At 41.0% G+C, this 57,671-nt stretch carries 42 protein-coding genes (1 of these 42 running past the window's edge); 23 read left to right on the top strand and 19 right to left on the bottom strand.

Annotated features, from left to right (window positions below):
- The 9 genes from RR876_RS15625 to RR876_RS15665 all read right to left on the bottom strand — a co-directional run.
- A partial coding sequence (locus RR876_RS15625) for a CoA-transferase (RefSeq protein ID WP_332637102.1) occupies positions 1-149 on the bottom strand: 149 nt, incomplete at its 3' end.
- Between the two features lie 27 nt (positions 150-176).
- Positions 177-1,409 carry a benzoate/H(+) symporter BenE gene (benE, locus tag RR876_RS15630; protein WP_332478127.1) on the bottom strand — a complete coding sequence of 411 codons (1,233 nt, stop codon included), beginning with the start codon at positions 1,407-1,409 and terminating at the stop codon, positions 177-179.
- Between the two features lie 54 nt (positions 1,410-1,463).
- On the bottom strand, positions 1,464-2,249 hold the full coding sequence (gene benD / locus RR876_RS15635; RefSeq protein ID WP_332478126.1) for a benzoate diol dehydrogenase BenD: 786 nt from the start codon (positions 2,247-2,249) through the stop codon (positions 1,464-1,466).
- Positions 2,250-2,264: 15 nt separating this feature from the next.
- Positions 2,265-3,281: a benzoate 1,2-dioxygenase electron transfer component BenC gene (gene benC, locus RR876_RS15640; protein ID WP_332478125.1), complete on the bottom strand. Its 1,017-nt coding sequence runs from the start codon at positions 3,279-3,281 to the stop codon at positions 2,265-2,267.
- A 90-nt stretch (positions 3,282-3,371) separates the two neighbouring features.
- Complete coding sequence (gene benB / locus RR876_RS15645; protein WP_332478124.1) at positions 3,372-3,881, bottom strand: benzoate 1,2-dioxygenase small subunit; 510 nt, start codon at positions 3,879-3,881, stop codon at positions 3,372-3,374.
- Entirely contained in the window at positions 3,878-5,275 is a 1,398-nt protein-coding gene (gene benA, locus RR876_RS15650) for a benzoate 1,2-dioxygenase large subunit (RefSeq protein WP_110975457.1), read from the bottom strand. Before benA ends, benB begins: the two co-directional genes overlap by 4 nt.
- Before the next feature lie 79 nt (positions 5,276-5,354).
- Positions 5,355-6,275, bottom strand: a complete 921-nt coding sequence (gene catA, locus RR876_RS15655) for a catechol 1,2-dioxygenase (RefSeq protein WP_332478123.1) — start codon at positions 6,273-6,275, stop codon at positions 5,355-5,357.
- 146 nt (positions 6,276-6,421) lie between these two features.
- The gene (gene catC, locus RR876_RS15660) at positions 6,422-6,712 is read right to left on the bottom strand and encodes a muconolactone Delta-isomerase (protein WP_005399484.1); all 291 of its coding nucleotides are present in this window, start codon (positions 6,710-6,712) and stop codon (positions 6,422-6,424) included.
- 29 nt (positions 6,713-6,741) lie between these two features.
- Positions 6,742-7,851, bottom strand: a complete 1,110-nt coding sequence (locus RR876_RS15665; protein ID WP_238893622.1) for a muconate/chloromuconate family cycloisomerase — start codon at positions 7,849-7,851, stop codon at positions 6,742-6,744.
- A gap of 115 nt (positions 7,852-7,966) precedes the next feature.
- Between RR876_RS15665 and RR876_RS15670 the strand changes: the two genes are divergently transcribed.
- From RR876_RS15670 to RR876_RS15720, 11 genes are all read left to right on the top strand, one after another.
- Entirely contained in the window at positions 7,967-8,881 is a 915-nt protein-coding gene (locus tag RR876_RS15670) for a LysR family transcriptional regulator (protein WP_005399482.1), read from the top strand.
- Between the two features lie 279 nt (positions 8,882-9,160).
- Entirely contained in the window at positions 9,161-10,528 is a 1,368-nt protein-coding gene (locus RR876_RS15675; RefSeq protein WP_010326682.1) for an MFS transporter, read from the top strand.
- Between the two features lie 240 nt (positions 10,529-10,768).
- The gene (locus tag RR876_RS15680; protein WP_332478122.1) at positions 10,769-12,046 is read left to right on the top strand and encodes a DcaP family trimeric outer membrane transporter; all 1,278 of its coding nucleotides are present in this window, start codon (positions 10,769-10,771) and stop codon (positions 12,044-12,046) included.
- A gap of 277 nt (positions 12,047-12,323) precedes the next feature.
- Positions 12,324-13,211: a DMT family transporter gene (locus tag RR876_RS15685; protein ID WP_332478121.1), complete on the top strand. Its 888-nt coding sequence runs from the start codon at positions 12,324-12,326 to the stop codon at positions 13,209-13,211.
- Between the two features lie 755 nt (positions 13,212-13,966).
- Positions 13,967-14,803, top strand: coding sequence for an SDR family NAD(P)-dependent oxidoreductase (locus RR876_RS15690; RefSeq protein ID WP_332478120.1), 837 nt, complete (start codon positions 13,967-13,969; stop codon positions 14,801-14,803).
- Positions 14,804-14,933: 130 nt separating this feature from the next.
- Positions 14,934-15,842 carry a cation diffusion facilitator family transporter gene (locus tag RR876_RS15695; RefSeq protein ID WP_332478119.1) on the top strand — a complete coding sequence of 303 codons (909 nt, stop codon included), beginning with the start codon at positions 14,934-14,936 and terminating at the stop codon, positions 15,840-15,842.
- Positions 15,843-15,906: 64 nt separating this feature from the next.
- Complete coding sequence (locus tag RR876_RS15700) at positions 15,907-16,326, top strand: cation efflux protein, CzcI-like (RefSeq protein ID WP_332478118.1); 420 nt, start codon at positions 15,907-15,909, stop codon at positions 16,324-16,326.
- Between the two features lie 47 nt (positions 16,327-16,373).
- Positions 16,374-17,696 (top strand): TolC family protein, encoded by a 1,323-nt coding sequence (locus RR876_RS15705; RefSeq protein ID WP_332478117.1) that lies wholly within the window; start codon positions 16,374-16,376, stop codon positions 17,694-17,696.
- 1 nt (position 17,697) lies between these two features.
- Positions 17,698-18,933: an efflux RND transporter periplasmic adaptor subunit gene (locus RR876_RS15710; RefSeq protein ID WP_332478116.1), complete on the top strand. Its 1,236-nt coding sequence runs from the start codon at positions 17,698-17,700 to the stop codon at positions 18,931-18,933.
- Positions 18,923-22,069 (top strand): CusA/CzcA family heavy metal efflux RND transporter, encoded by a 3,147-nt coding sequence (locus RR876_RS15715; RefSeq protein ID WP_332478115.1) that lies wholly within the window; start codon positions 18,923-18,925, stop codon positions 22,067-22,069. The genes RR876_RS15710 and RR876_RS15715 overlap by 11 nt, the downstream gene beginning before the upstream one ends.
- Before the next feature lie 205 nt (positions 22,070-22,274).
- A complete protein-coding gene (locus tag RR876_RS15720; RefSeq protein ID WP_010326689.1) occupies positions 22,275-22,388 on the top strand; it encodes a hypothetical protein in 114 nt (37 codons plus the stop codon).
- A 187-nt stretch (positions 22,389-22,575) separates the two neighbouring features.
- Here RR876_RS15720 and RR876_RS15725 read toward each other — a convergent pair whose 3' ends face one another.
- The 3 genes from RR876_RS15725 to RR876_RS15735 all read right to left on the bottom strand — a co-directional run bounded on the left by RR876_RS15725 (position 22,576) and on the right by RR876_RS15735 (position 26,177).
- On the bottom strand, positions 22,576-23,742 hold the full coding sequence (locus RR876_RS15725; RefSeq protein WP_332478114.1) for an FAD-binding oxidoreductase: 1,167 nt from the start codon (positions 23,740-23,742) through the stop codon (positions 22,576-22,578).
- The gene (locus RR876_RS15730) at positions 23,735-25,261 is read right to left on the bottom strand and encodes an NAD(P)/FAD-dependent oxidoreductase (RefSeq protein ID WP_332478113.1); all 1,527 of its coding nucleotides are present in this window, start codon (positions 25,259-25,261) and stop codon (positions 23,735-23,737) included. The genes RR876_RS15725 and RR876_RS15730 overlap by 8 nt, the downstream gene beginning before the upstream one ends.
- Positions 25,262-25,337: 76 nt before the next feature.
- Positions 25,338-26,177 carry an enoyl-CoA hydratase-related protein gene (locus RR876_RS15735; RefSeq protein WP_332478112.1) on the bottom strand — a complete coding sequence of 280 codons (840 nt, stop codon included), beginning with the start codon at positions 26,175-26,177 and terminating at the stop codon, positions 25,338-25,340.
- Positions 26,178-26,309: 132 nt separating this feature from the next.
- Here RR876_RS15735 and RR876_RS15740 point away from each other — a divergent pair, with 132 nt between their 5' ends.
- Positions 26,310-26,939: a TetR/AcrR family transcriptional regulator gene (locus RR876_RS15740; RefSeq protein ID WP_332478111.1), complete on the top strand. Its 630-nt coding sequence runs from the start codon at positions 26,310-26,312 to the stop codon at positions 26,937-26,939.
- A 210-nt stretch (positions 26,940-27,149) separates the two neighbouring features.
- Here the strand turns inward: RR876_RS15740 and RR876_RS15745 are convergent, their stop codons facing one another.
- Positions 27,150-28,220, bottom strand: a complete 1,071-nt coding sequence (locus tag RR876_RS15745; protein WP_332478110.1) for an alpha/beta hydrolase — start codon at positions 28,218-28,220, stop codon at positions 27,150-27,152.
- A gap of 268 nt (positions 28,221-28,488) precedes the next feature.
- Between RR876_RS15745 and RR876_RS15750 the strand changes: the two genes are divergently transcribed.
- Positions 28,489-29,391 (top strand): LysR family transcriptional regulator, encoded by a 903-nt coding sequence (locus tag RR876_RS15750; RefSeq protein WP_332478109.1) that lies wholly within the window; start codon positions 28,489-28,491, stop codon positions 29,389-29,391.
- A gap of 97 nt (positions 29,392-29,488) precedes the next feature.
- Here the strand turns inward: RR876_RS15750 and RR876_RS15755 are convergent, their stop codons facing one another.
- Both RR876_RS15755 and RR876_RS15760 read right to left on the bottom strand, forming a co-directional pair.
- Positions 29,489-30,640, bottom strand: a complete 1,152-nt coding sequence (locus RR876_RS15755; protein ID WP_332478132.1) for an MFS transporter — start codon at positions 30,638-30,640, stop codon at positions 29,489-29,491.
- 276 nt (positions 30,641-30,916) lie between these two features.
- Positions 30,917-33,010 (bottom strand): TonB-dependent siderophore receptor, encoded by a 2,094-nt coding sequence (locus RR876_RS15760; protein ID WP_332478108.1) that lies wholly within the window; start codon positions 33,008-33,010, stop codon positions 30,917-30,919.
- Positions 33,011-33,418: 408 nt separating this feature from the next.
- On the opposite strand from RR876_RS15760, the gene RR876_RS15765 reads away from it, so the two are divergent.
- Entirely contained in the window at positions 33,419-35,575 is a 2,157-nt protein-coding gene (locus RR876_RS15765; RefSeq protein WP_332478107.1) for a TonB-dependent siderophore receptor, read from the top strand.
- A 62-nt stretch (positions 35,576-35,637) separates the two neighbouring features.
- Here RR876_RS15765 and RR876_RS15770 read toward each other — a convergent pair whose 3' ends face one another.
- Positions 35,638-35,952: an AzlD domain-containing protein gene (locus RR876_RS15770; RefSeq protein WP_332478106.1), complete on the bottom strand. Its 315-nt coding sequence runs from the start codon at positions 35,950-35,952 to the stop codon at positions 35,638-35,640.
- Positions 35,949-36,659 (bottom strand): AzlC family ABC transporter permease, encoded by a 711-nt coding sequence (locus tag RR876_RS15775; RefSeq protein ID WP_332478105.1) that lies wholly within the window; start codon positions 36,657-36,659, stop codon positions 35,949-35,951. Before RR876_RS15775 ends, RR876_RS15770 begins: the two co-directional genes overlap by 4 nt.
- Before the next feature lie 171 nt (positions 36,660-36,830).
- Between RR876_RS15775 and RR876_RS15780 the strand changes: the two genes are divergently transcribed.
- From RR876_RS15780 to RR876_RS15810, 7 genes are all read left to right on the top strand, one after another.
- Positions 36,831-37,700, top strand: a complete 870-nt coding sequence (locus tag RR876_RS15780; protein ID WP_332478104.1) for a LysR family transcriptional regulator — start codon at positions 36,831-36,833, stop codon at positions 37,698-37,700.
- Positions 37,701-37,943: 243 nt separating this feature from the next.
- Positions 37,944-39,230, top strand: a complete 1,287-nt coding sequence (salA, locus tag RR876_RS15785; RefSeq protein WP_332478103.1) for a salicylate 1-monooxygenase — start codon at positions 37,944-37,946, stop codon at positions 39,228-39,230.
- 115 nt (positions 39,231-39,345) lie between these two features.
- The gene (locus RR876_RS15790; protein WP_332478102.1) at positions 39,346-40,698 is read left to right on the top strand and encodes an MFS transporter; all 1,353 of its coding nucleotides are present in this window, start codon (positions 39,346-39,348) and stop codon (positions 40,696-40,698) included.
- A 50-nt stretch (positions 40,699-40,748) separates the two neighbouring features.
- Entirely contained in the window at positions 40,749-41,639 is an 891-nt protein-coding gene (locus RR876_RS15795) for a LysR family transcriptional regulator (RefSeq protein ID WP_332478131.1), read from the top strand.
- Positions 41,640-41,834: 195 nt separating this feature from the next.
- Positions 41,835-42,893, top strand: coding sequence for an asparaginase (locus RR876_RS15800; protein WP_259233945.1), 1,059 nt, complete (start codon positions 41,835-41,837; stop codon positions 42,891-42,893).
- 776 nt (positions 42,894-43,669) lie between these two features.
- The gene (locus tag RR876_RS15805) at positions 43,670-50,359 is read left to right on the top strand and encodes an ESPR-type extended signal peptide-containing protein (protein ID WP_332478101.1); all 6,690 of its coding nucleotides are present in this window, start codon (positions 43,670-43,672) and stop codon (positions 50,357-50,359) included.
- Between the two features lie 64 nt (positions 50,360-50,423).
- Complete coding sequence (locus tag RR876_RS15810; RefSeq protein ID WP_332478100.1) at positions 50,424-51,218, top strand: OmpA family protein; 795 nt, start codon at positions 50,424-50,426, stop codon at positions 51,216-51,218.
- A 225-nt stretch (positions 51,219-51,443) separates the two neighbouring features.
- Here RR876_RS15810 and RR876_RS15815 read toward each other — a convergent pair whose 3' ends face one another.
- Positions 51,444-52,142, bottom strand: coding sequence for a DUF1826 domain-containing protein (locus RR876_RS15815; RefSeq protein WP_332478099.1), 699 nt, complete (start codon positions 52,140-52,142; stop codon positions 51,444-51,446).
- A 239-nt stretch (positions 52,143-52,381) separates the two neighbouring features.
- Between RR876_RS15815 and RR876_RS15820 the strand changes: the two genes are divergently transcribed.
- The gene (locus tag RR876_RS15820; RefSeq protein ID WP_332478098.1) at positions 52,382-53,260 is read left to right on the top strand and encodes a hypothetical protein; all 879 of its coding nucleotides are present in this window, start codon (positions 52,382-52,384) and stop codon (positions 53,258-53,260) included.
- A 184-nt stretch (positions 53,261-53,444) separates the two neighbouring features.
- Here RR876_RS15820 and RR876_RS15825 read toward each other — a convergent pair whose 3' ends face one another.
- Positions 53,445-56,924, bottom strand: coding sequence for an indolepyruvate ferredoxin oxidoreductase family protein (locus RR876_RS15825; protein WP_332478097.1), 3,480 nt, complete (start codon positions 56,922-56,924; stop codon positions 53,445-53,447).
- Between the two features lie 203 nt (positions 56,925-57,127).
- Here RR876_RS15825 and RR876_RS15830 point away from each other — a divergent pair, with 203 nt between their 5' ends.
- On the top strand, positions 57,128-57,671 hold the 5' portion of the coding sequence (locus RR876_RS15830) for a LysR substrate-binding domain-containing protein (RefSeq protein WP_332478096.1). The gene runs 395 nt beyond the window's last position; 544 of the gene's 939 nt are visible here — the first part of the coding sequence; the start codon lies at positions 57,128-57,130; its stop codon lies off the right edge, out of view.

A 57,671-nucleotide genomic window follows, 5' to 3' on the forward strand; every position in this document is an offset into this window, starting at 1 on the left:
ATGGTGAGGTCTTTAATGCCGAGTTGAATTAAGCCATCGATCAGTTCAGCAGGTTGTCCTGCTGTACCAAAACCACCGATCATGATGGTTGAGCCGTCCTTTATTTGCGAAAGTGCTTCTGTTAAAGAAGCTGAACTTTTATCAATCATAATATTGTCCTAGGCACAGCGTACCTATTAACTTTTAGAACTTGGATTGGAGCTTGGAGTTGAAGCTAAAGCTGAAACGTCAGGGCTGCGTTTGGTTAAAATCAGATGCGCAGTTAAACCAATAACGATGCCCCAAAAAACGGAACTTAGACCCAAAAAGTGCATACCTGAAGCCGTGGCTAAGAAGGTAATGAGTGCGGAATCTCGTTGAGATTCATCTTTCATGGCTACAGCGATATTGGTTGAAATAGCACCCAATAAGGCCAAGCCGGCCAAAGCGGCAACAAGCTCTTTCGGCAGCAAGCTGAATAGCAGAACGATACTGCCTGCAAACAAACCACCTAAAATATAGAAAATGCCGTTAGCAACGCCTGCGATATAACGCTTTTCTTTTAACTCATGCGCATCTTTGCCCATACACAATGCAGCGGTAATGGATGCCAAAACGATGGTAATGCCACCTACACAAGCGACAGCCAATGACGCAATACTAGTGATCGTGATAATCGGCTTGGCAGGCATGTCATAACCGCTCAGTTTCATGATGGCCATGCCTGGTAAAAACTGTCCTGTCAGGCTGACTAAAATCAGAGGCAGGGCAAGGTTTAAGGTGGAATGCCAAGTCCATTCAGGGCTAATGAACTGAGGAATAGCAAGTTGGAAATCTAAACTCACCGCATTCATTTCACCAAGCCCAAAGCTCAAGGCTACACCTGAAAGCAGTACCCAAAGCATGCTATAGCGTGGTGAAATTCGTTTTGCAACTAAAAAGACAAACAGCATGCTAAACACAATAATCGGCATACTGTCAGTTGCACTAAACAGACCTAAACCAAACTGAAATAAGATTCCAGCCATCATCCCCGCGGCTACCGACTGCGGAATCCATTTCAATAATTTATCGAAGTAACCACTGATCCCGATCAGGAAAATCACCACAGCTGAGGTGATATAAGCGGCTACAGCTTCATTCAGGCTAATATTCGGGAACAGCGTGACCAACAAAGCCGTACCTGGTGCAGACCATGCGGTAATTACAGGGACTTTGAACTTAATGGAAAGAAAGATCCCTGCCACGGCTGCCCCAATAGAAATACCCCAAATCCATGAAATCATCATGGTCGGGGAAACCTGAGCTTGTTGCGCAGCCTGAAAGAAGATAATGAGTGGTCCTGAATAGGAAATCAGCACCGCCAAAAATCCTGCGACAGTGGCTGAAATAGACCAATCTTCTTTCAAAGTTTTAAACAGGGTAGCCATTCATTTGCCTCCATGCAGACATGATCCTGTATACAAAAGTAATGTAACGATCAATTAGCCTTGATCGCCACCGCCTACAGGAACAACTGTACCTGTCATATATGACGAATCATCTGAAGCAAGGAATACAATCGCATTCACTTGTTCCTGAATCGTGCCATAACGGTTCATAAAACTACGCTCAATGGTTTGATCGACCACTTGTTGCATCCACGACTTTTCATTTTCAGACAGTGGATTTGCATTACGTGGCACTTTACGTGGTGGCGCTTCGGTTCCACCTGTCGCAACTGCATTCACTCGGATCCCATCTTTGGCATGCTCAAAAGCAAGTGATGCAGTAAGGGCATTAACCCCACCTTTGGATGCCGAATAGGGCACACGGTTGATGCCACGAGTCGCAATAGAAGACACATTTACAATCGTACCTTTCTGATTTTTAATCATTTCAGGTAAAACTGCACGACAACACCACAGCGTTGGAAATAATGAACGATTTACTTCTTTGATGATTTCTTCTTCAGAAAATTCTTCAAAAGGTTTCATCCAAATTGCACCGCCGACGTTGTTGATGAGTACATCGACACGGCCATAGACTTCAAGCGCTTTGTTTACAACACTTTGTGCACCTGCGAAGGTTTCAAGGTTGGCTTTGACTGTTATTGCATCACCTTGTTTCGTTTCAATTTCTGCTAATGTTTCATCGACATAGTCAGATAAGTCGGCTAAGACAACTTGTGCGCCTTCATCAGCCACTTGGAGGGCAACACCGCGACCAATGCCTTGAGCGGCACCAGTCACAATCACGACTTTGTTTAAAAATCTTTGACGATCAGACATGATAAGTGGCCCCAATCAGTTTGCAGAGAATTTTTCAAACAGGAAGTTTGCAGGTTTCACGCCTTCGCTATCTAACCAACCACGAACAGCATCAACCATAGGGACAGGACCACAAAGGTAGACATCAACATCACCGCCATTGAGCCATTCATTGTCAATGTGCCCAGTCACATAACCTTTACGCTCATGTGCAGAGTCTGGACTTGCAACCACAGTACGGTATTCAAACCATGGCAGTTTAGCTTGGAGGGCATTGAGCTGTTCTAAAGCAACTAAATCGAAGTCATTGGTAACACCAAACACCAAACGAACAGGGTGTTCAGCGCCTTTTTCTTCTAAAATCTGTAGCATAGACATAAAAGGGGCAATACCTGTACCGCCTGCAAGCATGACAACAGGACGAACAACATTACGCAAGTAGAAGCTACCAAATGGACCAGTAAAGGTCATTTTGTCACCGGCTTTGGCAGCACCACTTAAAAAGCTACTCATTTTGCCATTCGGCACATTACGTACCACAAAGCCAGTTAAACGGTTGCCTGGTTTCGAGCTAAATGAATAGGAACGAGTTTCTGCTGTCTCTGGAATTCCGACGTTGACATATTGACCAGCAAGGAAGTGAATGTCAGGTTGACCTTCATCAAGCTGAATATCAAAAGTAATGGTCGATTCTGATAAGTTTTCGACAGCGACTAAAGTGCCTTGATACTGGTGAATTTCGGTTTTACAGACTTCAGATGAAGCTTGTATTTGGAATACGGCATCCGAAGTCGGACGGCATTGACACGCCAAAATATAGCCTTGTTCCGCTTCTTCTGGTGTTAACGCATCTTCAATATACGTCTCTTCAGGCATGTCATAACTACCAGATTCGCAAAAAGCGCGGCAAGTCCCACATGCACCATCACGGCAGTCTAGCGGAATGTTAATTTTTTGGCGGTAAGCGGCATCTGATAAAGACTCACCTTGAGTCACTGTAATAAAACGCGTTACGCCATCTTCAAATTGAAGTGCAACATTGTGGTTTGACATGGCTGAATATCCTTTAAAAACTTTGAAACTTGGAACTCTCAGCCAAAACTCCATTTGGCTGAAAGAATACTAAGGATGTGTGGCTAAAACTTAGAGGTGATAAACATCAATCACTTGGTTGATATAATCGTTTTTCAATACCACGTATTTACTTAAAATTTGTGGTTTTTCACCTGAAAAATCGATTTCATAGCGTGACATACCAAAGTAGCTATAACTGGTTTTGTAGCGGAAACTCAGCGTATTCCAGTTAAAGCGGACAGTAACTTTATCGCCATCACGCTCAATTACTTCGATATTGTTCACATTGTGACAAGTACGTGTGTCTGGCATGGTCGCAGAAGAGCGTTCAGTTTTAATCCGGAACACACGGTCTTCTAAACCTTGGCGGTCTGGGTAATAAATCAGGGAAATTTCAGACTGCGGGTCTGTAGTCAAGGTATCGTCGTCATCCCATGCAGGCATCCAAAACGATGCTGAAGGGGCATAACATGCAAGCCAGTCGTCCCATTGTTCATCATCTAAAAAGCGCGTTTCTTGATACAGAAACTGACTGACTTTTTCGATACTAACGGTATTTAGTGTTGTAGGAGCATTCATGCCACTTCTCCTTGTTCATTTGCAGTTTCAACAGCCAGTGCTTTTTCATTGGCAATTGCAATTTTCATCATGTCTAACCAGTGTTGGTGCTGTGCAAGATAGAGGCCTTCATCTTCAGTTTTTACGCCTGAAAGTTTTGGTTTTAGACCAATTTCATTGGCAGCATCATCTGGGCCATGAATCCAATGTTTTGAACCGCGGCACATATCATTCCATTCCAGTTCAATGCCTGCGTAGCCCGCTTGGCATGCACGGAATTCTTCTAAATCATCTGGTGTTGCCATGCCTGAGGCATTAAAGAAGTCTTCGTACTGGCGAATACGGCGCGTACGTGCTTCCGTGTCTTCACCTACAGGCGCGATACAGTAAATCGTGACTTCGGTTTTATTGACTGAAATCGGGCGCAGTACGCGAATTTGTGAACCGAATTGATCCATCAAATAGACGTTCGGATAAAGACAAAGGTTACGTGAGCGCTCAATCATCCACTTCGACATTGCTTCGCCAAATTTTTCAGAGTATTCATCGGCTTTCGGGAAGTTTGGGCGGTCTTCTGGATTTGCCCACTGTGTCCAAAGCAGCATGTGACCATTGTCAAAACCGTATGAACCACCGCCTTGTTTGCCCCAAGCGCCTGCGCTCATGGCACGGATGTTGTCACCCGCTTGTTTTTCTTTACGTTGTTGAGTAGTCGCTGCATAGTTCCAGTGCACCGCAGAAACGTGATAACCATCTGCGCCATTTTCTGCAGTGAGTTTCCAGTTGCCTTCATAGGTGTAGGTAGACGCGCCACGTAAAACTTCAAGACCTTGTTCAGACTGATCCACAATCATGTCAATGATTTTGCTGGTTTCGCCTAAGTATTCTTCTAAAGAGGGAACATCTGGATTTAAGCTACCGAACAAGAAACCTTTATAGTTGCCAAAACGTGCAACTTTTTTCAGATCATGTGAACCCTCATGGTTAAAACAGTCTGAATAACCTGCATCTGCTGGATCTTTAACTTTTAAAAGTTTGCCAGAGTTGTTAAATGTCCAACCGTGGAAAGGACATGTATAGGTTGCTTTATTGCCACGTTTATTACGACAAAGCTGTGCACCACGGTGTGAACAGGCATTGATCATGGCATTGAGTTCACCATTACGGTTACGTGCAATCAGAATAGGCTGACGGCCAATATACGTCGTGTAATAGTCATTGTTATTTGGAATTTGGCTTTCATGTGCCAAGTAAACCCAGTTACCCTCGAAGATATACTTCATTTCTAGGTCAAAAAGGGCTTGATCAGTAAACACTGAACGATGAAGTTTGAATTCGCCTGTTTCAAAGTTGTCGACAAGTAATTCGTCGATACGATCAAGATGGCTAGTATTAATAACTGGGATACGTGGCATGTCCGTTCTCCGACTTTCCAAAAGTGAGGAAGTCCCCGAAATGCGACTTTGCAATAGCTATTTCGGTTCCAAAGGGTAATTAAGCGCTAGCGCGACGACGTTCAACTTCAGTTGATGGTGCAGCCGCTTGGTCTTTCACCAGTTCAACATTGAATTGAATGTGTTTGAATGGACCAGTTAAATCACGGCGTGCAATTTCAGCTTCATCGGTGATGTCGACAGCGGTAGCCACTAAGCCTTCACGTGTTGCAAATGCAAAGTCATCCCACAGGTATTGGTCACCCTCAATGTTGAATTGGGTGGTTAACTTACGATAGCCTGGTGCAGATACGAAGTAATGCACGTGCGAAGGGCGGTTACCGTGACGGCCTAACTTGTTCAATACAAATTGAGTTGTCCCTTCTGGTGGACAACCATAACCGACAGGCATCGTGGTGAGAGCAACGTATTTGCCATCTTGGTCGCTAATGATTGAACGACGTAGATTGAAGTCTGATTGTGACTTATCGAAGAAAGAGTAATTGCCTAGGCTGTTGGCATGCCAAACTTCAACTTTTGCACCTTCAATAATCTGACCATCAGTGTCAGTCACTGTCCCTTCAATAATCAAAGTCGGAATTTTGCCTTCTTCAGAACCATCATCCATACGCGCAAAACCAACCGATTCAGGTGCGCCAGCTACGTATAAAGGACCTTCGATGGTACGTGGTGTTCCGCCTGTAATGCCTGCTTTGGCATCGGCTTCATCTGCACGTAAGTCGAGGTAGTGCTCAAGACCAAGCCCTGCTGCAAGTAAACCAAGTTCGTTGGCTTGGCCTGCATCTGTAAAGTATTCAAGACCTTTCCAAACTTCAGTTTGACTCAAATCTAAGTCTTCAATCGCTTGGAATAAGTCACCCAATAGGCGAACCACAATTTGTTGAGTACGTGCGTCTACAGAACCTGTTGCTGTATCCACATTCATTGTTTTGATTAATGCATCAATCTGTTGACGATTCATACTATTGCTCCTTAAGTATGTTTGCTGTGTGGTGGCTGGCTTTATGGATTTCTTTAAAAGCTTAGCTGCCACGTTCCTTGTTAATATCCTTCACTGGATCGTAGATTAGATGTCAGTGATTAAGTTGTTTCAATTCGACCATTTAATTAACGATCATCTTCTCGAATAGAAGATGGATGTCTGTTTAACGGCATCACTTCAATGTTCATATACGGGTACAGGGGTAAACCTTGCAAAATGTTGTGTAGCTCTTCATTGCTGTCTACATCAAAAATGCTGATATTTGAGTACTGACCGGTAATGCGCCAAATATGTCGCCATTTGCCTTGAGCTTGTAGCTCTTGCGAATATGCCTTTTCGACTGCTTTAATTTCACTGGCAGTTTCAGCAGGCATATCCAGTGGAATGTTTACATCCATACGTACGTGAAAAAGCATGTGTAACTCCTAAACGGTTAAGACGTCGCTTAAGCGCGGCGCAGCTGATCAATCTTGTTTTCATCCAATTCAATACCGAGTCCTTTGCCTTGAGGTAGATGCAAAGCGAAGTCAGTGTATTGAAGTGGGTTTTTTAAAATATCTTGGGTTAAGAGCAGAGGACCGAATAGCTCGGTGCCATAAGCTAAATTTTCAAAGGTCGAGAACAAATGTGCCGAAGCAATCGTGCCGACTGCACCTTCAAGCATGGTTCCGCCATACAAATCAATGCCTGCTAAGTTGGCAATCTTCGCGACTTCATGACCTTCAATCAGACCACCAGACTGAGCCACTTTGACTGCAAAAACAGAGGCCGCATTGGTTTTGGCTAAACGGTAGGCTGAGCTCGGCCCCATGAGCGATTCATCCGCCATAATGGCAAGATCAAAACGTCGCGTTAAACGTTGCATCGCATCAATGTTGTCGATTGCACAGGGCTGTTCAATCAGGTCAACACCACCATTTTGTAGGAGTTGAATACCTTTAATCGCATCTAGCTCAGACCATGCACGGTTCACATCGACACGGATGGAAATGTCTGAACCCAGCGCTTGTTTAATGGCAAGAACGTGTTCAACATCTTCTTCTACACGGCGTGAACCGATTTTAAGTTTGAAAATATTGTGGCGTTTCGCCTCAATCATTTTTCGGCCTTCAGCGATGTCTTTTTCAGTGTCGCCAGATGCCAATACCCAAAGTACAGGTAAGCTGTCACGTAAACGGCCACCCAATACTTCAGAAAGAGGTAAATCTAAACGTTGCGCTTGGATGTCGAGTAGTGCGGTTTGAATTGCACATTTGGCAAAACGGTTACCATTAATATTCTTTTTCAAAGCACGCATGGTTTGTGCGATGTTTTGAGCTTTAAGGGACTTTAATAAAGGTGCAAAATAAGTTTCAATATTGGTCTTAATGCTTTCTGGACTTTCTTCACCGTAGCCCAGTCCACCAATCGTTGTCGCTTCACCCCAACCGACAAAGCCATCTTCAGTGCTGATTTTCACCAAGACAAGCGTTTGCGTTTGCATAGTCGCTACCGCCATTTTGTGTGGGCGAATAGTGGGGATTTCGACGAGTAAGGTTTCTATAGATTTATACATCTTAACTCTGCGCAGCCTTGCGTTGTGTACCTGATTTGATATACCTTAAAAGAATAAATATGAACTGTCGAAGATCAAATTAGCATTTTAATATATCTTAAAGGTATAAATAGTCATGGAATTGAGACACCTCCGCTACTACGTAGCTGTTGTAGAAGAGCAGAGTTTTACCAAAGCTGCTGAAAAATTATTCATTGCACAGCCTCCTTTAAGCCGCCAGATACAAAATCTGGAGGCTGAATTGGGCGTGCAATTATTTGAACGTGGCAGCCGCCCACTCAAGACCACGGAAGCAGGTCAATTCTTCTATCAACACGCTGTTAAACTTTTGTCTAATGCCGAAGAAGTTAAAGCCATGACACAGCGTGTAGGCTTGGTTGAAAAAACGGTGACCATGGGCTTTGTGGGTTCGTTGTTATATGGGTTATTGCCTAAAATTGTGTATTTATTTCGCCAACAGCAGCCACATTTAAAAATAGAATTGATTGAAATGAGTACCAAAGACCAAATTCAGGCCTTAAAAGAAGGGCGGATTGATGTTGGTTTTGGACGCTTACGTATTTCAGATCCTGCTGTGCGTCGGGTTTTACTGCGTGAAGAACCGTTGATGTTAGCGGCACATTCTAGTCATCCTTTGACGGCGCAAAAACAGGGCGTGTACCTGTCAGACTTAGTCGATCAAAACTTATTTCTTTATCCAAGTCATCCCAAGCCAAACTTTTCTACCCAAGTCCAAGGGCTGTTTTCAGAATATGGACTCGAACCTAAACACTTAAAAGAAGTTCGTGAAATACAGTTGGCACTGGGGTTGGTTGCCGCTGGAGAAGGAATTTGTGTGGTTCCAGAAAGTGCACGAACCATTCAACTGCCGCATTTGAACTATATTCCAATCTTAGATGATGCAGCGACTAGCCCCATTTTTCTGGCGATTCGTTCCATGGATGAAAGCGAGGATATTCGTTCATTATTTGATTGTATTTATCAGGTCTATGACCTTGAAGCGATCAAATATGACCGTGCATTTATCTAAACTTGGAGATTTAAATTCCACGATACTTTTAAAGGCTGCATTTTAAAACGAACCATTTCAGCCATCCTTGGGGATGGCTTTTTTATAGTCATAATCGCTTGGTTTTGCTTATTTTCTGTCTCTCACTGCAATCATGGCCTATATAAGCTATTTATTTAAAACAATAAAAACCTTAACCGACCTTAAAGGTATAAATATAGAGTTATTCGGTTTTGGACAAGAAAGCTACTTTTGCTGCAATGTGCACAGCAACAAACATTCGCAAGCAGGAGGCTTAAAGTGAATACAAATCCAGTTAACATCAACACGGTGGTCGATGAAGCCAAATTTACGCCCTTTCATTGGAGTGTACTCATTTGGTGTCTACTGATTATTATTTTTGACGGTTATGATTTAGTCATCTATGGCGTGGCACTGCCACTTCTGATGCAAGAGTGGGGACTCAGTGCAGTACAAGCAGGCTTACTTGCGAGTACAGCCTTGTTTGGCATGATGTTCGGTGCAATGAGCTTTGGTACGTTGTCTGACAAATTGGGCCGTAAAAAGACCATTATGATTTGTGTGGCTATTTTTAGTGGCTTCACCTTTCTAGGTGCATTTGCAAGCAATCCTATTGAGTTTGGTATTTTACGTTTTCTTGCGGGACTGGGTATTGGTGGGGTGATGCCAAACGTGGTCGCACTCATGACTGAATATGCTCCGAAGCGTATTCGTAGCACACTCGTGGCGGTTATGTTCAGTGGTTATGCCATTGGTGGCATGACGTCAGCTTTACTGGGTGCATGGTTGGTAACAGACTATGGTTGGAAAATCATGTTCTATATCGCCATCATTCCATTTTTGGCTTTACCGATTCTTTGGAAGTTTTTACCTGAGTCGTTGATGTTCCTGACTAAAAAAGGCGAAACTGAAAAAGTCCGTGAAATTGTGCAAAAAATTGCACCGGAGCAAGCGATTCAGCCTGAAACGACATTTAAGCTCAACGAACCTGTTGCTGGTGATGACGCTCCATTAAAGGCATTGTTCCAACAAGGCCGTACCTTTAGCACCATGATGTTTTGGGTGGCATTCTTTATGTGCTTACTCATGGTCTATGCGCTTGGAAGCTGGTTACCAAAACTAATGATTCAAGCGGGCTATTCGCTTGGTGCAAGTATGATTTTCTTATTTGCTTTAAATATTGGCGGTATGGTTGGAGCAATTGGCGGTGGTGCGCTCGCAGACCGTTTCCACTTAAAACCAGTTTTAACGACGATGTTCACCTTGGGCGCAATTGCACTGATTCTACTCGGTTTCAACAGTCCACAAATGGTGCTGTACGGTTTAATTGCGATTGCAGGCGCAGCAACTATTGGTTCACAAATTCTACTGTATACCTTTGTCGCACAGTTCTATCCAACTGCTGTGCGCTCTACAGGTATGGGCTGGGCTTCAGGCATTGGACGCATTGGCGCAATTGTTGGGCCTGTACTGACAGGTGCATTGTTAACTTTTGAGTTGCCACATCAAATGAATTTTCTCGTGATTGCGATACCTGGTGTGATTGCAGCTTTGGCAGTGTTTATGGTCAACTTAAAAGTATCCGTAGATGGTGAAAAAACCAAATCAAAACAAGTGTTTGATGCTGTTAAATCCACAGCCAATTAAATAATACTGAACCCATGAGTCTAGTGCATTAGTAGTAGGCTCATTTCAAAAACTGTATGAACTGTTAAAATCAATTTGCTTTTTATAAGTTGTTTTTTAACGCGATTTTTAATGCGATAAAAAGTTTCATTTTAAAGTATTAAAAAAAATGCATTGCGTTAGAAAACAGCGATGAAAAAGAGAGCTAAATATTAAAGAGTAAAAGTCAGGACAGACTTAAATACACAGGACCCGTGTTAAATGAAACAATTTAAGAAGAACGTTTTAGTTGTCACTTTATCCATGTTAAGTAGTGCAGCATTACATGCACAAAGCAATACGACGGCAGAGATAGAGCAACTTAGAAATGAAATTAATGCGTTAAAACAAATGCTTCAACAAAATACTCAGCAACAACAGCAGCAAGCTGTTCAATTGAGCGCTGTTGAACGTCAAGTGTTAACGACGCCAAAAACGGTTGAAAAAACGGGTTTAGGTTTGACCAAAGGTGGGGCAGAGTTCAACTTATACGGTAATGTTCGCGCGGACGCATCGTATCAGGCTGAAGGTGGTGCTCGTGATATGCCCTATAACCAAATCAATAGCGTGCCTTTAGAAGGAAATGCTGAAAATAGCGATCGTTTAAGATCAACTCTTTCTGCAACGCGATTAGGTTTAGACTTTAAAGCACCAGTCGCCGATCAGAACTTAAATGCCAAAATTGAAGTCGACTTTTTAGGCGGTGCAAACCTTGATAATTTACGTATTCGTCATGCGTATTTAAACTATGGTAACTGGTTAATTGGGCAAACGTGGTCAAACTTTGCCACACCAGACTATATCCCTGAAACGATTGATGCTTTGGCTTATGTGGGTGCCTCAATTAAACGTACACCTCAAGTGCGTTATACCCATAAATTCACGCCAAATACTAACTTAGTCGCAGCTGTGGAAGACCCGAAAGATGCCAGCATGAGCCAACGTATGCCTGCATTTACAGGACGACTGAATCATAAGTTTAATGATGCACTTTCAGTTAGTGGACGTGCAATGGCACATGAAAAACGCATTCAAAACCAGGAAGAGTGGGCATATGGCGTAGGTGTTGGTGCCAAATTTGACATCACCCCAGTAACTTCTGTGAAAGCGGATTACTACCATGTCAAAGGCGATAGCAGCTTTGTGTCCTTTACTAACCCTGGCGTAGTTGCAACAGGCACAAGTATTGAACAAAGTGAGTTTGACTCCATTACTGTCGGTTTAACACAGAAGTTTAATGACAAACTACGTGGCACTTTGGCTTATGGTTATATGACTTTTGATAAAAATCAGGACTACCTTGATGCTGTAGCGGATGACACCAAAATCAATAAAAACTTATGGCAGGCATGGGGCAATTTATTCTATAGCCCAGTTCAGCCTGTTAGCCTTGGCGTCGAGTATGTCTACGGTGAGCGTGAAGCATTTGCACCTGCAGCAAATGGCAGTAAGAAAGGTGAAGACAACCGTGTGAACTTGGTTGCGATTTATAACTTCTAATGCTTGAAGTGATAATCCATTTTCACTTTGATATGTATAGATCGAAGTGAAATTTCACAAAGAAACCGAAGGATAACTCCTTCGGTTTTTTATGCCTTGCTGTTTAATTTCCTCGATACTCAGTTTTGAGGAAATGTTGCGAAAGTAATGCAATAGTAGAAGTTTCGTCAGAACTTAAGTTATTTGTCACATAAGAATAAGTCATGAAAATAAAGCACAGTTGCTGCCATCAACGGGTTACATTAGGTGAGGTAAGTAACTGTATATAGAGTACTTGATGACAATAACATGGATTCTTTTTACGCTTATGGCCGCTTTTATGCAGGCTTGGCGCAACGCTTTTCAAAAGCAACTCAGTACCACTGTAGATGTTTATGGCGTGACTCTAGCGCGGTTTATCTTTGCTTTACCTTTAGCACTGATTTACATCAATTGTCTTTACCATTTCCAACCTGTGACAGAGTCCGTCCATTTTAATCTCCGTTTTGCTATTTACGTGCTTATTGCGGCGTTGAGCCAAATTGCAGCAACAGCATTGATGGTTCAGCTTTTTAAGCAAAAAAATTATGCGATTGGGGTTGGTCTTGCTAAAAGTGAGGCGGTACTTGCCGCGATTATCGCCGTGGTCTTTTTATCCGATCATTTAAGCCTTTTAGGCTGGTTTGGAGTTGCCGTGGGAGGCTTCGCGGTATTTTTACTGTCCAAAGGGCGGGACTTTTCTGATTTTTCCGTACAAACCTTATGTATAGGTATCGGTAGTGGTTTATGTTTTGCCATTACCTCGCTCTTGGTACGTGAGGCCAGTTTAGAACTAACAAATTTACCGTTTATTCACCGTGCAGCTTGGGTGCTCTTAATGGTGATTGGAACACAGTGCTTTTTACTTTTAATATATTTGGGGATATTTCGCCGTGCAACGTTATGGGCTATGTGGCAACGTATTGGACTTACATTTCGTGTCAGCTTATGTAGTTTTTTGGCGTCACTGGGTTGGTTTAGTGCCATGAGTATGCAGTCCGTGCCCATTGTAAAAACCTTGGGGCAAGTTGAGATTATTTTTAGTATGTTGATTTCAGCCTACTTCTTTAAAGAAAAGCTGGCACGTGCTGAACATCTCGGTATTGTATTGGTAGTGATTGCTGCATTTTTAGTGATTTGGGCTTAAAGTCTGATCTTTACACAGCCCCTGTCATTCATTTGTAATGACATTAACCATTCAAAACATAATTTAACTGCCGTATTACTAGTATTCAACTCAAAAAAATAGAGATTAAACCCATGTCTAGGTTTAATCTCCAAAATGTGTTCTTCTCGTGGAATTCAATTCTGAGGCCAATATTTAGATGTTGATATCAGTGTAACAAGCTTCAGATTCTTACTGAAGAAGGTAGTTTTGATCTGCACCGACAAAGAAAATCACACCTATACAAAAAAGCCCACAGTAAATCGCGAACCAGATAATCATGTTTTTAAATGCTTTATCTGAAATTGAACTATCTGCATATTTTGCTGGTTTTTTTGAGTCTAGATCTTTCATGGTTACTGCACTCAACTGAGGTGATGAGTACATTATGCAAAGCAAAAGGCTGATCAAACAGATACAAAAACAAGATTAAAAAAATATAACAGATGAAGCAGAATTGCTTAGGGCTGTTATAGTCTAAAGCCTGTGTGACACACTATGTAGATATCAGTAACTTGTTTTCAGAGTCCTATCACTTGAAAATACAAGAAAATTAAAAATGATCTTATATTTAAAATACCACTCATGAATTTTATACATACTGAATCATTAGAAATGATCATTTCATTCATGACTGTAATTTTTGTACATTAACTAAAATAGCACCTTGTCTGCGTAGACTAGAGCACTTGAACCTTCACTAGGCGTTTAAGTTAAAACGATATTTAGAGAGCATTATGAGAAATTTTGAAAATAAAGTGGCTGCGATCACAGGCGCAGGTTCAGGCATTGGTCAGCAGTTAGCGATTCAACTGGCAAAGCAAGGTACACATTTGGCACTCAGTGATGTCAATGAACAGGGTTTAGCGGAAACATTAAACCACGTCAAAGATTATCCTGTTTCAGTCACGCTTACAAAACTAGATGTTTCAGATCGTAAGGCAGTAGAGGATTGGGCAAAGCAGTGTCAGCAAGACTGCGGGCAGGTCAATTTAGTTTTTAATAATGCAGGGGTCGCGTTAGCGAGTACTGTTGAAGGCTTAAGCTATGAAGATGCCGAGTGGATTTTCAACATCAACTTTTGGGGTGTGGTGTATGGAACCAAAGCGTTTTTACCCTATTTAAAACAAAGTGGCTCTGGGCATATTGTGAATATTTCAAGTTTATTTGGGCTCACTGCTCAGCCTACTCAAAGTGCCTATAATGCGACAAAGTTTGCTGTACGTGGTTTTACCGAGGCACTACGTCAAGAGTTAGATTTGCAAGACTGTGGCGTCAGTGCAACTTGTGTTCATCCGGGGGGTATACGTACTAATATTGCCAATAGTGCTCGAATGAGTGACAGTATTCGTGCATTAGGTATGAACCCAGAGCGTGCCAGCCGCTCTTTCAATAAAATGCTTAAAACCCCGCCAGATGTAGCAGCACAGGCCATTTTAAAGGCTGTGAAAAAAGATGAGCGCCGTGTCTTAATTGGAACAGATGCCAAAATTATCGATCTCGTACAGCGTATTACACCAACAGGCTATACACAGGCCATGAACTTTTTGACAGGAAAAAAACGTCGTAAATAAAGACGTATTCACATGAAAGATGATTTTATCATTTTAACCGAGTATGCTAAATCGAGTAATTTTTAAATTAAAAAAAGCTTCGATTTCAATGGTGAAGCATTCCGTTAAATAAAATGATAAGGAGTCCTACATGAGTGGTTCTCATAACCATGATCACAGTCATGTTGAAGTGACTGCAAAAAATGCCAAGAAATTAACCATTGCACTTGCCTTGACGTTTACCTTCTTAATTGTAGAAGTAGTTGCAGGATTTATCACGCAAAGCTTGGCCTTACTGTCCGATGCAGCGCATATGTTTACCGATGCCGCTGCTTTAGCCATTGCTTTAGCAGCCATCAAAATTGGGCAAAAGCCTGCCGATGATAAACGTACTTTTGGCTATCAACGGTTTGAAATCTTGGCTGCTTTGTTTAATGCCATGATGTTGTTTGCGGTGGCGATTTACATTTTATATGAAGCCTATCAGCGTTTTAGTCAGCCACCTGAAATCCAAGGTTTGGGGATGTTGGTTGTTGCGGTTTTGGGTTTAATCATCAACCTAATTTCAATGAAAATTTTGGTGTCGAGCAGTCAAGACAGCTTAAATGTGAAAGGGGCTTATCTTGAAGTGCTCAGTGATGCCTTGGGCTCTGTGGGTGTGATCATTGGCGCACTGGTGATTTATTTCACAGGTTGGATGTGGGTAGATACCGTTATTGCTGTGTTGATCGGCTTTTGGGTCTTACCTCGAACTTGGGTGCTACTGAAACAAAGTATCAATATTTTGCTCGAAGGTGTACCAAGTGAAATTGATATTGAATCTTTACGCAATGACTTGCTGGCTTTAAAGGGTGTACAAGGCATTCATCAGCTTAAAGTTTGGGCCATTACCTCTAAAAATGTGCATTTAACAGCGCATTTGATTGCACCTGATGTAGATCAGAGAGCTTTATACCACCAAGCTGTGGAGTTATTGGGGCATGAGCATGGCATTACGCAAGTGACTTTGCAGATTGAAGAAGATGAATGCCATCCACACCAACATGAACATAGTCATTAAAAAGACTTGACCTTAGACTTAGTCTAGGCTTTACAATAGCGTCACTTTATTTCAGTACGACATTATGCGTTCTACCACGTGGATTAGCGTCTTAGTTGCTTTATTCATGTTCCAAAGTCTTTGGAACGTGGCGGCAGCTTTTTGCGTCCATGAAGAACAAAAAGCTCAAGTCGTGACGCAACAAAGTTTTCATTTTGGCCACCATCAAACCACCTTGTGTGTGTCTGATGATAAGGCACACCAACCAAGCAGTGTTGATGACCATACTCAAACGGCAAATGATCAGTTTGAATTGGGTGAAGACCATCAAGATCATTTGCCCTCAATGGCACATTTGATTATTCCGAAAGAAAAAAACTATCAACTGCCACTCGCGCTTGAACTTCGTGAGCGTCCGCAGTTTTTTTGGCACAATGCCTATCAAGCCCCTGATTTATTGGGGCAACATCCTCCTCCTGAACTTTCCCCGCTAATGGTGGGGTAGCCTAAAACATTTCCCACCACTTCTTCTAAAAATTAGTGGGAAAAATCATGTCGAATCAATTTAAGGCGTTTATACGCCAAGCCCTTGCTGTGGGCATAACAACAGCCGCGATGCAATGGAGTTTTGCCGAACCGATCAAGACTTTGGATGAAGCTTTAGCAAAAGTAGAGCGCTATCAAAACCAAAGTGACATTGGGCAACAGCGTCAAAGCATTACAGAGCTGAACATCAAAAACAGCGGTCTATGGCAAAACCCTAGTTTAAATATCAATCAAGATGGTTTTGGTTCAAATACCGATCAAGAGCTCAGTATTGCCATCAGTCAGCCCTTAGATGTTTTTGGACAGCGTAAGCTCAATCAAAAACTCGCAAAAACAGCGCAGAAACAAGGGCAGTTACAGCAACAACTATGGACAGCACAAAGCCAATTGGTGGTGAAATTTGCATGGTCTCAGTTGGCTTTGGCACAAGTTGAAAAATCGCTGTACGCCGCACAACTCAAAGTGAGTCAAAACAATTTAGACAGTGCCAAAAAACGTTATCAGGCGGGCAGTATTGCTTTGGTTGACTATGAACGTGCGCAAATCGAAAGTTTGGATATGCAGCGCTTTTACCAACAAGCGGTACTGTCAGAACAAGTAGCACAGCGTCAACTCTCAAACCTTTGGGGCGAAACCAAAGCCGATATTCAACTCAATGCGACCTCAATGCCATGGCCAGATCAAAGCGATGCCACAGTACAGCGCTATATTGCTGAAGGTTGGTTGGAAAAGCTGTATGCACTGAACATTCAACAATCCAATTTAAACATTGAAAGTTTAAAAGTGCAGGCACGTCCCAATCCGACCTTAAATGTCGGCATGAAACGGAGTCAAGCACCGAATGAAAGTAGCGATACCACATTAGGTGTCGGCGTGGATATTCCACTGAATATTTTTAACCGTCAGCAATACAGCATTCCGATGGCCCAGCGCCAGCAAAGCTTGTTGAATCAGCAGCAACAGCGCGAGTTAAAACAGCAGATTTTAGATATCGCCAATGCCATGCATGAGCTCAAAGGACTAAATAAACAGTTCAGTTCGATGAGCCAACAAACCACTTTGGCAGAACAAGTGCAAGTCCGCACGTTGCAAGGTTTTAAAGCAGGAAAACTGTCTATTACCGACATTCAACAAGCCAACTTACAACTGCAAAGCATACGCCTTGGGCAGTTGCAGCTATTACGTCAAGCTTGGCAGACTGCATTGAGCGCAGAAGCACTCAGCCTTGGTACTAGCTACGAACAGATCAGTAGTTCAGATGCTTATAGCCAAATCAGTAAAAATTCAATCGCACAAATACAAGACCTCATCCTTGGCGGAGCACAATAATATGCAACTAAAAAACCAATTTGGAAAAATATCACAGCCATTGATGATTGGGCTTTTGCTCCTAATTACATTCCTGATTGCTATTGGAATTTGGTTTAGCTCGAAAGATAAAACCACTGATGAACATGCGCATGCCGAACATGAAGAATCTGAACATACGGATGAGCCCGAGGCAGAAAAAGGACATGCCGAGGAAGGTGAGATTCAACTGACGGCACAGCAACTGACAGAGCAAGGCATTCAAATCGCTTCAGCTCAACAAGGTGTGGTGTCTCAAGTCACCGTTCTTCCCGGAAAGCTTGTGGTTAATACCGATCAGCAAGCTCATATTTCGCCAAACTTTGGTGGGCATGTGGAACAGGTGAATGTTGAGCTTGGTCAAAACGTACAAAAAGGGCAAACTTTGGCTGTGCTGTCTGTGCCTGAACTGATCGATCAACAAGCCAATTTGCGGATGGCTCAAGCCAGTTTGGATTTGGCACGTCAAGATTATCAACGTGAACAGCAGTTATGGTCACAGGGCATTTCTGCTAAGCAAGACTACCAACGGGCAGAAAATGCTTACCGACAAGCGCAGATTACTGTGCAGTCCGTGCAAAGCCGCTTAAACGCTCTAGGGGCAACAGGTGGAGTAAATGGTCGTTTTGCCATTAAAGCCCCCATTTCAGGTGTGATTAGCCAAAAAGATATCGTGGTGGGTGAAAACGTACAATTGGCCGATCAGCTTTTTGTGATTGAACAATTTAAAGAGTTATGGCTTGAGTTTAATCTGCCTGCTCAGTACTCAGGTCAGTTACAAGCCAATCAGAGTCTGACATTTAAGCCGAATGCTTCTGAGCAAAAATATGAAGCCATTATCCAAAGCTTAACCTCTCAAGCCGATGCACAAACAGGACGCTTGGTGGTACGTGCTAAGTTAAAAAGCCAAGCGGCGGAACTACGTCCAAATGTTTTGGTAAACATCTTTTTAGACAATACCAGTTCAAAAACAGCGCTTCGCGTCCATAAAAGTGCTATTCAAAACATTGAAGGTCAAACTTCGGTATTTGTGGTCGACGCTGAACAAAAAGGACAAGTGCATTTGAAAGCGCAGCCCATTCAACTTGGGCAAGCTTCAAATGACGCCCAATGGGTAGAAGTGATTTCAGGCTTAACCGCCGGACAGCGCTATGTCAGTCAAGGTAGCTTTGTGCTTAAGTCTGAACTAGAAAAAGGCGAGGCTGATCATGCACACTAATCATGATTTACCCAAGCCTGAGGGTTTGTTTGAACGAATTATTCAGTTCTCTATTCAAAATGCAATTTGGGTCATGCTCTTTGTCTGTACATGGATTGCGGTCGGAGTTTATAGCTATCAAAAACTGCCGATCGATGCAGTGCCCGATATTACCAATACGCAAGTACAAATTAATACCCAAGCCAATGGTTTTACCGCACTGGAGGTTGAGCAGCGGATTACCTATCCGATTGAAACTGCAATGGCTGGTATTCCAGATTTACAGCTGACTCGTTCTATTTCACGTTATGGTTTGTCCCAAGTCACTATTGTATTTGAGGATGGCACAGATATCTATTGGGCACGTCAGCAGATTAATCAGCGGGTACAAGAGGTCAAGGCAGATTTACCCAGTGATGTTTCCCCAACCATGTCACCAGTTTCGACGGGTTTAGGTGAAATTTATCAATGGGTCATTAAGGCCGAACCGAATGCCAAAAAAGCGGATGGTACAACTTATAGCGCTATGGATTTGCGGGAGATCCAAGATTGGATCGTTCGCCCACAGCTGCAACGTGTTGCGGGGATTGCAGAGGTCAACAGTATTGGCGGGTTTAACAAAACCTATGTGGTTGCTCCCGACTTAAACCGTATGCAACAGTTAAATATTTCCTTAAGCCAACTACAAACCGCTTTACAGGAAAATAATGAAAACCGTGGTGCCGGCTATATTGAAGAAAATGGTCAGCAGCTTACAGTGCGTGTTCCAGGCACGCTCAACAGTCTTGCAGACATTGAAAATACAACGGTTGCCAGCCCAAATGGGAACCCCATTCGTGTCGCGGATATTGCGCAGGTTTCAATTGACCATGACCTCCGAACAGGAGGTGCAACCTATAACGGCGAAGAAACTGTACTCGGCATCGCTATGATGATGATGGGGGAAAACAGCCGAACGGTGTCTATAGCTGTAGATGCCAAAATTCAAGAGGTGCAAAGCAGTTTACCGCAAGGTGTCAAAATAGAAACGGTTTATGACCGCACGACTTTGGTGGAAAAAGCCATTAAAACAGTGCAAAAGAACTTGGTTGAAGGCGCAATCTTGGTAATTGTGATCCTCTTTTTATTCTTAGGTAATATTCGTGCGGCGTTAATTACAGCCTGTGTGATTCCACTGTCTATGCTATTTACTTTAACGGGTATGGCACAACAGAACATCAGTGCCAACCTGATGAGTTTAGGTGCTTTGGATTTCGGTATTATTGTTGATGGCGCAGTGGTGATTGTTGAAAACTGTATTCGCCGTTTAGCCCATGCCCAGCAGTTACTCAAACGGCCGTTAACTCAGTCTGAGCGCTTTAAAGAAGTGTTTTTGGCAGCGCGCCAAGCCCGCCGTCCACTCATTTTTGGTCAGCTGATTATTTTAGTGGTGTATTTACCGATTTTTGCACTGACTGGTGTAGAAGCAAAAATGTTCCACCCAATGGCTTTGACTGTTGTACTTGCACTCGTTGCAGCCATTATTTTGTCGATCAGCTTTGTGCCTGCGGCTGTCGCACTTTTTGTTAAAGGTGACATTAAAGAAACTGAAAGCCGTTGGATGTTGTGGTTAAAAGAGCGATATCAGCGGGTTTTGGACTGTGCCTATCAGTATAAAGCGGTGGTTTTGACCTTCGCATTGTGCTTATTGATGTTGACGGGATTACTTGCAACGCGTATCGGCAGTGAGTTTGCACCACAACTGAGTGAAGGTGACTTTGCTGTACAGCAACTGCGTTCCCCAAGCACTGGTTTAGAAGAATCACTTCGTATTCAGGAAAATACGGAAAAGCTACTTCTGAAAAAATTCCCTGAGATACACGCTATTTTTGCGCGTACGGGTACGGCTGAGGTAGCGACCGATGTGATGCCACCGAATATTTCAGATGGTTACGTCATGCTGAAACCCCGTGATGCATGGCCAAACCCAAAAGAAACACTGGATGAACTGCGTAGCCGTATGCAGGCCTATTTAGCAACGTTACCCGGTAACAACAGTGAGTTTTCTCAACCAATTGAACTGCGTTTCAATGAGTTAATATCGGGTGTACGTAGCGATGTCGGTGTCAAAGTCTTTGGTGATGACATGCAAGTATTAAATAGGGAAGCTGAAAAAATCAGTAAATTGATTCAACAGGTTTCAGGCAGTACCGCCGTTAAAGTTGAACAAACGTCGGGTTTACCTTTGCTCAATGTTGAAATTGATAAAAGCTTGGCGGCGCAATACGGCCTAAGTGTCAAAACCATACAAGACTATGTATCAGCAAGCATTGGTGGGCAAAATGTTGGTGAAATTTTACAGGGTGACCGCCGTTTTGACTTTGTCATTCGACTCAGTGAACAAGACCGTAGTGTCAGTGGGATCGCGCAACTGCCAATACAGCTTCCGAACGGTGGCAGCATTCTGCTCACCGATATTGCCACTGTAAAAATGATGGATGGCATCAACCAAGTTAGCCGTGAAAATGGCAAACGTCGTGTGATTGTCACGGCGAATGTGGAAGGGCGTGATTTGGGCTCTTTTGTCACAGAAGTACAAAGTCAGCTTAAGCAGTATCCTCTACCAAGTGGTTACTGGATTGAATATGGTGGTCAGTTTGAAAATCTGGCCTCGGCGCAGGCTCGAATGCAGATTGTGATTCCACTGGCGTTATTGACGATCTTTATTTTACTGATGGCCGTTTTTCATAACATCAAAGAAAGCTTGCTGGTGTTCACGGGTGTTCCATTTGCTCTAACTGGTGGTGTGCTTTTCTTGTGGTTAAGAGACATTCCCTTATCGATGTCGGCGGGCATTGGTTTCATTGCACTGTCCGGCGTTGCCGTCTTAAATGGTTTGGTCATGCTGACCTTTATTAAAGAACTAAGAGAGCAATACCGCTTACATGAAGCCGTTTGGCAGGGAGCGATTTTGCGATTAAGGCCTGTTTTAATGACCGCTTGTGTAGCGTCTTTAGGTTTTGTTCCCATGGCGCTTGCCACGGGCACAGGAGCAGAGGTTCAACGTCCACTGGCGACCGTGGTGATTGGTGGAATTATTTCTTCGACGTTATTGACCTTGGTGCTATTGCCAGTGTTGTATCGTTGGATGAATGCAAAAAAAGAAACGAACGTTTAATCCCTTAATCAGTTGAAACATGAGGAGGCAAAATAGTCTCCTCATGCTTTTTTATACTACTTGATATCAGTCTGATCGCTTTTGGGAGTTAAAAATGGCAAATCTGTTATAGTCTGTTATATTTTTTTCACAAAGAACTGTATCTGTCCTTTCGTATAGGAAACCTTAGAATAATGAATATAGATAGAGCGTTGAGGTATTGGAAATGAACTTTTTACTGAAGAAAAATAGAGCTTGGTTTGTATTCTTTATCATTACTTTATATTCGTTTCTTGGATTTTTTCTTGGATTTATCATTTGGGAATATTTCTTGAAATGAGAATTGAACAAATTTAGCAGTCAGTGTTTTAGAAGTTAATGCTAAATGAGATTAACAATGTTTCAAAACAAATGTCTCATTATGAATATAACACTTACATTTGTCTTGGTCTGCGGAAACTGCTTTGTACAGAATGAATGTGAGTAAGAGACTGAAATTAATATAGTTAATTTCAGTCTCTGTTGGACTAGATTAAAACTTCAATATCACCCAGTGGGAAAGCAACACAACTGTAAATCCAGCCAAAATTACGATCGGATTTACGCAGATGGGCCTCGTCTGGATTAAACACCTGACCAGATATTAATTTGACACGACATAGGCTACATTCACCTGAGCGACATGCATTTTCTACAAAATAACCATGACGTTCCAAGCTGTTTAATAGTGGCTCACCAACCGTAGTTTTAAACTGTCCCTTACCTTTTACGGTAACCGTCACTTGTTGCGTTAGGCAAATCTCAGTGGGCCAGTGCTGTTGTTGATGGGGGTTTTTAGGCGCACCATTCGCTTCAACACGAATTCTTTTCGCGGGGACAGCTAAATCGGCTAACAATTGCTGACAGCTTTGATTAAAAGGCGTTGGCCCACAAATATAAAACATTTTATTTTCAAGTGAAGTACCCAATAAGCTCGTTAAGCGCTCTTTGCTTAAACGGCCGGTTTCACCCTGATACTGGGCGGTCGGACGAGTTATGATTTCTGTCAAAGTAAAATGATCATACTGGCGTGCCAGTTCACGGAGCTCTTCTGCATAAATGACATCATTTTCATAGCTATTGAGATAAATCAGATGCAAGCGTTGTTGTAACTTTTGATCCAAGATATTGAGAAGCATACTGCGTGCAGGAACACTGCCCGAACCACCCGCTAAAAAGACTAAATCATTACCATGAAAGAGTGGGTTGTGATGAAAATTCCCCATTGGGCCACTGCTTTGAAACTCCTGACCAATCACCACCTGATCGACCAAATAATGAGAGACAAACCCGCCATCTGCTTTTTTAATGGTCAAATCATAATATTGGTTTTCTGAAGGAGAAGATGCAATTGCATAAGGCCGTGCAGTATAGGTGCCTTGAATTGTCATAAATAAGTTAATGTATTGTCCAGCCTGAAATGCTGGCAGGGGTTTTTTATGCTTAGATGCAAAGCGAATAGTTGTGGTTGTTATTGTTTCTTGCATAATCTCAACCACAACTAAGTCCAAACGTTTCGGATGCAAGGCCTGCATAATGTTTGCAATTTGACCTGTATATTCAGAAAAATCTGTACCACTTTGTTCTAATGCATTTTTGGATTGAATAATCTCTTGATAACCGGTCACTGCATTGAGGACTTGAATATTAGACATAACTGAACTCCTGTTCTGATTTTTTATCGAGCTGTTGAGCTGCGGCTTTTGCCGTTGCTACACCTGCCATATAGGTCGGTTGGAAGCCGCCCATTGACGTCCACGCACCTGCAAAATAAAGTCCTCGTATGTGATTTAAGCGTTCTCGAATTAAACTGGAGTCTTCAGGGGTTTGTCTAAATCCATAAATCGCACCGCCCGGTGTATTTAAATAGCGCATCATGGTCAGCGGGGTTGCAACTTCAACCTCTTGAATATGCTGACGAAGGTTGGGATAAACCTGCTCAATTAAATTGATCAACTCATCTGCAAAGCGATACTTGGTTTTTGCATAATCCTCAGCTTTTACTTTTTCCCAGACATCTGCATATTGTAAACAGACAAGCACGACTTGGCTTTTGCCTTGCGGTGCTGCATCGGGATCATCAAAGTTATAACAAGTGAGCATGCCTGAAATGGGACTGTCAAAGCTTTGCATGTTGGCATAGGTTTCAGACCAATCCATGGTGGACGAAATGAAGGTGGATGGTGCAGTGATATTGAGCTGTTCAGGGGTACAATCTAGACCCAAATAAATCACAAATGCAGAAGTCCCCATACGACGTGACTTAAAATCTTGTTGTACTTGTAAGGGGGAAGGTTGATCCAACATTTCATTAAAAACTAAAATTGGACTGGCATTGGAAATAACGGCTTTGCATTGAATTTCAGAACCATCTTCAAGTTTGACCGACTTGACCGCTTGATGTGCTGTGATGATTTTATCGACGCTACAATTAAATCGGACTTCACCTCCTGATTCTAAAAAGGATTCAAGTAGCGCATTGGACATGGCTTGTGAACCCCCTTTGATATGCCACGGTTTAAAAATAGCATAGGCATAAATCATGACGGCAAGGTCTGAAAACAAGAGTTCTTTAGGTGGTACACCTGAATAAAACCAATAGGCTGCGACAATACTAATCAGTGTTTGATCAGTAAAAAATTCATTCAAAACATCATGTGCTGTTCGTAAACCGTAGCGCTGAAAATAAGGACAAAACTGTTCTAGAAGTTCCGTACTGTTATTTTTTTGCGCTTGTGGCAATGTGGTAAAACTTTCAACAGAAACTTTTTCACATGCCAACATAAATTGATCAATACTTTCACTTTCTAAAGGAAAGCGCTCTTGTAGTATTTTACGGATGCCTGACCAACTTGCAGGTAGGGTAATATCAATTTGATTGGGAATGGCTAAGCGGTATAACGCATGTTCCTGAACAAACTCGACTTTATCCATTACACCGAGCTGTTCAAAGATATGCCGCATGATAAAAGGGCTTTGTTCTGTGCCTAAACCACTGAGTTGATGTAATGCAACTTCAAACTCAAAATCACCTCGAACAAAAGAGGTGGCACATCCACCAGGAATATTATGGCGTTCGACCAATAAGGTCTTTTTACCTGCTTTTTGCGCAGTGACGGCTGCTGTGAGTCCAGCATTTCCTGATCCAATCACGACGACATCAAATGCTTGCATCTTAATCTCCAACTTATCAGTGTTAAGATTTGGTTAAAAAAATATGATTGCGTTACGGTTTAAAAAAAATAAAATACTACGCTTCAGCAAAATGAATTGGTTTTAAGTCATCAAATTGTGCAGTTTGATCTGACATACGACTTTGAACCATCTTTAAAATATCTTGTCCGCTTAATATGGCGGATTGCAGCATCACCGTATGGTCTAAGGCTTGGGCAACTGAATGATCACGACTGTAAATCAAGCTTCGTTTAATGCCTTGAATTGCAATCGGTGGTTTTGAAGCAATATTTTTAGCCACTGCAAAAGCATGTTCCAATAAAGCTTCTGGAGTTTCTAAAACTTTAACTGCCAAACCTAAGCGATAAGCATCTTCCGCAGTTAAAGTATCTCCAGTTAAAGCCAAGTAACGTGCAATGTTAAAAGGAATTTGATGGGGCAAGCGTTGTAAAACGCCGATATCTGCCATCATGCCGATATTGGTTTCTTCGATTCGAAATTTGGCTTGATTGGAAACAAAACAAAAATCACACGCAGCGATTAAATCAAAGCCAGCACCAACACAACTGCCATGCACTGCGACAATCACAGGAAACCGCACTTTCTCAAGACAGGTTAAAGCGTCTTGCATAAGACCAAGGCTCTGAATAATCCCTTCACGGTCGATGGCATTAGCTGCATGAAATTCAGTTTGATTGCTAAACATATCTAAATCTAAACCACCACAAAAGACTTTGCCTTGACCCGAAATGACCAATGCTCGGATTTGCCCAGTTTTATTTAGCTGTTGAATCGCTTGTGGAAATTCTCTCCAAAATGAAAGATTTAAGCTATTGGCTTTTTCTGGTCGCGAAAGTTGTAAATGAGCGATTTGATCGGCCACTGTGATCTGAAAACATTCATAAATTTGAGCCATTATTCTATCCGTGTGATGTTTAAAAATCACTCTATCGTTAAATCTTAACACTGTAAAGATGGCGCGGGCAGTATTTTTAAATTTATGCTAGGATAAATGCATAAAGAAACAATGATTTGAAATATATAACTTATGAGCAAAATAGCGAATCGAAAGCATTACCATGTCGGTAATCTTGAGTCTCAACTTATTGATCAAGCAAAGAAAATGCTTGAAGAGGTGGGGCCAGATAAATTGTCAATTCGGGCAATTGCGGAACAATTAGGGGTAAGTGCAACGGCTGTTTATCATCACTTTGCCAATAAAGATGAACTAATTAGTCATTTGGCGGCAGAAGGGTTTAATCAACTTGAAAAAGTATTGGTTCAATGTCAAGTCAATGTTGAAAATCAAAACAAAATGCAGGTTTTGAGCAAAACTTATATGTTGTTTGCGTTTGATCATCCTGCGATGTATCAACTGATGTTTGGTTCACAGTTGGCGCACAGTGAAATGAATGGCAAGCTACTGACAGCGCGTAAGCAAGCCTATGCAGTGGTAGAGCAATGTGTGGCTGAAGTTTTAGGGCAAGATATTCAATCTAAAGAAGTGAAATCAGCTGCTTTAGCTGCATGGTCTTTTGCACATGGTTTAGCATCTTTGATTATTCACAATGTTTTTGAAATGTCTGAACAAATTTCAAAAGATGCTGTGATTGAAAAAGCATTATTGGGCTTTAATCAATTGATGAAGGCGCTTATGCAGCAACATAATCATGAATAAAATGGGTAAATGTGTTGTGCTTGATTAGTCACATAACTAAAGGTTTTGAACCTGTACCAACGCTAAGCTATACAGTTTCATCCCTAACACTTTTTTACAGCAGAGAAGCAATCAGTGTTCGTACACCTTTAGAACGTTGACTATTTTGTAAATAATAAAGATAAAGCAGGGAAACCTAGTTCAGTCGCCTTTTTTAAGTTTCCCATTGAATTATTTCAAATTCTGTTTGAAAAATGAGGCCAATTTATCAAATGGAATGAGGTCTACGCGGTCGTATAAGTCGACATGTCCAGCACCTTTAACGTAATACAACTCTTTAGGCTGTCCAGCGAGTTGATAGGCTTCCTCACTAAATTCTTTAGAGTGAGCTTGATCACCTGTAATAAACAGCATTGGGCGCGGTGAGATGGTTTCAATATCATTAAATGGATAGAAATTTATAAACCGAACTTCACTGCTTAAAGCACGGTTTTGAGTTTGTTCTAAAGTCTGACCTTGTGGAATGGCCGCACCACGTGGAGTTCTATAAAAGTCATAGAACTCACGCACGATAGGATCTGTTTTTTCATTAATAGTTGTTGGTAGGTAGTTAATCCATTGCTTTACTTTGCCTTGGAATTCTGCGTCGCGTTGTTGCATCGCAGTTTCCAGCATTTGTTTACGTTGTGCTAAAGTTTGTGTGTGATTTAAGCCATGACGTGTAACTCCACCCATATCGTACATACTGACTGTCGCGATGGCTTTTAGACGAGGGTCAAGTTTTGCTGCACTAATAGCGAAACTGCCACTACCACAAATACCAAGTACGCCAATTTGGTTTCGATCAATAAACGTTTGGCTACCTAAATAATCCACAGCGGCATTAAATGCCTCGGTATAAATTTCAGGTGACACCAATTTACGGGGTTCACCTTCGCTTTCTCCCCAAAATGGGAGATCAATCGCAAGGGTAACAAAGCCTTGTTCAGCCAGTTTTTGAGCATACAACATAGAAGACTGTTCTTTTACAGCCCCCATCGGGTGCCCGACGATAATTGCAGAAGCCTTACTGTTTTTATTTAAATTTTTAGGCAACACCAGATTGCCGACCACATCCATATTATATTGATTTTTAAATGTGACTTTTTGAACCGTCACTTGCTGACTTTGATAAAAATTGTTTGTACCGTTAGACATATCTGCTGCCAAAGTAAATGAAGATGAAAAAAGCCCAATACCTGAGATGAATAAAGCGGCAAGCGTGGAAGCCCTAAATGTACGTACTAAATTTGAAGATTGCATAATGACCTCGATGAGAACATTGAAGAAAAGTTTCCAATAAACGACATGATAGAGAGCTTCGATATTTTTGATTAGACTAAGAAAACCACATAGACATATGAGTTATTTTCATGAATTATGGTTATATTGAAAGGATTATAATTTCGCTTTTATCAGGCCAAATTTAGTAGATGAAATTACTGTTTTAGATTCATTTTGTAGTTGAATCTAACAACCATTTTTTATTTCTATAATTAAATCGAACTCACCACCCAAAGAAGGCATATCTATGATATCTAGAGAAAATTATAATGACCTATATGCCTTCCTCATGGTTGTTCGCGAAGGAAGCTTCACAAAAGCCGCGGGAAAATTAGGGGTTTCACAGTCTGCACTCAGTCATACCATTCGAGGACTAGAAGAACGTTTAGGCATGCTTTTACTGACTCGAACCACACGAAGTGTAGCGCCGACAGAAGCAGGTGAAAGATTAAGGCAGACCATCGGCACAAGTTTTGATCATATCGACAACGAACTTTCTTTACTGACAAAATTAAGAGATACCCCCGCTGGGAATGTTCGAATCAATGCCAGTAATCAGTCCATTCGCTATATTTTACTGCCAAAGCTAAAAGAGTTAACGCAAACCTATCCTGATATCAACATCGAATTGACCTCCAATAGCGGCATGGTTGATATTGTGGCTGAAAGATTTGATGCAGGCGTACGATTTGGTAGTCGTGTCGCAGAAGGCATGATCGCTGTGCGAATCAGTCCTGATGTTAAAATGATTGTGGTTGCAACACCTGATTATTTAAAGAAAAATGGAATACCTGAAAAGCCCCAAGATATCACCAGTCATAATTGTATTGGTTATCGACTTACCAGCCAAGGCGGGTTATATCATTGGGACTTCATTGTAAACGGTGTAGAAACAAAGATTAAAATATCAGGTCAATGGGTTTTTAATGAATCGGAGCTAATTGCAGACGCTGTTTTGGCTGGAGTTGGGCTTGCGTATATACCTGAAGATTTAGTTCAGGATGCTTTAACTAAAGGCCAACTGGTGAAAGTGCTAGAGGCCTATACCATTACCTTTCCAGGCTTTCATCTCTATTACCCGCACCGTCGACAGCAGTCGCCTGCATTAAAATTGGTGATCGATCACTTAAGACTTTCTTCACCTTATTAAATAGCATTCCCCATATTTGTAAGAGATGGATGCTGCTATTTAATAAGAATTTGATTTAAATGTATTTAATAAACCATGATGTCTTGATGGATCTCAGCTAAATGGTTTGAATACGTTTCGTTATTAAAGCTGATACTGCACTTACAACTAAGATCAGGGCACTTAAAATAAAAGTAGCTTGATAACCTTGCCAATCAAAAAGCAGACCACCGATGGTTGCTCCTAAAGTGATGGCAAGCTGAATAATAGCCACCATTAGACCACCGCCCGCTTCTGCATCCTGTGGAAGTGTTTTGGTCAGCCATGTGCTCCATGCTACTGGTGCAGGAGTTGCGACTAGACCCCATAGCCCCATAATGATCGCAACCAGCCATAACGTGTGGCCAAAACTGAATAAGCCTAGCGCCAAAATAGCTAAACTTGAAGGAATAAGAACAAGATAGCGATAAAGATGTTGTTGTAAAAGATGGCTAATCAGGTATGTACCAATTAAACCAGAAACACCCAAGAGCAATAATAGACTAGACAGAAGCGTGGTATCTACTAAAGTCACTTTTTCTAAGAACGGACGCAGATAAGTGAACAAGGCAAATTGGCCCATAAATAAAAACATGATACCCAACATGCCCAAAAGTACAGTAGGACGTTTCAGTAGCACAAACACATTTCCAGTTTGTTTTTGAGTACTTAACGGAGGTAACTGTGGCATGCTTTTGATTTGCCAAACTAAGGCAATAAGGGCAATGGGTACAATACAAAAAAATGCACCACGCCAGCCAATCATTGCTCCGAGATAACTTCCTGCTGGTGCTGCAATACTTGTGGCTAATGCATTTCCACCGTTCAATAGTCCTAGAGCTTTGGGGACATCATTTGATGAAACCAAGCGCATGATGATCGCCGTGGACATTGACCAAAAGCCTCCGATCACGATCCCTAGCATGGCGCGTCCGAGCATAAACAAGAGGGCACTATGTGCAAAGGTGATAATCACGCCTGAAACTATCATGAGCAAAGTCAGACCAATAATGACAGTTCGACGATCCCATTTTCTAGTTATTGTAGTGATGGTTAAACTGGTGACAACTGCAAAAACTCCTGAAATTGCAATCGCTTGGCCCACTAGACCTTCAGATATTTTTAGGTCAAATGCGATTGGCGTCAATAAACTGACTGGCATAAATTCAGATGCAATTAAGACCGCACAGCACAAGGACATAACCAGTACAGAGCTCCATGACGACACCATGGATGTGTTCACATCATTGGACTCAACATTTAAAACAGACATAACAAAACCTTGCCTTGCAACAGCAAAGCGTTTAATTCAATAAATTAGGGGAAGGACAAGGCGAAGCTTAGCAAGGGTTTAAGGGAAGTATTAGTCGCAAAATAGTGAATAGATTTATGAATGAAATGCATCAATCAAGAAGTATTAGGTCGACTGGTTTTTTTATTCGAATAGACAGTCTAGCTTTTTCTGGGCTAGACATGACTCATTTTGAGTCATGTCTGATATTAAAAATTAAAACTTCCATTGCACCGAGACAGATGCATTTAAAGGATCGCCGGGTTGAATCCACATATCGCTATAGCTTGCAACATAGTACGTTTCGTCTAAGAGATTGTGCACATTGAACTGATAACGTAGCTGATCTGTTGGCGCATAATAAGCATTTAGATTCAACAACGTGTACTCAGGTAAGTTGAAGCCATTATCTGTACTGTGTCCACTACGTTTGCCCACATAGATCGCCGTTGCACCGAGTCCAACTTTGTCTGCATTGGCAAGGGTCCATTCATAGTTGCTACTGATAGAGCCGCTGTGCTTCGGCACATTGCTGAGTCGTGAACCTTTAGCAAGACTCTGGTCTTTTTCCACTTGAGCGTCTGTATAGCTATAATTGGCACGTATAGAGAATTGATCATTGAGTTGTGTTTCTAGATCGAGCTCTAGCCCCTTACTTGAGACTTCTCCAGCGGTGATTTGATAGTTACTATCTGCTGGATCTGTGGTTAAGACATTTTCTTTAACCATTTTAAAGAGGGCTAAACTCAGCAAACTCTGTGAGGTAATCCGATATTTCCCACCAATTTCATAGCTTTTGCCTTTTTCAGGGTTAAACACATCACCGTTTCGGTCCATGCCACTGTTGAGTGCAAAGGATTCTCCATAGTTGGCGTACCATGACCAGCGATCATTCAGTCGGTAGTTTAAACCCAAGCGTGGACTGGTTTGTTGTAAATCCTTTTTACTGGATGTATCTGTAAGTTTATTTTGAAAGTCTTGAGTGATGTGATCAAAGCGCGCTCCAAACAGCACACTCCATTGATCATTGAGGAAAATTTGATCTTGTAGATTCAGTGCAAAATAGCGTTGCTGTTCTTCTGTATTAATGAAAAGAGGAAGCTCTGGTAAGTATTGCCCATAAATAGGATCATAGATATCAATACTATTTGGCAGACTACTGCTGTGGTTTCGACGCAGTTGTAATTGACGGTACTTCATCTGCCCAAGTTCAGTGCTCAAAAGTACTTCATGACGGGCCCAGTCTTGTTGTATGGTCCCAAGTAGTTCCGTTTGAAAGAGAATGTCATCACTTTTATTATCACGGTAGCGACGCTGACGCTCTAATGTCTGTCCATCACTTTGAATACGACGAGGTTCACTGGAAAAGCCTTTGAGCTGAGTATCTTTCACACTAAGAGCATTATTCATTTTCCAGTCATCATTAAACTGATGTGCAAGTCGAAGCTGATAGAAATGATCTTTTTGAATATGATCACCATCATCAGGTTCGCCTGTAAATGTTTTAGGGTCCATCACAAATTGTTTTTGATAACTACTTACACCACGGTCGAAGGTTCCATCTTGTCGAGTAAATTCACTGTCAAAATCTAACTGGGTTGAATCTGAAATTTTCCATGTGAGCTGAGGGGAGAAAAACCAACGCTCACTCTGCACATGATCACGAAAACTTTGGTTATCTTCATGTGCGACCGCAATACGATAAGCCACAGCATCACTGATTGGGGCAGTATGTTCAAAACTAGCACGGTATTTTTCTAAACTATTGGCACGTAAATTCACTTCTGAAGAACTTTCCCATTCAGGCTTTTTAGTGTTGATATTCAGTAGACCGCCAGCTTCCCCACGGCCATAGAGCGCAGCCATTGGGCCTTTTAAAAAGTCGAGGGATTCAATATTCACCATATCTCGCGGAGCACTGAGTCCACGGTTAACACTCAGGCCATTTCTGATGATTTGTGCCCCAATATTGGGGTCTGTACTAAAACCTCTAAATGAAAAGTTATCCCAAAAGCCGCCACCATAATTGGTTTGACTATAGACCCCGCTCACTTGCGTGAGTGCATCGTCAATACGTTGCACATCTTGTTGCTGAATTAACGCTTTAGATAACACACTTCGACTAAATGGCACGTCTAAAATGTCATGTGAAAACTTAGTCATTGCGGTGCTTTGTTGAAGGTTTTCCCCCTCAGTTTCGGCTTGTAATTGGATGGTCTGGAGTACTTCTGTTGAAGTTTCGGCCCAAGTGAAAGAACTCAGCAGGCTTAAATATATGCTTGAGGAAAAAAGAGAGAATTTATTCATCATGAAGGAGAGTAGCTTAGACTTTGTATTGTTATGTTATAACATTTTAATAGATTTGTAGTTAAAAAATCACTCTAAAATTGAAAAATGTCTTAAAAAAATGAAATAAATTAACCTAAGCTTTTAGGTTCTGGTCCTCAATACGCTGTTTCAAATCAGATAAAGTCACATCTACCATATGCTGTATCAAATACGGTTGAAGATCTGGAACACAGATCAAAGTTATGTTTTAAAATAAATTGGTTAAACCATAACCTCAATTTCAAAATCTACACATTCAAAGCTATCGTCAGATAATTTAAAAAAAGCTGAGATATGTTGAATAATATGCTTGTTCATTCTACAAAAATTGTGAATACTCATGCCGCAAAATTCAGGCTGTAAATTTATCTTTTGGGGTTAGCAACGACAGTGAAAACGTATCCATTTTCTCGTTTACAAAAAGCATTATTGGCGGTTGGTTCATTTTCATGTCTAGGGCTGAACTCGGTATGGGTACATGCGGCAGAAGAGAGTGATGTGGAACAACTCGCAACCATTACAACCACGGCTCAAACTGAACAACTGGCTTATTATCAACCCAAGGTTAATTTGTCTGGGTTTGGTCAGCAAAACCTTGCAGCCATTCCTGCATCTATTCACACCGTTACTGCTGAACTGATCGCAGATCAACATGCGAAAACACTGAGCGATGTGGTAAAGAACGATGCGTCCGTTGGGGATGGCTATGCACCCATTGGTTACTATGCAAACTTTGTGATGCGTGGGTTTAGCTTAAATGCGGGATCCAGTTATTTACTGAACGGTAATTTGCTACGCGGTGAGCAAAATGTAGCGCTTGAAAACAAAGAGCAAGTTGAAATCCTAAAAGGCATGAGTGCGATTCAAAGTGGTATGTCAACGCCGGGCGGAGTCGTGAACTATGTGAGCAAACGCCCCAAAGATGTCCAATCTTTAACCCTTGAAGCAGATAGTCATGGCGGTAGCCGTGTGGCGACTGACCTTGGTGGATGGCTTGGAGATAATCAACAGTTTGGTTATCGTGTGAATGCAGCATATGAAGACATTCACCCGTATGTTGAACATGCCGATGGAAAACGTTTGTTTGGTTCCTTGGCTTTAGACTGGAAAATTTCAGATCGTTCAAAACTAGAATTTGATCTTGAATCACAGCGTCAAAAACAGCGTTCGGTACCCGGTTATCAACTACTTGGTGGTGAAACTGTACCGACAGGAGTGGAATGGGATCGTTTGCTGGGTTATCAAAGCTGGAGCAAGCCAATCACCAATGAAAGTCTAAATACGAGTCTGAAATATAGCTATCAAATCAATGATAACTGGAGCAGCAATCTATCTGCTTCGCAAAGTCGTGTGGTCGTAGATGATTACTCAGCCTTTGCCTACACCTTTGACACTGATGGTAACTATGACATTTATGATTTCCGCAGCCCAGATGACAGTTATCTAACCAATCAATTTAAAACAGGCTTAAACGGAAAATTCAACACTGGAGCATGGCAACATAACCTGAGTTTAGAACTGTCACATGCCTACAAACGCCATACTCAGTATGATGCAATCAATATAAAAGTGGGTTCAGGAAATATTTATAATGATCCTATTACCTATACGCCTACGGATAAAGCCTTAGGTAATCATTACAAATCTCTGGATAGCCAACAAACAGCCCTCAACGTGTTGGATCAAATCGAATTTAATGATGCTTGGTCAGTTTTGCTAGGCGGTAAGCTTTTGCATTTAAATGAAAGTGCCTATGCTGCGGGTGGCAACAGTATTCGTGACACTGACTTCAATCGCTTCTTGCCACAGCTTGCATTGATGTATCAGCCTTGGCAGAACACTCATCTGTATGCTTCTTATGCCAAAGGGATAAGTGACGGCAGTCAAGCGCCGTGGTCTGCCTATGGTAATGAGGATAAAGGCATCGTAGGAAATGCCTTTGAAACTTTAGCACCAAGACGCTCAACTCAATATGAGTTAGGTCTTAAACAGCAATGGCAAGAGCTACTGTTTACTGCCGCTTTGTTTGACTTAACACAAGACCATCAATATACCAACTTAGACAATTACTATATCACCGATGGTGAACAGCATAATCTAGGTTTGGAATTGGGCTTGCAAGGTCGCGTTGCTGAAAATCTAGATATGACATCGACTTTGGCTCTGACTCGTTCACGTTTGGAAGATATACAGGTAGATGCTTATAAAGGACATCAAACTCAAAATGTACCAAAGGTTCGTTTTGCCAGTCATGTGTCTTATCAAATGCCTCAAGTAGAAGGTTTACGTTTACTCGCAGGTATGCAATACAGCAGCAGTAAATACGCCAACAAAACGGGGACGGTTAAAGTTTCAGGCTATACCGTATTCGATGCAGGTGCAGCTTATAACTTCCGTGCTTATGGTTATGACAATATGCTTCGCCTGAATGTGGACAACCTGTTCAATAAAAAATACTGGCGAGATGCAGGAAGCTTCTTCGGGGATGACTATTTATTTCTGGGTACACCACATACAGCACAATTTTCATGGACTGTGAACTTCTAATAAATAGGTTTAAGTAAAAAAGGCATATTGAAGAATATGCCCTTTTTATTTTTACTAGCTTGTTATGAAAAATAGTGACGAAATAACGCAGCTGAAATAATACCAGCAGCAATTGCAACTAAAGGCTTTTTCACAAATAACATGACCAATAAGGTGGTCCCTAAAGCCAAACATGCACCGTTATCTCCCTCAACAGCAATAGGTGCTAAAAGTGCAACCAATACAGAGCCAGACATAGCAGTAATAAACCGTTGAACCGTATCACTGATAGGGACATACGACATAATAAACACGCCGCCCCAACGGGTCACAAGAGTGACTATGGTCATAATTAGAATAATGGTCAGTGGATATGCGGTACTTAACTCGATATTCATATTTTTTTCTCTTTCCAAAGTAGGCCAATCACGCCCCCAGCAAGTGCACCGATAACAACATGGCTATTTTTGGGTAGATACCAATACGCCAATAATGAAATACAGGCCGATGCCGTCCAAATTAAAACAATACGAATATCCTTTTTCCCACCAATCACCATCGCCAATAAAAAGCAAGACATAACCATATCGAGGCCAAAAGCATTCGGATTTTGAATGGTATTGCCAAAATACAACCCAAGCCATGTGCCAATAATCCATGCCACCCAAAGGGCCAAACCGCCGCCGAATAACAACCCAAAGCCAGATTGACCACGGTTAAAGGCTTGCAAAGATAACGCCCAGTTTGCATCGGAAATCACCAGAAGGATGCTATATCTTTTCATTGGGGAAAGATGGCGCAACCAAGGGTAAAGCGAAGCGCCCATTAATAAGTGACGTGCATTAATAAAAAAGACGGTAATAATGAGAGGAAATAGAGAAATTCTTTCTCCCCATAACTCTAAAGTGGCAAACTGAGATGCTCCCGCAAAGACCAAAGTACTCATTAACAGACTAGAGTCATTACTTAGGCCTGTATGCGTCGAAGCAAGTCCAAAGGCAGCACCAAAAATAACAACGAAAAGTGAAATTGGTAGTAGGCTTTTAAAACCAGACCAAATATCTGAAGAATTGAGGCTATAAAGCGCTTGAGTTGTATTACTCAAAAGAATTTCCCTTTCATTATTGGTTGAGTATTCACACGAAATTATTATTTGCAAAGTAAAATAAATACGTTGAGGCATATGTAAGATATAAATTATGCGCTCAATAACAAAAAATGAAAAACGCATAAAACTCAAGTATACTATTCGAAAAACGAATACAAGTAGCCTGACTTGAACCTCAAAGACCTCCAAATAGATTGGTTAAAATGCTTTGTGACTGTGGTAGACATGGGAACTTTGTCGCAGGCAGCTCCTGAACTTTATCGCTCACAGTCTGCGGTCAGCATGCAACTCAAAAAATTAGAAGAAGCGCTACAGTGCCAACTTTTAATTCGATCACATAGACAAATTGAGTTAACTGCAGAAGGGCAACTTCTTTTAGGTTATGCCAGACGAATTTTAGATTTGCACCATGAAACGCAACAAGCTTTTCATAAAGATGAACTGGTGGGCCGAATTCGACTTGGTGTACCCGATGAGTATGCTGCTCAATACCTCACACCAGTTTTGAAACGTTTCGCTCCACGCTATGGTGGCGTTGAAATTGAACTCTATTGCGAGCAATCTACGTCTTTGATTCCACGTATAGAAAGAGGTGACTTAGATTTAGCGCTTATTTCACGTGATGATTCACGGCAGGGCACATTATTGTTCCATGAGCCAATGGTTTGGGTGGGTTCAGCCCAATTTGATATTTGGAAAAATGACCCTTTGCCTGTAGCCGTTTATGAAAGTACCAGTTTGGCAAAACGTAGTGCGATTCACTCTCTGGCTTTACAAGGACGCCGTTACAAAGTTGTGTACCATAGTTCAAGTTTAGTCGGGCAAATTGCGGCTGTTGAAAGCGGCCTCGCTGTGGCTGTACTGGCCAAATGTAGTGTACCTGCTCATTTGGACATTTTAGGCGCTGAACATGGTTTAGGCCCTTTAGAACCAATGGAAGTTGCTATCTTTCGTAGTCGTGTCTCACAGGGTTCAAAGGCCGTCGATCATCTTTATGAGCTATTGATCAAAACCTTAAGACAAGCAACGATTTATTAAAAGATAAAACTCAAATTTTGTAGATTAAAGTCTGTGTCTTACTCAGCTGCCGATATCAATTAAAAAACCAAATATCCAATGGGTTTAAATAAAAATAAAGCAATTCATTTGAACCATAAACCAGCATGCATTCCTTCTAAATATCAAAAAAATAGATAGTATGAATGAAAATATATAAATTGGATTTATCCTAAAAAATAACCAATCATAGAAATCTAAGCAATTTAGTAAGGAATGCTAAAAATGGACAAAAAAGTTAAAGTTGCTGTGATTGGTGGTGGTATTGCTGGATTAGCACTCACCACTCAATTGATTAAAAATACGCATTTAGATGTGCATCTATTTGAATCTGCACCTCAATTTTCAGAAATTGGAGCAGGTATTTCTTTTGGTGCTAATGCAGTAAAAGCGATTCACTTGTTAGGTTTAAGCCAAGAGTATGAAGGGATTGCGGATCAGGTGAAAGCACCTTATACCGATATTTGGTTCCAATGGCGTAATGGCTATACCGATGCGTATTTATCGGCCTCAATTGCACCACAAGTGGGTCAGTCTTCTGTTCATCGTGCAGATTTTTTAGATACGTTAATTCCATTAGTCCCATTATCAAATGTACATTTTAATAAGCGTGTTCAACACGTTAAAGCAAATGAAGATCAAGCCACGATTACTTTCATGGATGGTCAAAATATTGAATTTGATTACGTAATCGGTTGTGACGGAATTCACTCAGTTGTTCGTAATCATGTACTTGACTCGCATCAATTACCACGTATTCAACCTCAATTTTCAGGCACATGGGCATATCGAGGCATTATAAAATTCAAAGACTTTAAACAAGCAATTGAAAAATTAGGAAATGATTTAGAAATTGCAGATGTTCCACAAATGTTTCTTGGGAAAGATAAACATATTTTAACCTTTCCAATCCGTCAGGGTGAAGAAATCAATATCGTGGCGTTTAAGTCAGATCGTACACAGACTAAATTAGCTGAAAATACGCCGTGGACTTTTCCTGTTTCTAAGCAAGAAATGCTCTCTGACTTTGCTGACTGGAGTGAAAGCTGCAAGGTCTTACTGGGTTTAATTGAGTCCCCAACCATTTGGGCTTTACACGAAATTCAGCCTTTAAAGCATTATAAAAATAAGACTAATAATGTGATTTTGATTGGTGACGCTGCACATGCCATGTTGCCTCATCAAGGGGCAGGAGCTGGGCAAGGTTTAGAGGATGCTTTGATTTTGGCAAAATTATTAGAGAACTCTGAATTGACATCCGAGTCAATCAAATTGGTATCTGAAATATATGAGCAAGTTCGGTTAGATCGCGCCGTGAAAGTTCAAAATACCTCACGTGAATCAGGCGAAATCTACGAGCTGTATTCCTCAAAGTATTCGGACTTTGAATCAGTTGGGCAACATTTAGCACATCGTTTTGACTGGTTGTGGCAGCATTCTCTTGAAAATGATATTCGGACAGCCCAAGTGGCATTAGAAAATCAGCTACAGAAAACAGCAATATTCGCTTAAAAGAAAAGATTCAAAGTAGCAGTGCTTGTTTAAAGAAAGATGGTGGCTTAAATAAGCACGTGCGCTTGAAGGAAAAATATTAAAAAACAGAATAATTTGACCAGGGAGGTCAGTTATGCAAAGTATTAATGCAAATGAAATTATTGATCATGCGCAATTGAAAGGTATTCATTGGCGTGTGATTTTACTGAGTGCACTCATCATCATTTTTGATGGATACGATTTGGTTATTTATGGTGTCGCACTGCCAAAGTTAATGCTGGAATGGAAAATTGATTCTATTACTGCTGGATTTCTGGGCAGTATCGCGCTATTTGGAATGATGTTTGGCGCGATTATTTTTGGCAGCCTAAGCGATAAATTAGAAAGCTACGGATTCAGCCGTAAAAAGTTAATTATTTTATGCATCTGTTTATTTAGTAGTTTTACTTTGTTATGTGGTTATGCAACCAATCCGCAAAGCTTTGGTATTTTTCGTTTTATTGCGGGTCTTGGTCTAGGTGGGGTGATGCCGAATGTCATTGCGCTCATGACGGAATATGCACCTAAAAAACTACGCTCGACATTGGTTTCCTTAATGTTTAGTGGCTATGCAGTCGGTGGCATGTGTTCAGCATTATTGGGGATGTGGTTGGTTCCTCAATTTGGTTGGAAAATCATGTTTATTTTAGGGGGGCTGCCGCTTTTATTGATTCCCATGATTTGGTTGCTCTTACCAGAATCAATTGATTATTTGGTACGCCGCAATAAAACTGAACAAGCCATTCGGATTCTAAAAAAAATTGATAGCAGCATTATCTATACAGAGCAAACCAAGATTTGTCTTCATCAGGACAATCAATCGACCTCGAGCACGCCTGTGAAAGATTTATTTGCGGAAAACCGTGGAGTGATTACGCTTTTATTCTGGGGTAGTGTGTTTATGGCGCTGGTCTTGGTTTATGCTTTAGGTAACTGGCTACCTAAATTGATGGTGGAAGCGGGTTATGATTTATCTACCAGTCTGGTCTTTCTTCTGGCTTTAAATTTGGGTGGAATGCTGGGCGCAATCTGTGGTGGTTTCCTAGCGGATCGTTTTAATTTGGCAAAAGTGTTATGCAGCTTGTTTTTGAGTGGCGCCGTAGCTCTATTTTTGCTTAGCTATAACTTACCGATGATAGTTTTATACATGTGTATTGCTATTGCAGGAGCTGCTTCAATTGGTGGGCAAATATTATTGCTGGCTTATATGTCTCAATTTTATTCATCCAATATTCGTGCAACGGGCTTAGGTATGGCTTTAGGTGTTGGTCGCCTAGGCGCAATTTTAGGGCCGATTTTATGTGGTTGCTTACTCAGCTTAAGTTTACCAATTAATTATAATTTTATTGCGCTCGCAATCCCTTGTATCATTGCTGTGATCAGTGTATCTACAATACACTTTCGTTTGAAAAGAACAAAATTAGAAGCCGAATCTGTGCAAGTCTAAAGGCAAATGGGGAGTTCTGCCTCCCCAATTTTATCGAGAGATTAAAATTGATTGATCTAAGTCTTATCAAAGTTTTTGTCATCATTTTTGAAACTAAAAATATCAGCCATGCCGCTGAACGATTAAACTTAAGCCAACCATCTGTAACCTACAATCTAAATCGTCTACGAAAGTTTTTAAATGACCCTTTGTTTGAACGCGATAAGTTTGGTGTAAAACCGACTAAGTTGGCACAAAGCCTCTATCCGAGTTTTAGGCAAGCCATCACTGATATTGAAATGGCCATCACAGCCTCCAAGCAGTTTGATCCAAAAACATCAACGCGAATTTTTCGATTAGGGTTATCCGATTTAGGCGAAATATGTTTACTGCCTTCATTGATTCAGTATCTATCTAAAGAAGCGCCATTTATTAAGATAGAAGTGGAGGAAATCCAATCTGATCGGGTCGAGGATTGGCTGATTGATGGGTTTTTAGATGTTGCGGTATTTAATAGTAGTTATACCGTGATGCCTAAAATCGAATCACGTAATGTATTTGAAGAGCGATATATGTGCATTGCACACAAATATCATCCACGTGTAAAGAATCAGCTCAGTTTAGAACAGTATCTTCAAGAAAATCATGCGGCCATTAAGTCATCAACAGGGCATATCGAAATTGATCAAAGACTAAAAGAGTCGGGCTTAAAAAGAAAAATTATGCTGGAGCTTCCTCATTTTAGTGTATTGCAAGATGTCATCACGAGTTCTGAGTTGCTGGTGACTTTGCCTTCCCGTGCAGCAAAAGTATATGCGCGAAATGGTGATGTAAATATTTTTGAATTACCGTTTTCAGTTAAACCGTTTAATGTCAGTGTCAATTGGTATAATCATCGTGATGACTTAGATGCTCGAACTTGGTTTATCAACAAACTCCAAGAACTATTCAAATCACTTTAATATCAATTTTTATATCACTGTCAAAATATCAGCCCGCATAGGTCAGATCATTCATGATGCACCTGATTGTTTGTATTTAAGAAATTTGACCGACACAAAATACAAGTTCTAGATCTATACAATCCGATCTTTTTCCAGTAATTTTACTATGGTATGAAAAATGCTAAGAATAAAATGACTCAAAAAGGATGACCTATGAAAAAAACGATTTCAGCTCTAACACTCAGTTTAAGCCTATTACTCCCATGTGCAGCATTTGCCAAAAATAATGTCGTTGTTGTCGCTACTGGTGGAACCATTGCAGGTGCTGGTGCAAGCTCTACCAATAGTGCAACCTATACCGCGGCTAAAGTTCCTGTAGATGCATTATTAAATGCGGTTCCTCAGATTCAAAACCTTGCCAACGTGACTGGTGTGCAGGCAATGCAAGTTGCATCAGAAAGTATTACGGATAAAGAATTATTATCCCTTGCACGTCAAGTCAATGATTTACTTAAAAAGTCTGATGTGAATGGTGTCGTGATTACACATGGAACAGACACCTTAGAAGAAACCGCTTTCTTTTTAAATTTAGTGATTCATTCAGACAAGCCGATTGTATTGGTCGGGTCAATGCGTCCGGGGACTGCACTTTCTGCTGATGGCCCGTTGAACCTTTATAGTGCGGTTGCACTTGCTGCCGACGATAGTGCAAAAGGTAAAGGCACTTTTGTGCTTATGAATGACGATATTTTTGCAGCGAGAGATGTTTCAAAAACAATTAATATCCATACCAATGCATTTATGAGCCAATGGGGTGCACTCGGGACCTTAGTCGAAGGAAAACCATACTGGTTTAGAAATACAGCAAAACGTCATAATAAGAGCTCAGAATTTAATATTGAAAATATTAAAGGCGATAGCCTACCGCTAGTACAAATTGTTTATGGTTCAGGCAATATGTTGCCGGATGCATACACGGCTTATGCTAAAGCAGGGGCAAAAGCTATTATTCATGCAGGTACAGGGAATGGCTCAGTAGCCAATTATATTGTCCCAACCTTAACAGACTTACAAAAACAAGGTGTGCAAATTATTCGCTCATCTCGCGTACCTCAAGGTTTTGTTCTAAGAAATGCAGAACAACCAGATGACAAATATGGTTGGGTCGTCGCACATGATCTTAACCCGCAAAAAGCTAAATTACTTGCTGCACTTGCTTTAACAAAAACAAAAGATGCAAAGGAAATTCAGCGCATTTTTTGGGATTACTAAAATCAATAACTGTGAACTCGCATAGTAATGCTTTTCACCTAAGCACCTTAAAAATTTAAGGTGCTTTTTGATTTTGCATTAAAAAAAACACAACAGACCAGTAAATCACATCACATTTATACAGATAGGTTCATGTTGCTATCATTTCTATTATGATCAAGCTACATCCAACTAATAAGATTTTTTAATAGACTACGCTTTATATGATTTTAACAATTGTGAAGTAATTTAAAACAAACTAAATAATTAATAAAAATAATAAACTCACACCACTTTAATCAATAAAATAAATAATTGGGTAATATCTATAAGTATGTGAACTTGCAATTGCCATTATATTAAAAATAATCAAATCAAAGTACTATTGCGCAGTATAATAATAAAATTTCTGAACTCTTCTTAACCACCTTTGTAGCCACCTACTTATTCCTCTCTCGCTTCGAAGGCTTGTATCAACATGACTTAAAGATCATATCATTATGAAAATAGAGTTTATTTTCAATATTGAATATTATTTCAAATAATTATTATTATTAAATATATATTCTAAAATTTCAATCCGCTCTTTAAATATAACAATTTAAACATTAACAGCATCAATACAAACAATTGATTTAAAATAACTTTTTATATAAAAACAAGGACTTCGTTTACTTTTGTTTTAAAAATGTACCTTTTGGTAAACATTATGGAAAAATATTAATAAATTGGGCATTTTATATTCGATAAAAATATTTTTTACTAAATTAGAACATTTTATAATATGAGAAAATACTATGAATAAAGTATATAAGTTGGTGTGGAATGCTACTTTAGGAAGCTGGGTTGCTGTTTCTGAGAGAGCAAAGGGTAAAAAGAAATCAACGACAAATAAAGTCATAAAAAATTCAGTGTTGTTATTATCAATATTAAGTTCTGGAGAAATTTTAGCATTAGATATTGCAGAAGATTTAAATGTAACGGGGAGTTTAACAGTAACACAAGATGTAATTGCAAATGGCGTTTCTCTAACAACGGTCAATAGCAATCTTAATCAAGCACAAGGTCAGGTAAGTTCGCTTAGCAACCAAGTTAATGATCCAAACTCGGGTTTAGCAACTAAAGCATCTACAGCAGATCTAAATTCGCTAAAAAACCAAACATGGAGTTTACAAACCAATAATGGACAATCAACGGCTGTAAAATCTACAGATACAGTAAATTTTGTAAATGGAAAAAATATTACTGTTACCAATACAGGAACTAATATTTCAATTGCAACCAGCGATAATCCTGAGTTTAACACAGTGAAAATTGGTGATACGACGAATAATACGACTTTGTCTAGTACTACGGACGGTTTGGATCTTGGTGGGGATAAGCTCACAAATATAGCCGATGGAAATATCGCGGCAGGTTCAAGTGATGCTATTACAGGTGGACAAATTAATGACTTGCTGTTTCAAAGTGGTCAAGGGATTAAATATTTTCATACTAATTCAACTTTGGCCGACTCAGAAGCAACAGGCTTAGATTCAGTGGCCATTGGCCCAGTTGCGAAATCAACAGGTGAATCATCTATTGCTGTCGGACATTTTTCCAATGCAGCAGGGTTAAACAGCATTGCAGTAGGGAATACAGCAAATGCATTAAATGATTACTCTATTGCTTTTGGTAAAGAGACGGGTGCCCTTGGAACAAATTCTACATCTATTGGTAATGGTGGACAGGCTAGAACGTTAACCCCAACTTATAATGTTTCCAATACTCAGATTATTGCTATTAATGGAATCCCAGTCACTGCAACGGGTACCGATACCAGCAGTATTACCGAAATTAATGGGGTTGCTGTCTCTGCTGCACAAGTGAGCCAGTTTTTAGGTGCATTGCAAAATGGGGCCAATATGGCTGTGGGTGATAAGAGTGTTTCACTCGGAGCATCGACTTTAGCTGGCGGGCCATCCAGTGTTGCCGTAGGAAATGCTGCTTTAGCAACAGGGACCAATTCAAATGCTGTTGGTAACGGGGCCAATGCAACGGGTACAAATGCAAATGCCATCGGAACGCAAGCCTCTGCGGGGACCAATGCCAACGCAATGGGTAGCTCTGCTTCTGCAAGTGGAAACGCTAGTGTTGCCATTGGTAACCAAGCAACTTCAGCAGGTACGAGTGCAGTTGCTTTAGGTGATGGTGCGAAAGCAAGTGTAGTAAATGGAGTTTCTATTGGTAGTGCAGCTGGAGCAGGCTCTGTTGGTTCAGGCACTTTTGACCGTAATGGGCATATCGCGATCGGAGCCAATTCAGGACAAAATATTACTGGTAATCAGTCTATTGCTATCGGCGTTGGCGCAGGTAGCAATTCAACAGTGAATACTGGAAGCTCTGATTATAATATTGCGTTAGGTACAGAAGCGGGGGCTAATCTTATAGGTAACCAGAATATCTCAATTGGTTATGGTAGTAATAAAACAAGTACATCTGCGGTACAAAATTCGGTTGCAATCGGGTCCGCAACGTATACCGAAAGTTTAGGTGTCTCAGTAGGCACTAGGGCCAGTACAGCACAAGGTGGTGTAGCATTGGGTTATGATTCAAATGTAACAGGGACGGGCGGGGTTGCACTCGGAAAAGATGCTCTGGCTGGGCAAAATGATGTCGCGCTTGGTGTAGGAAGTGTTGCAGAATTTAACTCCCTTGGAAATGGATATATCACGAATGTTTCAGCTGGAGTTGGGGGCTATAATGTTGTTTCTGTTGGAAATGCCAATGAAAAACGCCGTATTACCAATGTTGCAGATGGTTCTGACGCACAAGATGCTGTAACAGTCAATCAAATTAAAGCTTTGCAGAACGATATTATTCGGGTGATGGGGGCGACAGACTCGAATGGGAATCCAGCAGTTATCAATAGTAACGGTAAGCTACCTCTCATACAAGTAAATGTAGTAGATCAAAATACAGGTACTACAAGTAAGCTTCCAACCACGATTCAAGATGCTTTTGATTTATTGGGAAGTGGACAAATTGGTGGGATTGTACCTGATGCGGTTCTGTATAACTCAGACAAGTCAGTGGTAAATTTAGTGGGTACCGATGGAACCATTATCCGAAATGTGAAAGCCGACGAAAATGACCTAACATCGGCTGTAAATTTAGGCCAATTAAAAACAGCAGTTGCAGATGCAGGTCCTCAATACTTTTCAGTCAATACGACAGATGTCAATAATAAAAATAATACAGGTGCAAATGGCGCAAATTCTTTAGCGATTGGTCCAAGTGCTAGCACATCACCACTAGCGACTGGTGCTATTGCCCTAGGAAACAGTGTTATAGCTGCTCGTGAGAAGGCTATTGCAGTTGGTACAGGTGCGGGTGCAATCGGTGCGTCTTCTATTTCAATTGGTGATTCTTCAATTGCAACAGGTGAAAATAATATCGCCATGGGTAAAAGTGCTCAGAGCCGAGGTGAAGATACGATTGTAATCGGTAATGGATCTGAGGCCGATGGAACTAAATCCGACTATGCTGTCGTGATCGGAAGCGATGCAGAAGTGAATACCGCAAATCAAGGTATTGCAGTTGGTCGTCAAGCACTAGCTCAAGGAGACAATGCGACTGCCATTGGTTATCAAGCCAAAGCTAGTGGTGCTCAAGGCGTTGCTTTGGGGCGCTTAGCTAATGCAAGTGCGGAAGATAGTATGGCCTACGGAGATAATGCTACCTCTGCTGGTATTCGTTCTACTTCGATTGGTTCTGATGCAAATAGTACATCACAAGATGGTTTAGCGATTGGTTCACAGGCAAAGAGTTTTGCAGCTAAAGCAACTGCCATTGGTCAAAACGCTGAAAGTGCAGGTGAAAATGCGATTGCTTTTGGTGTCAATAGCGTCAGTCGTGCAAACGATGCAACCGCTATTGGTAATAATGCGACCTCAAATGGAATTAACGCAATTGCACTTGGAAAACAGTCCAACGCCAATGCTTTAAATTCAATTGCATTAGGTACTGGAACAAATGCTCTTCAAGAAGATGCCGTGGCTATCGGTAACAGTGCTTCGGTGACCGCAAAAGGAGCCTCTGTATTTGGTAAGTCTGCAACCGCTTCTCATGAAAATGCTGTGGTTTTAGGCAATAACTCGGTTTCTGCAGCTTATATGGCCACAACTTCAGCCACAATCAATGGAAAAACATATAGTTTTGCAGGCGCTCCGACAAGCTCTTCGAGTGTGAGCGTAGGAGATGTAGGGTCTGAACGTACCATTGTCAATGTTGCTGCTGGACGTATTAGCAATTCAAGTACGGATGCAATCAATGGCAGTCAACTGCACCAAACTAATCAGGCTATTACAGATTTGGCTGACACTGCGCTTAGTTTTTCAGGTGATAGTGGTACCAAGGTTGACCGTAAATTAGGGCAACAGCTAAATGTAAAAGGTGGGGCAACTGGAGTACTCACGGATGGCAACATAGGCGTAGTAGCAGATGGTACAGATACTTTGCAACTTAAATTGGCGAAGGATGTAAACCTTACCGCACAAGGCAGTTTGACAGTTGGAACGACTAAAGTGACTGATGGGCAAGTGGAAATCAAAGATACTGCAAATAATAGTAATGTAAGCACCTCAACTCAAACCGTAATTACAGCAGGTACAAATACGAATACCAGCAATGCCAGTAGCATCAACTTAAAAAATGCATCAAATAACGTATTGTTAAGTGGCACAACAGGAACACTGACAGGATTAACCAACAAGACCCTAACCGCAGCTGATTTTGCAACGGTTGGGCGTGCAGCGACAGAAGAACAACTTAAATTAGTCAATGATACGGCGCAGAATGCAAGCAAGGGCTGGAACTTAACAACCAATAAAGACAGTACAAACAGCACAAATATTGCACCAGATGAGACTGTTGATTTTTCAAATAGTGATAGTAATTTAGTTATTAGTAATAATGGTGCAGATGTTGATTTAAAACTGGCGGAAGTCGTAAATGTGGGGGAACTTCCAGGAGGTTCAACCATTTCAATTAATGGAAAAAATGGCACGATTACTGGCTTGACCAATACTATATTTGATCCAACTAATTATGTTTCTGGGCGAGCTGCCACAGAAGATCAGTTGGCTACACCACTCACTTTTGTCGGGGATAATGCAGGGGTTAATGTCGATAGAAGATTAGGACAGCGCTTAAGTATAGTCGGTGGAGAGTCTATTGGAACTAATCTGACAGACAATAATATTGGGGTGGTTGCAGACGGCACAGATAATAAACTAACAATTAAACTTGCCAAAGATATTAAGCTCAATAGCGTCAATGCTGGCGGGACAGTCATTGATAGCAAAGGTTTAACTTTTGTGAACTCAAGTGGCGGCGCTGTCCCTAACTCTCCAAGTGTAACAGTTACAGGCATTAATGCTGGAACGAAAAAAGTCACTAATGTTGCAGCTGGCGATATTAGTGATAACTCGATGGATGCTGTCAATGGTAGTCAGATTAAACAAATCATTGATAAGGGCTTTACAGTTAGTGCAAATGCAGGCACTGGCGCTAAAGACACCATTGCTCTTGGTGAAAATGTTGATTTTAGTGCAACAGATAGCAATATTAAAATTACTAATACAGGAAATAATGGCATTACTTTTGGGTTAGAGTCTGTCGTTAAAATTGGACCAGCTACAAGTGGTAATCCTGTGACGATCAATGGTAATACAGGTACGGTTACGGGCTTAACCAATAAAACCACCACTAGCAGTGATTTTGCGACAACGGGCCGTGCAGCTACAGAAGAACAACTCAAAGAAATGCAAACGGGTCTAAACAATGCAGGCTTTGGCTTAACCACGGAAGATGGCAATACTGTAACTAAGACCTTGGGTGAAAGCATTGAGGTCATCGGTGCAGATAGTAATATAAGTACCAAAGTTTCTGGCGGAAAAGTTCAAGTTGAACTAGCTAAAAATATTGATTTAACGGCTGCAGGCAGTTTGACAGTCGGAAAAAGTAAAATTACCGATGGCAAAGTTGAACTCAAAGCTGGTAATAAATCGAATATTAGTACAGTTGATGGGACTACAGTTAGCGATGGTACGAACAGTAGCTTAATTGGTGCAGGTAATATTAGTGTTCGTAACAGTACATATCAAACCCAAGTAGGACCAACACAGATTATTGTTGGTGGTGCAAATCAAGTTACAGTAAACGGCTCCACTGGGACTATTGGTGGTTTAACTAATAAAACATTTGATCCCAATAACTTTGTCAGTGGGCAGGCTGCTACAGAGGACCAACTCAAAGCACTCAGCAACAGTATACAAAGTGCCAATAAAGGGTGGAATTTAACGACCAATGGAGCAAATAGCAGTCATGTAAATTCTGATGACACTGTAGATTTTGGCAATAAAGATGGAAATATTAATATAACTAATAGCGGAAACAACGTCAGTGTTGAACTCGCTAAAGATATTAAAGTTGATAGTGTAACTACAGGTGATACAGTCATTAATAATAATGGACTTACAATTACTGGTGGACCAAGCATTACTAAAAATGGCATTGATGCAGCTGGAAATAAGGTGACGAATGTTGCAGATGGTAGTATAGCTCAGAGCAGTAAAGACGCCGTGAATGGTAGCCAAATCCATGACATTATTGGTGATGGCGCATTCCAAGGCGGTGATGGAAATACAATTACGAACATAGGTGGAACAGGTGCGACGAATATTAATGACGCCATTAGTTCGATCAATCAAAAGGCTGGACAGCATTCTACCGTGGTTGCGGGTCAAAATATGACTGTTACAGAGGCAACGAATAGCTCTGGCGGGAAAGAATATAAGGTTGCGACCGCAGATGATGTCAAATTCAACTCAGTAACTTCTAATACTGTTACTGCAAATACAGTCAAAGTTGGCGATGTCGTAATTGATCAAAATGGTATTAATGCAGGCAACAAAAAAATTACCAATGTTGAGGCCGGGGAAGTTTCCAGTACTTCTAAAGATGCGGTGAATGGTTCACAACTCAATACTTCAAACCAATATATCACCACATCATTGGGTGGTGGCGCAAAATATGAAAATGGCCAATTCACAGCACCAACCTATAATGTAAATAATGGAACTTACCATAATGTCGGGGATGCTTTAGGGGCACTCAATCAAGCGGATATTGATTTGGGGAATAAAATTACTAATCTAGGTGACCGTTTAGAGCAAGTATTCTATGACACGAATGGCCGTATTGATGATGTAGAAAGAAAAGCAAATGCTGGTATTGCTGCGGCCATGGCTATGGAAGGAGCACCATTTGTAGCAGGTAAATTCACCTATGCAGCAGGTGCAGCATATCATGGCGGAGAAAATGCAGTCGGCGTCACATTGCGTAAAACAGCTGACAATGGACGCTGGTCATTTACAGGCGGGGTGGCAGCAGCATCACAGGGCGATCCAAGTGTCCGCATTGGGTTTAGTGGTGTAATTGATTAGATCTTTGAAATCTGTCATTAATTTTTGTCTACGCTGAAATAGAATATAAACGAGAAAAATTGCTATGAAAAATAAACTTCTATATTGCATGCTTTTAGCTTTTCCATTATCCACTTTTGCTGCTGAAACAGTAATGACGGATGCGCAGCAGGTATATTTCCCAGAACTGAAAAAAAGCTATCTTAAACAAGTTAAACGCTATGAGGTGAATGATATTGCGAGGTTAGGTACTGGCTTAGATAAGAATCAATTTCGACATATTTTAGGAGACCCTCAATTCAATGAAGGTATATTTGGTACTAAAACATGGAATTATGTTTTAGATATTCGAGTTCCAAATACGCAGCAATATAAACGTTGTCAGTTAAGAGTCGACTTTGATCGGAAATCTTTTTCAGAACGCTTAAGCTGGAAAGGAGATGATTGTGAGGAACTCATTATGCCTCCTGCACAAATGGTTGTATCCAGACCTGTAGCTCCTTTGATTGAGACACTTACAGTAGAAAGCAGCATAGATATTCTCTTTGAATTTGATCGTTCAGATGCTGCTTCCATTGTGGAGGGGCAGGATTCGATTCGCTCCCTTGCAAATCGGATCAACCAAGTCAGTGGGACGAGTCCTGTTATGGTGTCTGGCTATACAGACCGCTTAGGCTCAGATGCTTATAATCAGAAATTATCTGCTGCACGTGCAAATACCGTGGCCCACTTATTGGTCAATTACGGGATCTTACCACAAAGGATTAAAATTGAAGGAAATAGCAAAACTGACCTCTATCAACAATGTGATGGTAGTCAGCGCAGTTCAGAGCTCATTCAGTGCTTAGGACCGAATAGACGAGTTAATGTTGATTGGTGAATAACTGTATAACTTAAACAATAGAGATCTTCAGCATCGGTAATATAGCGATGCTGAGTTCTTTGACTAAAAGTACTTAATTTTTAGAGAAGGATGTGCAAAAATCTAATTTTTGAATTAGGTTTAAATATGTTTTTGGTTAACATGCCTCAGAACAAAAAAGAGTAATTATGATTGCTAAATCGTCCAAGATTCTTTTCTTTAAAACATTTAAGAAATAAATATTTAACAAATCAATAGCAATCTATACTCACCATTCTTTTCAACAGGCGCTCGATGAACACAGGGTAAGACCTGTTGCGTTGGATGATCTACTGCCAGTCGCCAAAGATGTCCTGAGCCTAAATTCACAGGTTTGGCATTCTGTTTAGGCTGATAATGCAGATCAAAAAAATACTCTTCTAGGAAAGTTTCAAATTCAGTCTCTGGACCATCATGTAATTCTTTGAGTTTTTCTCTGATCTCGGGAATTAAAATCTTTTGCTCAGCCTGATCATTGGGCACGATATCACTTGCAGCGCCGTGATAGGTACATAAGAAAGTATCCGTTTCTATGGGTGAACGATCTATATGAAACGAATATACATCTGTTGAAATGAAGTCTAGCTCGTCATCACGCTCATAATATTTTAGTAAATTAAGAATAGGGGATGCTCCAAAATCAGTTAAGAGCTGTATATCTTTTAAAATGATTTCCCTTGCGAGATTTCCTTCTTCTGAAAGTTTTAATGCTAAAAGATCTTCAATAGAAACTTCTGTAATGTTTTCTTTTAGCTCAAGTTTAGCCACAATTTCTTTAAAATCACCAACCAAATCTCTATACCAGCAAAGTGCATTCATTTCTCCTTGAAATTTGGAATTTACAAGTTCAAAAAAACTAGAAACTACACTAATTTGGGCGTTGTTAGAAAACGGACTTTTCATTTTAGAATTTAATAAATCATAAACTAGACCTAATAATACACTAGCTTTATTAGAATATTGTTTACCAACACTATTAAGTGAATTAAAGAAATCAAATTTCAGATGTAATGAATGATGTGAAACAGAGATTTTTATTGTTTAATAAGCTAAAGACAGTTAAACCTAAGAAATTTTTATAAAAAGATTGGTGGTATCTGTGCCGAAAGTTACTGGTAATGTAAAAAATTGGGGGAAATAAATTGAGAATAAATCATAAAATTTTGATTTTAATGATGCTAAATGGAATATTTCTTCAGGCATGCGATCTATCTACAGATAAAATTCAAAAAGTTACACATGAAGAAGAAAAGTCTTCTGATTTTACTCCGCCAATGGGACCTTATGGATTACCTTACCGCGTAGGAAATTTGGGAGGTAAACCCGTAAATTTGAGTGAAGGTGTGAGTGCAGATTATGAATTGTGCCCTGTATGGGAGTGGAGTAAAGCTGAGCCTGAATGTAAACCACGACCAAAACGTAATTATGACTCAGTTATAAACTTTTTAGCTTTTGAGATACGTTATACCGATGAGACGTTGCTTGTTACATATGTAAAAGCGCCACAAGCTAAGACATTAGCTAAGGAATATAGAATACAGGATGCATCACCAGACACACCTTGGGTAAATGTATTTGCATATGCGGGCAATAGATATGTGAAGGATGGAGATATGAGGGCACTGCTTGATAGAACGGTAAATAACAAACCATCAGATAGTCAGTCTGGAGGTTTAAATTACATTAGAATATATAAAAAAACAGAGCACTTAAATTATGGCTTGGAAAAATATATTCCAGATCAAAAGTGGATATCTCAATATGGGTATGAGGATACTGATGATTTATACGTATCTATGGAAAAAAATAAGAATGAAGACATATCATTGATCAAATGCTCAAACCATCCATCCTCAATACAAAAGTGCACACTCAGATTTATTTTAGAACCTGAGTTGAAAGTGCATGTTGATGCGAGTTTCAGTAAAAAAAATTTAAAAGACTGGAGAGAAATTAGACAAAGCGTTAAAGCAATGATTTTAAGTTTTACAGTACAAGAAACAGTAAATTCCCATATTTGAATAGAGGATTTTTTATGACTACCCGTTGGATTATTAGCGACATTAGCAACAACTTCAATTAATTCAATATCTTATATTTCACCCATTAAATAATTAAGTAGCTGAACCTGATCTATAACCTGAGTATCAATAAAACTCCAGTTTGATCCTGTATCAGCTACTTATTTATATAAAGCTCTTTCCTTTATTCATGTTCTTTACGAAGACTCAATGAAAGCTCATCCCAACGTTGTATCGCTACGTCCATCGCTTGCATTTTGACATGACCAAAACCTCGTACATCTGCTGGCAATTGAGCGATTTTCTCAGCAGCAGATAAGTCATAATTTTCAGGTGCAGAAATGATTGTTTTGACAAATGCGATATAACGATCACGCCAAGCATGTTCTTTTTGACGCTCTTGCTGTAAAGCAAATGGATCAAGGAAAGACTCTCTAAGCCACTGTAGGCGAGAAAGAATCATCATCGGAATACGCATCCAATATCCGAAAGCACATTTGCGTATGCTGCCATGAGTACCCAAAGTAGGAGGTGCTAAGTGATAGGTTAAACGTAGACCTTGACCAAACTGCGTTTCAATCGATTGTTTAAAGCTTTTCCCTGTGAGTAAGCGTGCAACTTCGTATTCATCTTTATACGCCATGACTCTATATAACTGTGTCGCAATGGTTCCAGTTAATTCTTCGGGCAATACTTTGGCAGCTTGTTCGACAAGTGTTCGATACTGAGTTGCATAATCTTGATTCCAATACTCAACCAAACGCGCTGAACGATCTTCAATGAGTTCAGCCAACGTGGTTGGTTTACGCATCGTTGGGATCGTTGCAATAATGCGTTTGGCTAAGTCAGGATCACTCATGAGATGGCAACCGATGCGGAAAGCTTCAAGGTTTTTTTCAGTAGCCGTACCATTCAAATGGATTGCCTTCTCAATACTTTCACGTTTCAACGGAATCTGACCTGCTTGCCAAGCCATGCCAAGTAAGATTTGATTTGCAAAGATTGCATCGCCCAAAACTTGTGTAGCAATACGTGTTACAGGCAAAGATGTGAGTTTTCCTTGAGTCGTTCTACCACGAAGTCGATGAATCAAATCTGTAATTGGCGCATACCAATCACGAGACTCAAGAAAATCAGAAGTAGGGGAAGCATCTTCATTGACGATGACAACAGCATCAGCTTTTAAGCGAGAAAGTGCCGCATTACTGCCTGCGACAACGGCATCTGCACCAATTAAAAGATCACATTGACCCGCAGGGATTTTGGTTGCGGAGATTTGATCATCTTCTGTAGCGAGTTGTATGTAGGAGTAAACCGTACCACCTTTTTGAGCAAGCCCAGCCATATCCATGATACGTGCAGCTTTACCCTCCAAATGAGCAGCCATTCCCAATAAAGCACCCGCAGTAACCACACCTGTACCACCAACACCGCCGACTAAGATACGGATGGGCTTTTGATCAAGTTCTGGAAGGATTGGCTTTTCTGGCCAGCCAGCTTCTATACCTTTAAATACTTCTGGGCGTTTCATATCGCGGGTATGGACTGTCACAAAACTTGGACAGAAACCTTCGACACAAGAGAAGTCTTTGTTACAACTGCTTTGATTAATTTGACGTTTGGTTCCTAATGCCGTTTCAACGGGTTCGATAGATAAGCAGTTCGATTGTTTAGAACAGTCACCACAACCTTCACAAATCTCACTATTGATAAAAACTCGTTCTGCTACATCAGGATATGCATTGCGTTTACGACGACGACGTTTTTCACTGGCACAGGTTTGAACATAAATTAACGCCGTAACCCCAGAAATCTCACGTAATTTGCGTTGGACATCATCTAGCTCATTTCTGTGGTAAATCTCGACATGAGCAGCAATACCTTCTTCGGCATGAATCAACTCAGGTTCATCCGTAACAATAACTTGTTTTGTAATACCTTCCGCATCAAGTTGTCGTGTTAACTGTGCCACACTGAGATGACCATCGACATGTTGCCCACCCGTCATTGCAACGGCATCATTGTAGAGAATTTTGTAGGTCATATTGAGTTTTGCAGCGATCGCTTGGCGTATGGCAAGATAACCTGAATGGAAATAGGTTCCATCGCCTAGATTGACAAAAATATGCTTTTCATTGGTGAAATGAGAAGCGCCTGCCCAACTTACGCCTTCGCCACCCATTTGCGTGAAAGTTTCTGTGCCATGATTCTGTAACACGGCAATATAATGACAACCGATCCCACCTAATGCACGACTACCTTCGGGTAATGCTGTGGATGAGTTGTGAGGGCAACCACTACAAAAGAAAGGTTTACGTTCTGCAATATCCAGAACACGCCGTGACTCGTGCTCTGCTTTTTGTAACAACTCAACTCTATTTTCAATTTGCGTTTTTAAGCTTTCTGGAAGATCTAATTTTAAGAATCGAGCTGCCAACATTTTTGCAATCGGTTCAGGTTGGAACTCATAGTGACCAATCAAAGGCGCTTCATCAATCGATGTACTCCATTCACCTTTTCCATCACTCGCTTTACCGATGATACGAGGGCGTTTGCCATCAGGAAGCGCATAGAGTTCATCTTTAATTTGTGCTTCAAGAATAGGGCGTTTTTCTTCTACAACGATCAGTTCTTCTAAACCTTCGGCAAATTCACGCAGACCTTGCGGTTCTAAAGGCCAAATTAAAGCAACTTGATACACTCTTAATCCAAGCTGTTGAGCTGTTTCGCCTTCAATTCCGAGAATGCGTAAAGCTTCAATCGTATCTAAATAACCTTTACCACTTGCGGCAATACCAATACGCGCATCAGGACAATGCCACGTTACTTGATTCAGTTGATTTTCACGTGCATAAGCCAATACAGCGGGCAAGCGATATTGATAAAGGCGTTCTTCTTGTTGAATGCCATGATCAGGCCAACGAATATTGACACCATCTACAGGCATTTGCACATTTTTGGGTAAAACAGGAATGACTCGATCTAAATCGACATGAACAGAAGCAGAGGTTTCAACGATTTCACTGACTAACTTCATCGAAGTCCATACACCCGCAAAGCGTGACATGGCGACCGCATGAGCACCTAAATCAAGAATTTGCTGTATTGAAGTCGGGTAAAAGATTGGAATACCACAACCGATCATGACATGTTCTGATTGGTGAGGAATACTTGAAGATTTACAAGAATGATCATCACCAAAGAAGGCAACCACACCACCTCGCTCTGCTGTTCCTGCAAGATTGGCATGACGGAGAACATCTCCAGAACGATCTACCCCCGGGCCTTTGCCATACCACCAAGCGGTTACACCATCATATTTACCTTGACCTGCGAGATTGGCTTGTTGGGTACCCCAAATTGCAGTAGCAGCGAGATCTTCATTTACGCCAGGTTGAAAAACAACATGATGGTCTTTGAGTATGCCTTCAACTTGCCAGAGAAAATTATCATAATTTCCGACAGGGGAACCACGATAACCAGAAATAAAACCAGCAGTATGATAACCGTTTAAAGTATCCCGCCGTGTTTGTGCGAGTGGTAAACGCACCATGGCCTGAATACCTGTCATGTAAGCAGTACCCTCATCACTTAGATATTTATCTTCAAGTGATACATCCTTGGTTGGAATCTTATTTGGCGTAAATTTTGTCGCGATATTCATTTATGTCTCCTTAGAATTTTGTAGTTCGAGCTACTTTCTTATCTCAACATCCGGTTGAATATTTGGAGTAAATGACATACTAGGAAAAAGATTGATCAGTTCAACTTAAGACAATGAAACTGTTCAATGTATGTACATTAATGTCATTGTGGGTGATCCAGACTGGTGCAACAATGCGTAATTAAGAAAAACATATTTACGTTATGCGCAAAAATCTTGAGGGTGGATTACTCCACGCAATGCATGCTTTCCTAAAAGTCATTGATAGTGGCAGCTTTACGGCTGCCGCAGAGCAGATGGAACTGACAACAGCGCAAGTGTCTCGACTCATTAGCGAGTTAGAAGGGCGTTTAGGTACAAAATTACTACAACGATCGACCAGACAGCATGCGTTGACCGATATTGGTGCAACTTATTCAGAGCAATGTCGTCAAGTACTCGCAATGGTGGAAGAGGCTGAAGCTCAAGCCATGGGAATGGCAAGCAAACCGCAGGGCAAGTTACGTGTTTTGAGTATGGCCAGTTTTGGTCATCATTATGTATCTCCGATGCTGGCCGAGTTCTGTCAAACCTATCCAGAGCTTACGGTTGAATACCGTACTTCGCAGAATGTACCCGACCTTTTAGCCAAAGGAATTGATGTCAGTTTATATCTTACTGAATCTTTGGCCGACTCAAGATTTGTTGCTCGTCGCATTGGGACAATATTTTCATTACTTTGCGCATCACCAGCTTATTTAGAAAAAT

It is taken from the genome of Acinetobacter sp., from assembly GCF_036666595.1.
Classification (GTDB): domain Bacteria; phylum Pseudomonadota; class Gammaproteobacteria; order Pseudomonadales; family Moraxellaceae; genus Acinetobacter.

Bases quoted from the DNA above. Each gene is read 5' to 3' on its own strand.
- benE (WP_332478127.1), bottom strand. From the start codon at position 1,409: ATGGCTACCCTGTTTAAAACTTTGAAAGAAGATTGGTCTATTTCAGCC.
- benD (WP_332478126.1), bottom strand. From the start codon at position 2,249: ATGTCTGATCGTCAAAGATTTTTAAACAAAGTCGTGATTGTGACTGGT.
- benC (WP_332478125.1), bottom strand. From the start codon at position 3,281: ATGTCAAACCACAATGTTGCACTTCAATTTGAAGATGGCGTAACGCGT.
- benB (WP_332478124.1), bottom strand. From the start codon at position 3,881: ATGAATGCTCCTACAACACTAAATACCGTTAGTATCGAAAAAGTCAGT.
- benA (WP_110975457.1), bottom strand. From the start codon at position 5,275: ATGCCACGTATCCCAGTTATTAATACTAGCCATCTTGATCGTATCGAC.
- catA (WP_332478123.1), bottom strand. From the start codon at position 6,275: ATGAATCGTCAACAGATTGATGCATTAATCAAAACAATGAATGTGGAT.
- catC (WP_005399484.1), bottom strand. From the start codon at position 6,712: ATGCTTTTTCACGTACGTATGGATGTAAACATTCCACTGGATATGCCT.
- RR876_RS15665 (WP_238893622.1), bottom strand. From the start codon at position 7,851: ATGTATAAATCTATAGAAACCTTACTCGTCGAAATCCCCACTATTCGC.
- RR876_RS15670 (WP_005399482.1), top strand. From the start codon at position 7,967: ATGGAATTGAGACACCTCCGCTACTACGTAGCTGTTGTAGAAGAGCAG.
- RR876_RS15680 (WP_332478122.1), top strand. From the start codon at position 10,769: ATGAAACAATTTAAGAAGAACGTTTTAGTTGTCACTTTATCCATGTTA.
- RR876_RS15685 (WP_332478121.1), top strand. From the start codon at position 12,324: ATGACAATAACATGGATTCTTTTTACGCTTATGGCCGCTTTTATGCAG.
- RR876_RS15690 (WP_332478120.1), top strand. From the start codon at position 13,967: ATGAGAAATTTTGAAAATAAAGTGGCTGCGATCACAGGCGCAGGTTCA.
- RR876_RS15695 (WP_332478119.1), top strand. From the start codon at position 14,934: ATGAGTGGTTCTCATAACCATGATCACAGTCATGTTGAAGTGACTGCA.
- RR876_RS15700 (WP_332478118.1), top strand. From the start codon at position 15,907: ATGCGTTCTACCACGTGGATTAGCGTCTTAGTTGCTTTATTCATGTTC.
- RR876_RS15705 (WP_332478117.1), top strand. From the start codon at position 16,374: ATGTCGAATCAATTTAAGGCGTTTATACGCCAAGCCCTTGCTGTGGGC.
- RR876_RS15710 (WP_332478116.1), top strand. From the start codon at position 17,698: ATGCAACTAAAAAACCAATTTGGAAAAATATCACAGCCATTGATGATT.
- RR876_RS15715 (WP_332478115.1), top strand. From the start codon at position 18,923: ATGCACACTAATCATGATTTACCCAAGCCTGAGGGTTTGTTTGAACGA.
- RR876_RS15720 (WP_010326689.1), top strand. From the start codon at position 22,275: ATGAACTTTTTACTGAAGAAAAATAGAGCTTGGTTTGTATTCTTTATC.
- RR876_RS15725 (WP_332478114.1), bottom strand. From the start codon at position 23,742: ATGTCTAATATTCAAGTCCTCAATGCAGTGACCGGTTATCAAGAGATT.
- RR876_RS15730 (WP_332478113.1), bottom strand. From the start codon at position 25,261: ATGCAAGCATTTGATGTCGTCGTGATTGGATCAGGAAATGCTGGACTC.
- RR876_RS15735 (WP_332478112.1), bottom strand. From the start codon at position 26,177: ATGGCTCAAATTTATGAATGTTTTCAGATCACAGTGGCCGATCAAATC.
- RR876_RS15740 (WP_332478111.1), top strand. From the start codon at position 26,310: ATGAGCAAAATAGCGAATCGAAAGCATTACCATGTCGGTAATCTTGAG.
- RR876_RS15745 (WP_332478110.1), bottom strand. From the start codon at position 28,220: ATGCAATCTTCAAATTTAGTACGTACATTTAGGGCTTCCACGCTTGCC.
- RR876_RS15750 (WP_332478109.1), top strand. From the start codon at position 28,489: ATGATATCTAGAGAAAATTATAATGACCTATATGCCTTCCTCATGGTT.
- RR876_RS15755 (WP_332478132.1), bottom strand. From the start codon at position 30,640: ATGGTGTCGTCATGGAGCTCTGTACTGGTTATGTCCTTGTGCTGTGCG.
- RR876_RS15760 (WP_332478108.1), bottom strand. From the start codon at position 33,010: ATGATGAATAAATTCTCTCTTTTTTCCTCAAGCATATATTTAAGCCTG.
- RR876_RS15770 (WP_332478106.1), bottom strand. From the start codon at position 35,952: ATGAATATCGAGTTAAGTACCGCATATCCACTGACCATTATTCTAATT.
- salA (WP_332478103.1), top strand. From the start codon at position 37,944: ATGGACAAAAAAGTTAAAGTTGCTGTGATTGGTGGTGGTATTGCTGGA.
- RR876_RS15790 (WP_332478102.1), top strand. From the start codon at position 39,346: ATGCAAAGTATTAATGCAAATGAAATTATTGATCATGCGCAATTGAAA.
- RR876_RS15800 (WP_259233945.1), top strand. From the start codon at position 41,835: ATGAAAAAAACGATTTCAGCTCTAACACTCAGTTTAAGCCTATTACTC.
- RR876_RS15805 (WP_332478101.1), top strand. From the start codon at position 43,670: ATGAATAAAGTATATAAGTTGGTGTGGAATGCTACTTTAGGAAGCTGG.
- RR876_RS15810 (WP_332478100.1), top strand. From the start codon at position 50,424: ATGAAAAATAAACTTCTATATTGCATGCTTTTAGCTTTTCCATTATCC.
- RR876_RS15815 (WP_332478099.1), bottom strand. From the start codon at position 52,142: ATGAAAAGTCCGTTTTCTAACAACGCCCAAATTAGTGTAGTTTCTAGT.
- RR876_RS15825 (WP_332478097.1), bottom strand. From the start codon at position 56,924: ATGAATATCGCGACAAAATTTACGCCAAATAAGATTCCAACCAAGGAT.